Source organism: Leptolyngbya sp. PL-A3 (assembly GCF_039962325.1).
Taxonomy (GTDB): Bacteria; Cyanobacteriota; Cyanobacteriia; order Elainellales; family Elainellaceae; genus Vacuolonema.
The window spans coordinates 1-42,959 of sequence record NZ_JAMPLB010000057.1; the positions used below are offsets into that span (position 1 = coordinate 1).

Consider the following 42,959-nt stretch of genomic DNA (forward strand, 5'->3'; position numbering starts at 1 on the left):
CTCTAACTGCTCCAGGCTCTCCGTCACCGTGACTTGAAAAGGACGTCCTGTCATCGCCCATCACCTCAAAGAGGACTCTTCTAGTTTGGCGCAGCTTCATATTTGTTTGGTATTAGAAGCGTTCCGTGATGCACTTGCACGTGAAACTCCTTCGCACAGCGACAGATTTCAGAGGATAATAGCCCTGTTGAGATGGTAGAACCCGCATGGCTCTTCAGGTTTACGGTATTCCAAATTGCGGTACCTGCAAAAAAGCGTTTCAGTGGCTAGCCACGAATGGTATCGAGTACGAATTTATTAACACCAAGGAGCAGCCTCCCGAAAAATCCCAAATTGAGGGCTGGGTAAAGGAGTTGGGCGCAAAGCCTATGCGGAATACTTCCGGGCAATCTTACCGGGCTTTGGGCCCAGAGCGAGATAGCTGGAGCGATGAGGAATGGGTCAAGGCCTTCACCCATGACGCCATGTTGTTGAAGCGTCCGTTGTTTGTGAAAGATGGCACAGCCGTACTGGTGGGATTTAAGGATAAGGATGATGTGCTCCGTCAGAGCCTCAGGTTGTCCTGAGTAAAGCCCGACCATCGTTTCAACCAAGCTCTATGAAATTCAGCGAACTGATTCCTTCTTTTAACCCGGTTAAAACCAGCAGCCTGGACACTTATCCTGATTTGGATCCAGAAATCAGCGGGGTTTCTCCTATCTCTGCCGTTCAGCCAAACACCATCAGTTACATTGACGGCGGCAGTCGCTCAGCAGAAAAGCTGGCAGGAACGTCAGCGGTTGCCGTGGTGCTACCCCTGAATGTTGAGCTGCAGACGTTAGCGAACGAGAAAGGTCTGGCCTGGGTCGCCAGCCCCCAACCCCGCTTACTGTTTGCCCAGGCGATCGCCCGCTTCTACCAACCCTTCCGCCCAACTCCTGGCATTCATCCCAGCGCCATCATTGACCCATCGGCCCAATTGGGTACAAATGTGTCCATTGGTGCCCATGTGGTCATTCAAGCCGGGGTGACCATTGGTAACGAGGTCTGCATTCATCCCAATGTGGTGATTTATCCGGGGGTGACTGTGGACGATCGCACCACGCTCCATGCCAACTGTGTGATTCACGAGCGCAGCCAGATTGGGGCGGATTGTGTAATTCACAGTGGCGCGGCGATCGGCTCTGAGGGGTTTGGCTTTGTGCCTACAGCTGACGGCTTCTTTAAGATGCAGCAGTCCGGCTTTGTGGTGCTGGAGGATGGAGTCGAGGTAGGTTGCAATTCCGCGATCGATCGCCCAGCCCTTGGTAGCACCCACATTGGACGCAACACCAAAATCGACAATTTGGTGCAAATTGCTCATGGCTGTGACATTGGTGATGGTTGTGCCCTGGCAGCTCAGGTAGGGCTTGCCGGAGCCGTGAAGGTAGGTCGTCGGGTCATTCTGGGTGGTCAGGTCGGAGTGGCCGATCATCTCACTATTGGCGATGGGGTACAGGCGGGGGCACAAAGCGGTATTACTGCTGATTTGGAACCGGGAGCGGTGGTATTTGGCACACCTGCAATGCCCTTGAAGCAGTTTTTCAAGATAGCTGCCCTTTGGAAGCAGCTTCCGGATATGCGGCAAACCTTGCGCCGCCTTCAACGTCAACAATAACAAATCAGAACTTCTGCATAACTGTTGGGTAGGTGTGCATCATAAGCCCGACCTAACAATTATGCAGAAGTCCTGTTTCTTATCGTGTGGATTGGCAGCAACAGAATAGGTATTGCGATCGCAATCTACCCAAATTTGCCCCCAATTAATCTTTCAATGAAAGCTCCATTTGAATATTGCAGCGCTTGTACGGTGTAGGTCGTCCTGTCACCTTTCGAAAGCCTAGTTTCTGATAAAGCTTGATAGCGGGTTCCAAAATTGTGCTGCTTTCTAAATAAAGAGTTTTAGCCCCTAGTTCACGAGCTTTAGTAATAGCGGCTTGCCCCAATTGCCAACCAATTCCTTTTCCCTGCGCCTCTTCTGAAACGGCCATTTTTGCGAGTTCAAAAGTATCATCGGTCATCTTGATCAAGGCACAGGTACCTACAATTTCACCGTTGTATTGAGCCAAATAAATATGCCCACCGGGTTGCAGAATCTTCTTGTCTGGATGATCCAGAGATTCATAGTCTGCATCCTCCAGGATGAAGTACTTCTCGATCCACGCACAATTCAACTGTTTAAAATTCTGTTGATAGTCTGGAGTGTAATCAAGAATCTTAATAGCTTCAGATTCACGTATCTTTCGAATTTGTCGAACCCGGTCTAAAAAGCTCTTGTTGTCCAACAAAAATTCAACCTCCTCAATCGCTTTCCACAGATCATTTTGAGCTTCAGATAACAGCTCCTCAACCGCCTGAGTGACATCCTGATACTGCGTCGTAATCTTTGGAATAACTTGCTTTCCTTGCTCCGAAAGCCTGACTACGTTAACCCTTGCATCCCCTGTACTTTTACCCGTCGTCACTAATCCTTTCACCTTCATTTCTTTAACAATTTGGCTCACTGAAGGATGGGAGTGGCCGATCGCCTGAGCAATTTCCGTAATCGAAGCTTCTTGTTCGGAAAGAATATAGAAAACCGGAAACCACTTGGGATCTAGAGGAACGTCATACAAACCATAGATCCGGGTAGCATCTTCTGCCAAACAATCCCCTAAGCGGCGTAGACGGCTACCCAGAGCTAACTTACCGACACGACGATAAAAATCTATACCCATAAAACCAATTACGTAATTAGTTACATAATTAGCTCAATAGGGCTTTGAAGTGTACAAAAGGCACAAAGATGACACAATGATTCACACACCAGAAATCTCGGCATCATGGCTCTGACCCGTCCTCGTTTTCTCAACTTCGCCCAGCGTCCCAGCCTATCGATGAAAATGATGTGGTTGGGGGTTGGCATCACTCTGGTCTTTGTCCTAATCGCCCTATTCACCCCGGTTATGCAGTCCTGGGGGTGGCTACGCAATCCTTTGGAGACGTTGACCAATCCCATCCATGTGCCTCCTTCCAGCCAGTACTGGTTCGGCACCAGTCGCCAAGGCTATGACGTGTTTTCTCGCACCTTGTTTGGGGCCAGAGTTGCCTTACAAGTGGTGGTTCTGGCAACCGCTTTGAGTGTGTTGATCGGGGTGCCCTTGGGGATGGTGAGCGGCTATCTGGGAGGACGATTAGATCGCGTTCTACTCTTCTTCATGGACACCATCTACACTTTGCCGGGTTTGCTGTTGTCGGTGACCCTGGCTTTTGTCGTAGGACGGGGGGTACTGAATGCAGCGATCGCTCTCAGTATTGCCTACGTTCCGCAATACTACCGAGTTGTTCGAAATCACACAGTCAGCGTCAAAACAGAACTCTTTGTAGAAGCGGCTCAGGCCATGGGAGCCTCGCCCTGGCGCGTGATGTCTCGCTACCTTTTCGCCAATGTGATTCAGAGTGTGCCCGTTCTCTTTACCCTTAATGCTGCGGATGCCGCTCTCACATTGGGAGGGTTAGGCTTTTTGGGGTTAGGATTACCGGACCAGACCCCTGAGTGGGGACTGGATTTGCGCCAGGCTTTAGATGCATTACCCACAGGCATCTGGTGGACAGCATTATTTCCCGGTTTGGCCCTGACAACGTTAGTGGTAGGGCTTTCCCTGGTAGGTGAAGGGTTGAACGAACTCATGAATCCGTTGCTACGGCGCGAAAACTGGAAGTGATATTGAGGCAAAGACCTTGGACAAAAACAGCGCAAACCATTCCCCTCAGGTCATTGGCGTCGATTTAGGGGGCACTGCTATCAAGCTAGGACGGTTTGATGCAGCAGGCCGATGTTTACACTCCCTGACGATACCCACTCCTCAACCTGCGGAGCCTCACGCCGTTGTAGAGGCGATCGCCGCCGCCATCCGTACTCTTGATCCCGATGACCAAGCTCTGGCCATTGGCATTGGCACGCCTGGCCCTGTCGATGAGACTGGACGCCTCGCCCTCGTTGCCATCAACCTGGGCTGGAAAGACGTGCCCATCGCCGATTGGCTGGAGGAGCGAACGGGTAAGCCCGTGGTTGCAGCCAACGATGCAAACTGTGCGGGTATTGGAGAGGTCTGGTTGGGAGCCGGGCGACAGTATCGAGATGCCATTCTGCTGACTCTGGGAACCGGGGTCGGCGGGGCCGTCATCCTGAATGGCAAGCTGTTTACAGGACGCCACGGCACCGCAGCAGAATTGGGGTTAATTACCCTCGACCCGTCTGGCGATACCTGCAACAGTGGTAATCATGGCTCCCTGGAACAACTGGTTTCTGTGCAGGCCATTCGTCGTCGCACCGGAATGGAGCCTGCAGAGCTAGGGCAACGAGCGGCAGCAGGAGATGAAACCGCGATCGCCTTCTGGAAAAACTATGGCTGCGACCTGGGAGCCGGAATTTCCAATTTGATCTACATCTTTACCCCAGAAGTCGTGATTCTCGGTGGTGGCGTCAGCGCCAGTGCTCCCTTCTTCATGCCGACACTCTGGGATGAGATCAACCAGCGGGTTCTGGAGACTTCTCGGGAAGGGCTGCAGATTGTGACGGCTGAATTGGGCAACCAGGCCGGCATGGTGGGAGCGGCCAAACTCGCCTGGGAAAAGCTAGAGAGTATCACCCCTAAAAACGCAGATGAGGCCAAAAATCCGCTGCTCTCCGATGCAGACCTGGCCTATCACATGGCTCAGGAGACAGCACGCTTCAACGCCGGGTTCCTGGCCCGAACCGCCCACGAGTTGCGATCGCCCCTCAACGGCATCCTCGGCTTGCACCAACTGATTCTGGGAGATCTGTGCGATAGCCCTGAGGAGGAGCGGGGGTTTGTCAAACAAGCTCACGATTCTGGGATGAAAATGTTGGCGTTGTTGGATGAAGTGATTCGTATCTCTAAGTTCAGCACAGGCAGTCTGCCCCTTCAAATGCAGCCTGTTCAACTCTCGGGGTTGTTGAAAACGGTGCACGAAATCAATGAGCTTCATGCCCGCGATCGCAACGTGCGGCTAGACATTCAGCTCCCCGACCCCCAGGTTTACGTGCAAGCAGATCCCAACTGGCTGCGGCAAGTGCTAGTTCACCGTCTAGAGAGCGCCATTAGTCACATGGATGGTGGTTCTATCAAGCTTGGGGTCACGGTATCGCCCCATCAGCAAGCCCAAATTTGGGTAGAAGATTCGCGTCCGGCTGAAGCCTGGAAAGACTCCCTGGACTGGATGCAGCAGGATCGAATTCCACTAACCGCCCAGCCTAATCGCGATCAACTTCTTCAAGCGCCCTCCAGCCTATCACCCGGTCAATTGCTGCAAATGGACTATCTGGTCTTGCAACGGATGGGTAGTCGTCTAGAGTGGCAGGTCGCCAATACCGAAAGTGGACAGATTCGTCTAACCTTTGGCCTTCCCCTGGCCGTCATCTGATCAGGCACATTGCTATATAGCAACGTGCGAGTGCGTTAAGTACAGCAACGGTGGTGTGGGGCACTTCGTGCCCCACACCACCGTACTTAATCAACCCGCACAGCACTATATGGCAAGGAAAATCAGGACTTACGCATTTGTGTTGTGGGGGGTGTGCGAAGCACACCCCCCACAACACAAATGCGTAAGTCCTGAAAATCTTAAAAATGGTGGCCAATTGGAGTCAGATGGATACTGCTGGGGACACTTCCTTTGCAGAAGATGTATTCATTTGAGAAAACCCATATTACTCTGAGAGTAAGGGAAACAGGCACACCGCGATCGCCCCATGGGATCACTATCCCTCCCCCCAGAGGTGCACCAGTCGGGTCAACTACCTGAATTAGCTCTATTCAATGGCGAAATACGCCCTGTTGATCGGGGTCGGCAGCTACCAAAACACCAATATGTTGGAGCCTTCTCTGACCGCCCGAAATGACGTAGAGGCGGTGAGAGAAGTTTTGCTGCATCCAGAAATGGGTGGGTTTGAGCACGCCATCCCCCTCTTAGACCCCGATCGCCTGACGATGGAAGAGGCGATCGAGGAGTTCTTTCGTAGATTAGGGCGAGAAGATCTCGGCTTGCTGTTGTTTGCTGGGCGAGGGGTGCGCGATCGCCAGGGCAAAGCCTATTTCACGACCCAGTCCACCCGCAAGAATAGTGACGGTGACCTGGTCAAAGCCACCGCAATTCCGGCGCAGGTCGTGCAAGACATTATGGCCACCAGTCCCGCACGGCAGCAGGTAATGATTCTGGACTGCGGTTTTCAGGGGGTTGATCCCATGGAAGTCGCTGTATACAACGGCTCGCTAAACCTACGGGGGCAGTTGGGCGGACAGGGACGTGTCATTTTACTGGGGTCAGAAGCCTCCCATCCCATCTCTCAGTTTGAGAGCCACGAACTATCCCCCTACACCCATCTGCTGGTAGAAGGCATTACGACGGGCAAAGCCGATCGCAACCATGACCAGCTGGTTTCTGTAGACGAGCTCCATGAGTATGTGCTGGAGCAATTACAGCCACTACTAACCGAAGGTTACCCCGAGTTGATCGTCACGCGGGATGAAGATCGCGCCATCAATTTGGCACGCGTACGCCATTTTGACCCTCGCCACGAGTACCGTCAGCATGTGGAAAGCCGGGTCGAGAAAGGGCAGTTTTCTCCAGTAGGACGGGCTATTTTAGACAAACGGCGAGTCAGCCTGGGGCTTTCTGTCGAAGAAGCTCAGGCCATTGAAGATGATGTGTTACGTCCTTTCCGGGAGCATGCCAAGGATTTACAGCGTTATCGCCAGGCTTTGACGGCAGCACTACAGCTAGAATATCCACTTGGCCCCCGACAACAGGCCGAATTGGAAGAGTTTCAGGCCTTGTTGGAACTGTCAGATACGGAAGTGAATGCCATCCAGCAGGCCGTTATGCAGCCTTTTATGGAGCAGGCCGCCCGCCAGCAGCAGCGCCAGAGCAGCTATGAGCAGGCGTTTCGTCAGGCGATCGCCTTTGAGTACCCCCTCCCCACCCCGGAGCGACTCAAGTTGCGTCAGCAACAACGCAGCCTGGAATTGCCTGATGAGGTGGCCCAAGCCATTGAGGCTCAAGTTCTGGCCGCTAACCAGAAGCAACGCCAACGCTATCACCAGAACCTTCAGCAATTGGAGCAAGCCTGGTATCAGGCCTTGAGCGCCGAGGATCCACCCAGCGAAGTGACCATGTTGCGGCTGCAAAAGCTGCAGCGTTCTCTGGAAATTCAGCCAGAGCATGCCGAGGCGATCGCCCAACGCGTTCATCAGCAAGTGCAGCAAGATCTCGCCGAAAAGCAGGCCCGACTATCTCAGTATGAGGCGTTATTCACAACGCTGGTGAGCCAGGAAGCCGTCTTGCGGAAGCCCCAGCGCGATCGCCTGGCTCAAATGCAGCAGGAGCTCCAGCTTTCGGATGCAGATATTGCTACGGTAGAGGAGCAGGCCACTGCAAAAATTCAAGCGCAGCGGCAACAGCATCAAAGAAATCTGGCCTATTATCAGCAGGAATGTGCCCGACTCTTGCAGGAGGAGTACCCCTTGAGTGAAGCCAAGCAGCAAGACCTGAAACGGCTTCAAACAGAATTGCAGCTCTCAGAGGCAGAAGCCGCGAAAATTCTAGAGCATCTGAAGCTACAGGCAGAAGCTCAGCGACACGCCTATGCTCAAAACAAGAGCCGTTATGAGCAGCACTATCGCACAGTCGAGCGTCCTCTTGCTGAGGCGGCTCAAGAGCAGCTCAAGCAGATCTGGCATGAGTTGGGGCTGAAGGAAACGGACGTGTGGCAGATTGAACAACAGGTCGATGCCGAAATTGCGGCCGACCTGGAGCGTCAGGCTGAATCACGCTTGACATACCAGCGGGCTTACAACCATGCCACTCGCCAGCAATTTCCCCTTTCTGATGAGCAGCGCTCCCAACTGCTTGAACTGGGCCAATCCCTCAATCTGACGCAGGAGGAGATGACGCAGATTGAGGATCAGGTGAATGCTACCTATGAGACGATTTCTGATTTCAGTGGTGATTCAGATCTGGACCCAACCCTCCATCCCAATCTTGAGTCAATCATCGATCCGAATCTCAACCCCGTCCCTGACCCAAATCTCGATCCAACCCTTAACACGACCTTTGACCCCGTGCTTGGGGAGGATCTAGATCCCAATCTCGACTCCAGCCCACCACCCCCAACGTCCACTCCAGATTCCGCTGAACTGGATGGAACCCCACCTCCGGCATCCTCGGCTTCCGCCTTCATGGCCGACCCGCTCAGCTCTGAGCGCAACGTAGAATACAGCGTGTTGCAGGAGTTACTGCGGGATAGTCTGTGGCGTGAGGCCGATCGCGAAACCTTCCGCGTCATGTTGCTGGCTACCGATCGCAGTCGAGAAGCCTGGCTCAGTCCGGACTCCCTGCTGCGGATCCCCTGCACCGATCTAGCCACCATCAGCCACTTATGGGACAAGCACAGCAATGGGCACTTCGGATTCATCGCTCAAGAACGGATTTTTCATGGCCTTGTACAGAGCAACCCGAAGCAGGGCGATCGCCAACTTATCATTGACCTAGCCCTAAGGCTCAAGTGGATGTGGAAGGCCGGTAACTTTTATCCCCTATTCCGCAATTACGATGACCTCACCTTTTCCTCAGATGCGGTGATGGGTCATTTGCCCGCCCGCTGGTACTGGCAACTTTCGCCCGTGGCTGCGCTGAAAGTGGGAACGGTGGGAAGCGATCGCAGCTTCGGTGGGGCTGATATCCACATGTTCGCCAACCTTATGAAGCGCCTGCGAGAATGCAATATTAGCTAAGGTTGCTGTCAAATAAAATTCCGGTTGGTGTGCGCTTCGCGTACACCAAAATAGTTTGCTGGATGTGATGTGATACACCACATCCAGCAAATGACACCCGTCCTAAAGAGGAGGGGGCACCCCGTTAAGCGAGGTGCCCCCTCCTGGAGGAGCTATAGAACAATTAGGCTGGTCTAATTAAGCGAATCCGCCCAGTTACCGCAGTAGCACCAAATCCTTGAGGATACAGCTCTGCAACATAAAGGTTGCCATTGCTGGTGTTCTCAATGATGTCCACCGGGTTAGCCATGCCCCAATCCGGATTGACGGAACCACCGCCCAGGATACTAGAGCCTGTGATATTGCCTGTTGCTGGATCAATCTCCAACACAACAATGTCATCCCCAGAGCTGTACTCCGTTACAATCAGCCGGTTCCTGAGCCGTCCATTAAAGGTGTTGGACTGATACTCAAGTACACCTGTAGGCGCACGGCTTGTACCAAAGGTAAACAAGGCCGTTTGATAATCTGGATCAGGCAGAGTACCAACCGCATATCCACTCACACCAGCAGTCCCCGCCACTTCCTCTGGATCAAGACCCACTGTTGGGTTTCCGCCCGCCATGATGTACTCACCACGGCTGGGGTTCGGATGACCATAGTACTCCCCTTCGAGAATACGGTAGACGTAGTCGGGACGGCTGCTAACGTTCGTCAACCCTTCATTTGCAGCGGTGTTGGGATCATCTGGAGTGATTCCGCCACCACCAGAACCGTTGACCGGAGCATAGAGTGTGCCATTGCTATGGAACACAAAGTCATAGGAGTTCCGCAGACCCGATGCATAGATCTTGAGAACAGCATTAGTAGCATAGGGATCATAATTGTTCGCCCCTAACCCTTCCGTTTGGACATTGAATCCACCAGTGGGAGGGGTGCGGGTGGGATCAATCTGCAACATGGCAGCTGTTAGCAGACGTTCAGGACGCATTCCCCAGGCACTATCAGCCACCCCAGCCGAGGTATTGCTACCTTGAGTTAGGTAAAGCTTTCCATCTGGGCCAAAGCGCAAGCTATTACCGAAGTGATCGCGTCCCGAGCGGGGCAAACCGACAATGTAATCTTGAGCCGTCGCCGTAAACGCTGCATCGCCTCCCGTTAGAGTCAGTCTGACAATCTTACCGGAGAAATCTACGGCATCTGGGGTACTCGTAGCGGTATTTTGCACGACCCAGAGCACATTGGAGTTGTTGGGGTCAAAAGCAATCCCGATCAGTTCCGGTGCATTAGCAAGAGAACCGCGTGGCATTGTAAAGGTTTGCTGCCCTGTCAACGTGCCATCTGCCTGTACCGTCCAGCGATAGATACTGCCATCCAGAGCAGATCCATACAGGAACCGATTGTCTGGGCTCATGAGCAGCGTCGAAATCGGCGCATCGTTACTGGTATTTTGACCAAAGACGATCGATTGGGTGAAGTTAACACCATCCGTCGGAGCTGTCGCCTCATTTCCGGTCGTGAAGGTCAGGCTGTAAGGGAGGAACGTACGGCCTCCCAAATCCTTAACGCCATCCGAAATCCGAACGGTGTATTGAGTGTTGGGATCGAGAATGCTCTGGGGCTGGATGATAATGGTATCGTTGCCACCACTGGTGTTGAAGTTGCTGGCCACAACCGCACCATCCCGTGTGCGATAAATCTGGATGGTCGCAGAGGTCAGGGTTGTTCCATCAACGCCTTCTCCAACTCCAAACAGGCTCAGGTCACTGATGTTGATGGCAGCCCGACGGTTCACGTTGGTGGCATTAGCCAGAGGCGACGACAGAACGCTGGGATGATCACCGGGATTGATGGGAACAATTTCCACAAAGTTGATCCGCGTGTCAGTTCCACCGATCGCATCCAAGGTTAGACGACCATCAACGACATCAACCGTTGCTGTGGCAAGTTTGAAGTAGCTCGGAATTCCGCCAGTGGTCGTGGTATTAAATGAGGGCACCACAGTAGTACCTTCTGCACGGACGATCTGGTTGCTGCCTCCTGCAAAATCACCCACACTGACGGTGACACTATAGCGTCCATTCGGAAGTGTATATTCCCACGCAGCTGCGGTCGCGGCTGCGGTGCCATTGCTTTGCATCAGAGCCACTGTATCCAGCCGTGCCTCGATGTTAGCCTGGGCACGATCAAACACCCGAGCTGAAATATCCAGCGCATTGCTGGTACCCTGAGTCACCCAACCATAGCCACGGGTTGCATCAAAGCCCAGACCTGAATCAACCGCATAGCCCGCAGGTGCGGCGGAAGCTACCGGCTGGAAGTTGATGCGGGAGGGAACCAGGACGCTGAAGTAGCCAGCGGTGCTGGCGGCGATCGCATTCCCCGCCGTATCTCGTACCTGGTTTACCGCTATGGAAAGGGTATAAAGACCATTCTCCGCAAGGTCCCAACTTCCCCCTGGCACTGTAATTCGATAAGTTGCGATGCGTGCGCCGTTAAGCCCACTGACGGAACTCACAAAGCTGGCTACCTGGCTAAACCCATTCGGCCCCGTGACCTGCACATCTCCATTATCCAGGGTTGCGACATCAACAGCCTGGGTATCGTTAAAGGTGATGGTAAAGGTATAGTTTGCACCTCCCGCTGCTAGTGCGTTGGCCGCATTAACGGATTGCACTCGAGGAAGCTGGGTATCAAACGTAAAGTTTAGGGTGCTATCAGTGGAACCCTGGCCATTCGTTGCCCGAATGGTCAGAGTATGGGCTCCGTTTGCCAGCGTGCCACTTGCAGCTGCAATAACCTGTGCAGATGTCAGGGTAAAGGCGCCGGTGTTTACGTTCAGCGCACTGGTTACATCAACAAAGTTGCCGTTATCTAGCCGTACCTGGAGCTGACTTATCCCCGAACCGGTAACTTGCCCGGTAACCCCAACAGAGTTCGTCAAGCCATCCGTGTTAGAAACGCCCGTATCGTTCGTTAACCCAACGGTCACGGTGGGAGCAGACGGAAGATTGACCGTGAAGTTCCCCAGGGTAGCCGCAGCGTTCTGATTACCCGCTACATCCGAGACGCCACTCGCCACCAGGGCCACCGTGTAGGTTCCGTTATCAGCCAAATTCCAATCGCCTCCAGGCGGAGTAATTTGGAACGTTGCTGTACGGGGTGTGCCATCACTGTTAAGGTCTACATCAACCAGGTTGGCCAACTGGTTAAAGCCGCCTGGTCCCGTGACACGCACATCTCCGTTGCTGAGAGTGCTGACATCTATGGCATTGTCATCCGCAAAGTTGACCGTAAAGGAGTAGGTATTGCTGGCCGCAGTAACATTAGCAGCCGTGACTGCAGCCGTGGGCGCACTCGTATCCAGAACAAAGTTTAAGGTCTGCTCGGTAACCGTACTTTGCGTCGTGGTTGCTCGCAACACAATAGTATTGGCACCACTCGTTAAGGGACCGCCATTAAAGGTTGCCAGCTGAGCTGCTGTAAAAGCAAAGTTACCGTTAGTGACGGAATTGGTAACAGGCTGAAAACTACCACCATTAACGCTGATCTCCAGGGCGCTGAAACCACTACCCTGAATACTTCCAGTAATCCCTGCAGTGGTCGTGACCTTATCTGTATTAGACGCCCCTGTGTCACTGGTTAATCCCACATTCAAGTTCAGGGGAATGTTGACATTGAAGGTACCTAGCGTACTAGCAGTCAGGCTGTTACCTGCAACGTCACTGACCTGATTCCCCAGGACCTCAACGGTGTAGGAACCATTCTCAGCCAGATCCCAGCCATTGCCAGGGGGAATAATCTGGTACGTGGCTGTGCGAGTGGCACCATCACTATTGGTATCGACACTTACAAGAGTTGCCGATTGGCTGAAGCTCCCAGGCCCCGTTACGCGCACATCACCATCGCCCAAACTCCCAACCTGAATGGCCTGGTTATCGGTATAGGTCACTGTAAAGGTGTAAGGCTCAGTTGTGCTGGCAGTTACACCAGGAGCATTCAGCGTAGGGTTGCTGGGAGCAACGGTATCCAGCGTAAAGGTAAAGTTTCGCACCGTTGCAGTATTCTGGTCGTTGGTTGCCCGGAACTGAAGGGTATGCGGCCCGTTGTTCAGGGTGCCACCACTGAGGGTATCCAATACGGCTGGGGTCAGGGTGAACTGACCATTATTTAACTGATTCGTAAAGTCAACAAAACTGCCGTTGTCAGCTTTGATCTCGAAGCGAGAGAGGCGCTGGCCACCAACCTGACCTGTAATGGTAGCAGTTTGGGTAATGAAATCGCTGGCAGACGCGCCGGTATCAGACACCAAACCCGCTGTGATTGTTGGGGCGGGAACTAAGGGGTCGTTGGTGGAGATGCGGAAGTTGGCGGCACGTAATCGGCTGGGTAGAACGTTATTGAGGACGGCGATCGCCCGCCCCGCTGCCAGAATGCGAGTCCCCGTTCCCTGCTGGACCAACGAAATATCGGCAAAGGAGCGAACCCCCGGCAGGTTCCGAATCATCAGCAGATCGGCAGCCGGGTTAAAGTCCAGAATGGTATTCACCGCCGAGGGAAAGCTGCCATTTCCAAGCCAAAAGCGATCGGCACCAGTTCCACCCGTCAGGCGGTTGCGGCCAGAGCCAGCCCATAAGGTATCGTTGCCATCGCCTCCAAACAGAAAATCATTCGTACGAGCGTAGAGCGTATCGGCTCCAGCATTGCCATATAGGTAGTTGCTTCCTCGCCCCAATCTGGCATCTAACACATCATTACCAGCTTCGCCATAAGCTGAAGTCCGGATGCCAACTTTGACGGTATCAGCGGCCCCTCTGGCTAAGATTTGCAGTCTATCTCCAACCGCCACAGCTCGATTGACGGTATTAATCGTGTCACGACCAGCCGTACCTAGAATTGTGCGTACGGCCTTCGTTTGATTCGTGGATTTGCCATACAGAGCATAGTTTCCTGCTCCCAAGAGATAGTCAGGGCCACGGAAGGGCAACATCCTTTCTCGAAGTGACGATGCTTGCCGTTCAATGGGCGTTAAATTTTGATAAGCAGCCCCGCTGGCAAGGCTAAGAGTTGCAGAGAGATTAAGTGGCTTCCCAAGGTCGGGATACGTATCAAGAGGCGAACTTGGAAGGGCAACACCAGGCGACGGGTCATTCGAAAACGAGCCGAAATTAGCACTCTGCATGAGGACTCCACGAGCAAAATTGAGGATAAATCATGAGGAGGTGAAGTTCCTTTTTCTGATGGCTAAATCGGCAAATCTAGATGATCAATCCATCTAAATTTGAGATGACTAGCCCATCAGTAAACTTACACACTTTGCCAAGAGTACCCCGCAGATTCTCCGAGAAAACATGGATTGAGAAATTCTTTGACGTAATTCACTGCTTTATTAAGTAGTGATGAAAATATTACGGAGTCTCTACCGATTCCCAGATTAAACTCCTATAACTTCTGGCTTCCTGATAGTTTCTTGCCACTCCTTTCAGATTTGGATTAAACCCCAAACTCGAATACAGGATCTTCCACTCCAGTACATTACAGGAGAGAAGTACAGGATTTCGTTCACATCCCTCTCTCGTACCTCATTGCACTGGAGAAGGATATAGAAGAGGCTCTACGAGCTTTTACCTACAATTCATTAAAAAACAAACTAAATTTTAGAAATGGCTATCTTCAGCAATTGAAAAAACCGCAAAATTACGGAGTCAAAGAATACAAACTCTTTATATTGATAAATAAATTCAAAACTATTTTATGGATTCAATCTATTTTGGCTCCAGGATGCATAGGTAGCCGCCTATGTCCTTTTCGGGTTCTTTAGCGATCGCACCTATAACCCTTTTCAATTCGAGTGAAGTACGACTCAAGTTTCTTCTCGAAAGAGCTGTAAATTCTCCGGACAGTCTTCTTAGGCACTAGAAGTATGGAGTGGTAGATGCACCCTGATTAAACCCCTGGCTCTCGGGCCGGGGCGTTTTCTTTTTTTAGAAGACTGATAAATCCTCTAGCGCCTTAGATTTGTGTACGGGTTATGCACACAAATCTAGGGGGTTAGAGGATTAGAAAGTGGGAATACTTGGATTTAAGGAGCCGGATGACACATTGGATAGGTCAGAGCTATGACCTTCTCTGTGCAGATTAAATGAGTTAATTTCACAAAACTTCATTCTGTATCCGACTTCCTTTATACTACGCAAGGAATACGCAAAAAGGAGTATGGATACGATGTCGGAGGCCACGAAGCCCCTGACAGTGCCAAAGGAGTTGGTGGGTCCGCCTGGAGACTTAAATCCTACGCTTCTCATGTTTGTGGGTGCGGTGGCGCTGGCTATTCTTTCAACGTTGGGATACTGGCGCTGGCACTGGGTGGACTGGTGCTGCTTTGGGCTGAATGTTGTGGCCTTACATATGGTTGGCACCGTAATTCACGATGCCTCTCATAATGTGGCCCATCGCAATCGCATCATCAACGCCGTCCTTGGTCACGGTAGCGCCCTGATGCTCGGCTTTTCCTTTCCGGTTTTTACCCGAGTTCACATGCAGCATCACGCCAATGTGAACGACCCTGACAATGATCCCGATCATTTTGTTTCGACGGGTGGGCCTCTCTGGCTCATTGCCGCCCGGTTCTTCTATCACGAAATTTTCTTCTTCAAGCGGCGTTTATGGCGCAAATATGAGTTGCTGGAGTGGTTTCTGGCACGATTGGCCGTGGCGACTGTGATTTACCTGGGAGTGCACTACGGCTTTATCGGGTACATCATGAACTTCTGGTTCTCCCCGGCTCTGGTCGTTGGGTTAGCGCTGGGGTTGTTCTTCGACTACCTGCCCCATCGTCCTTTTCAGGAGCGCGATCGCTGGAAGAATGCTCGGGTTTATCCCAGTCCCATCCTCAACCTGCTGATCATGGGTCAGAACTACCATTTGATTCATCATCTGTGGCCCGCAATTCCCTGGTATAACTATCAGGCCGCCTACTACGCTACCCAACCGTTGTTAGACCAGAAGGGCTGTCATCAGACTCTGGGGATCTTCAAAGGAAAAGATTTTCTGGGCTTCGTCTATGACCTGATTTTGGGTATCCGCTTCCACCATGGGGAAGCGAAAACCAAGGCAGCTGGTGGAGAGGAAACCGCCAACTCAGAGGTTAAAGAACCCGCACTAACAGGTACAAAGTCTTAATAGATCTTGGAAACGTTGCTTCTTCGTGTGGTGCACACGAAGAAGCAACGTTTTTTCAGTGCTTCATGGCAGATGGGTAAGACTCAACAAAATCTATTCACGGGTCGCGCCTGCCACTAGACCCGTCTTGTATGTTTTTGATACAGCCATCTCATAGCAAACAGGTGTATTATTGGGGGGCTGAATTGGGAGTTCTCTGGAACGTTCAGCCTTCAGCAAAAGCCTGGGTAGGCCCCCTAGACCTAACCCAAAACGATAGAATCATTAAAATCTGTTGCTGTTCGGTGGTTCATCCCCGCAGTGGTTCATCTCTACAATAAAATTCCCCCCGAAATGGCCATGGCCCAGTCTGCAAAGTCTGCAAAGTCTCGGAAATCTACTGCCACCAATGGTCATCATGCGGCAGCTCTAGATAAGACCCTGGCGGAGTCGGGCCGCTTAGAGTCCATTGCTCAGAACACAATTCATATCCGGGGTGCACGGCAACACAACCTGAAGAATATTGACCTGGAGATTCCACGCGATCGCCTCATCGTGTTTACGGGAGTTTCCGGCTCAGGAAAATCCTCTCTGGCCTTTGACACCATCTTCGCGGAGGGACAACGTCGCTATGTAGAATCCCTCAGTGCCTACGCCCGCCAGTTTTTAGGACAGGTCGATAAGCCCGATGTGGATGCGATTGAAGGGCTCAGCCCGGCTATTTCTATTGATCAGAAATCAACGTCCCATAACCCTCGCTCTACCGTGGGCACGGTGACAGAGATCTATGACTATTTGCGACTCATGTTTGGTCGGGCTGGACAACCCCATTGCCCCCTTTGCGATCGCTCCATCGTTCCCCAAACCATTGATGAGATGGTGGACAAAATCATGACCCTGCCGGATCGCACTAAATTTCAGATCCTTGCACCGGTGGTACGAGGGAAAAAGGGCACCCATAAGAAACTGCTCTCCAGCCTGGCCGCAGAAGGCTTTGTGCGAGTACGGGTGGATGGAGATGTTCGGGAGCTGAGCGACAACATTGAGCTGGAGAAAAATCACAGCCACCACATTCAGATTGTGATTGACCGTCTGGTTAAAAAAGAGGGAATTCAGGAACGACTGGTGGACTCTCTTTCAACCTGTTTGAAGCGCTCTGAGGGCATTGCGTTAATTGATGCAACGCTACCAGAAGTCGATAATGTGGTGCAATTTCCCCAAAATCCTGACCTGCAGTTGGCGGTACTACCAGGAGTAGCGGCTGAACCAGCCGGGAAGTATGGTCGCAAGGACGAGGAAGGCAAGACAAATACTCTAGAATTGGTCTTTTCCGAAAACTTTGCTTGCCCTGAGCATGGGGCCGTGATGGAAGAACTGTCACCCCGCTTGTTCTCCTTCAACTCACCCTATGGAGCCTGCCCCGAGTGCCACGGGCTCGGAAGCCTCCGGACCTTCTCAGCAGAATTGGTGATTCCCGACCCCAACTTGCCCGTCTATGCGGCGATCGCCCCCTGGTCTGAGAAGGACAATACCTACTACTTCTCCCTGCTCTATAGCGTTGGGAAAGCTTTTGGGTTTGAGATTCAAGCCCCATGGAATGAGCTGACCCCCGACCAGCGCCATGTGCTGCTGCACGGTTCTGAGGAAAAAATTTACATCGAGACGGATTCCCGCTACCGCGAAGCTAAGGGCTACAACCGCAAGTACGAAGGGGTACTTCCCATGCTGGAGCGGCAGTACCGGGAAAGTAGCTCCGAAATGTTCAAGCAAAAGCTGGAGCAGTATCTGGTGGATCAGCCCTGTGAGGCTTGTGAGGGCGATCGCCTCAAGCCTGAAGCTCTGGCGGTACGGCTGGGTCAGTACCGTATCAAAGACCTCACCAGTGTCTCTATTCGAGAAAGCCTGGAACGGGTTAATGGAATGCAACTAACGCCCCGCCAGGCCCAGATTGGCGACCTGGCTCTAAAGGAAGTGCGGGCGCGGCTGCAATTTCTGCTGGATGTCGGGTTAGATTATTTGACGCTGGATCGAACAGCGATGACCCTGTCCGGTGGAGAAGCCCAACGAATTCGTCTGGCCACCCAGATTGGGGCAGGTCTGACCGGGGTGCTCTACGTATTGGACGAACCGAGCATTGGCTTGCACCAACGCGATAACGATCGCCTGCTTGCCACCCTCACACGTCTCCGCGATCTGGGCAACACCCTCATTGTGGTGGAACACGACGAAGACACTATTCGGGCCGCCGATTATTTGGTGGATATTGGCCCCGGGGCAGGAGTACATGGCGGCAACATCGTCTCTCAGGGGACTCTGGGAGACTTGCTAGAGGCCGAGGATTCGCTGACGGGAGCCTATTTATCGGGTCGTCGCGTCATCCAAACTCCAGCCCAGCGTCGCCCCGGGAACGGCTCTGTTATCACGCTCACGGATGCCTACCGTAACAACCTGAAGCACATCGACCTGGAAATTCCGCTAGGCAAGTTTGTCTGTATTACCGGGGTTTCTGGTTCAGGCAAATCGACGCTGATCAATGAGCTGTTGTATCCGGCACTGCAACACCATTTTGGTCACAAGGTGCCAATGCCGAAGGAATTAAAGCAATTGAAGGGGCTAAATGCCCTGGATAAGGCCATTGTGATTGACCAATCACCCATTGGTCGCACTCCCCGTTCCAACCCAGCCACTTACACGGGTGTATTTGATGTCATCCGTGACTTGTTCTCAGAAACCATTGAAGCGAAAGCTCGGGGGTACAAAGCCGGACAGTTCTCCTTCAATGTCAAGGGTGGACGTTGCGAAGCGTGTGGCGGTCAGGGGGTGAACGTCATTGAGATGAACTTCCTGCCGGATGTATACGTGCAATGTGAAGTGTGTAAAGGAGCCCGCTACAACCGCGAAACTTTACAAGTGAAATACAAGGGCAAATCCATCTCCGATGTATTGAATATGACGGCAGAGGAAGCCCTGGAGTTTTTCACCAACATCCCCAAGGCGGCAACAAAGCTGCAAACGATGGTAGATGTGGGATTGGGCTATATTCGCTTAGGACAAACGGCACCCACCCTTTCGGGTGGTGAGGCTCAGCGTTTGAAGTTGGCGACAGAACTTTCCCGTCGAGCAACGGGTAAAACACTCTATCTTATCGACGAACCCACAACTGGGCTTTCCTTCTACGACGTTCATAAGCTGTTGGATGTGTTGCAACGGCTAACCGACATGGGCAACACTGTTCTGGTTATTGAGCACAACCTGGATGTGATTCGCTGTGCTGACTGGCTTGTGGACCTGGGGCCAGAGGGAGGCGATCGCGGCGGCGAGATTATTGCCCAGGGAACTCCAGAAACGGTTGCTAAGGTTAAGGAGTCTTTTACCGGACAATATCTCAAGAAAGTTCTGACTCAACATCCTCCTGCCAAGGTGAAAGCGGCCAGTCCTGCATAGGAAATCATGCAGCCTTTCTACCCCAAGAATGGGGTGGGCAATTTACGTCCTTGTACTCACACCAAATCAATAGGAAGCTGCGTCAAATGGGAGGCGCAGCTTAAAAAACGGTATATAGCGCTGTGCACGTTGATTAGGTGGTGTGGGGCACTTCGTACCCTACACCACCGCTAACTGTACTCAGCAATTCTCATTTTGAAATCCAGCCCGAAAATAGCCCGCCTTCGACGGGCTATTTTCGGGCTTCAAAGCTGAGAGTTCGTGCCCTTCGGGCACGAACTCTCAGCTTTGAAGCCCATACTGAGAATTGCTGAACTGTACTTAACGCACTTGCATATTGCGATAACAACATATACTCATCAGGACTTACGTATGCTTGTTGTGTGATGTGCTTTCCATACCACACACAACAAGCATACGTAAGTCTTATTCATATTGCCCATTCGAGTTAAGGGGGAGGGATTGAGTGTACAAAGTGCATGCAAAAATCAATAGAAAACACAATTCAAAGTCTTTTTACTATCACTTTCAAAAGGAAAAAGAGAGCTCCCAATTGCCCGTAAGAAGCAGGTAGGCATAATTTTGAAACCTGCAGATAGGTTTAGAAGAAAAGGCATTGTATACCCTACCTTCATACCTCATCATAGATTCAGGACAATGCCTGCTTAAGCTATCCATGGTAGGTAAATCCTGTATCAGGACATGCAGTTATATACTTTCAACGGTGTATATCTTAAGGTTCTTTTTAGACTGAGAGCTGTATTAAATCTAGAGTTAAATACAGTAGTTTCTATTATCCTTCCGGGGATGGATGCTCTATGAAAACAGTGCAACTAAATTGAAATTACATAAGTTAGTTGTTGCAATTCACCGTTAAAGGTTCTTTGCTAAGATGATGCGCTGTTAACTAGAACAGCATTCTCCATCTTAATCATTGTTAGTCCCTTGTCTATCTATTAATTGTAGAAACCTACATAAATGAACGATAAAAAATATCCTACCGTTGGTGAACTTCAACGTTCATTGTCTCAAAGTATTCAAGCCCTCTACCGGACTCACCTTGAGCATCAACCAGCCCGTGTTACCTGCCAATTAATGGATACGACATTGGTGCTTGTTCTAGAAAACGCGTTAACTCAAACAGAAACGCTTCTACAAGACAACGGCCATACTGAATTAGTAGAAACCGTTCGTGATCATTTGGACACCTCTTTAAAGCCAATTGTTCGACAAGAAATTGAGCGAATTTTAGAGGTCGGGGTTGTTGACATCTTAAGTGACGCAACGTTAGAAACAGGGCGATCGGCTATTGTTGTTATTTTGGATCGCTCACCCCAAGTTAGAACCCAAAGAGACGTAACAACATCCAAACGGACTCCCATTTCCCAGGGGTAATAGACAGTTGTTCTCAATGTTTGGGAAGCTTTCAGAGAACGACTTTTGTAATTGAATTGGCGACTCTCTTCTAAATTCGAACGTTGGGTGCGATCGCCAAGCAATTTTCCCTGGATAAAAACGTGAGAAAACGCCTCCTAAAACCCACGAATACTGCCGACAACCGACGAGAGTATGTTTAGAGTGAGCTTTTACAGGAGCAGTACTTGAGGAGTAATGTCTCCATAGCTTCCAACGTGTAGGGTTTACACAGGTAGCCATCGAAACCGGCCTCTATAATATGTTGCTGCTGCCAATGGTAGGCCATAGCAGTAACTGCGATAATCGGCATTTTTGTGGTTGGGTAGCGCTGGCGAACTTCTTGCAGAATACCGAACCCATCAATATCGGGTAGAACAATATCGAGAAGCATCAGGTCATACTGATGCCGATCCAGCAGCCCAAGAGCCTCATTACCGGAAGAAGCAGCATGAGAAATATACCCGGCAGTTTCGCTGATATAGCGGGCTAAAAAGGCATTATCTGGATCATCTTCCACAATCAGAATTGTGGGCTTACCGGACGAGTTCTCTAATCTATCTGGAGAGTTTGCTTCGGATGAGTTTAGAGGAGAATTCCAGGGGTTAATGTATGGCGTCATGCGCTCGTCGCAATAAGATATACAGCGAACAAGGCAGCCTGGGAGGGGCCAAAGGCACTCACCAGATTGGCTCTATGAACTTTCAGCCTTAGATAAGTGGAGAGAGGAATACACCTGAAAGAACTCTTGTCAAATAAGCCAGCCTATTAAAAAGAATAAAGCCTTTGAAAAAATTTAACCTGTCAGTCCTATTACCTAAGCTTTTTCATATTAAAGCACTCATGGGAAATTCTGGTGTGTTCTAGCTAAACAAATAGATTATTTGTAGCTTATAAACACCTCATCTTTTCTTTCCCTTCTTCAGTACAAATAGGATAGTTTTGCGCATATTTTCTATGCGCAAAACTATCCTATTTTCCCTATTTATAGATGAGCTCGCTGATAAATAGCAGACATAGGAGCAGACGCTGGCATCTCCTCAACGGGTACAACGTAAACTTTACCCCCTCGCAGAAATGTTTGTGTTGCCGCTAAATCTAACAAATCTACCAGTGCCCCACCGTCTTGAGGATGGGTATCGTTAACTTGCTCTAAAGCCCCAAAATTTAGATCAATTTGCCCCCAGTACTGGCGCTCTGCCATAACAAATAAGGTTTCTACCCGACCTTGACAGGCGGCGGGGACAATTTGTTCCAGATAAGAGTTTGCTTGACCCAAGGCTTGAAGTGCATTGAAGCGCTGTATATCACTCTCGCGCGATCGCCTCAACCAGGGCTCAACATTCTCCCAGGCCATTCGATGCAGGATCTCTAACGGCAGGTCGTCTGGATTATGCTCCAAGCCTACATTCAGCAAGTTAGGCAGGGTATTGGTATAGCGGTAGATAGCCTGTATGTCCCGCTCTGCAACTAATAAGAGGGGTACAGGCTCCGAAGATAAATAGGTTTGCAGGGCTACATCAATTCGTGAGCAAATTTGATGCAGGGCATCCCGCTTTTCAACGGTCAGGAGCGTAGAACGCTCTCGCACCCTTGGTAACGTGCGTACCCCTGGGGAAGCACAAACGTTAGCCTGATTTAAAACTTGCAGTCCATAGAATAATGGAACTTTGCTAATCGTTGTGGCAGTCGCCTGATAAAGCTGAGTCCGCTTCTCACTAAGGGCCAAGATATAGGCATAGCTGGGCGATGCTATACACGGAAAAAGCGGCTTGAGATAGAAGCGATCGCTTACCCATACCAAGGGTTCCACCTGCAGAGGAAGCTGAAAGGAAAACATACCATCGGGGGTCAAGTAGATGGCAAGCCCTTCTCTAACCATCTGCCAAAAATGGTCATTTTCTAAAAATGTTTCCGCTGGTCTCAGAAGATGCCAAATCAAAATCTGGGAGAAATCTTGCTTTTGAAGCTGTAAGTGCGCATCTTCCAACAATTGCCTGAGCTGGTTCTTACGCGCTTGGGGAGGAAGATCAAGGGAAGCCTCCGGAAGATAAAGCGACACACAAGGATTCGCTGTAATTTCCGCCAACTTTCGAAGCCCTGATTGAGATAAAAGCTGCATACTGATTATGAATCTGTGGAAGCGGGTCTAAAAATGAAATGGAGCGGAATGAATCGCTATTTGCTCTTAGGAATCAAGTTCCTTAGAGGGCGAAAACAATTTACCCTCAGGCATTAGCCATGAAGAGGGCGAATAGCAATTCGTCCCTATGAAGCTCTGCAATGAAGTGCAATGAACGGATATCAATCTGCAAGGAAATTACAGAGCTCGCTGCAGGGGCTATTGGCAAATTTGGCGCTATATGAGATTAGTATATCGATGGGAATAGACACGTCTACCTTTCGGTAGGTTTTCATTTTCATTAAATGTATCGAGTTTATCTCATTGGTTAATTGCCAACATTGAACACTACTGAAATTCGAAATATAGCCGTGTCTTATAGCGTGTCATTACAAACTTCAATAGAGCGTCATTCCATCCTTATCGCTAGTACTCAGTATCGCCAGTACTTAGTGGCGGAAAGCCACTCCAGATATAGGCAAACTTAGGTATTCAGTACTTGCTACTTGATTAAACAGAAAACTCGAAATGCTGTGTCTTCTGCTTTATGAGCAGTACAGTGTTTTAAGTGTTGTGTTTAGCTGAGCTGAACTACTTATCCATCTTTGGCTTCTTCAAGCAGTGCCGATATTATCTCTTTTGCTAGAAGTATCAAGAATTAAATCAAGTTACTCTTGAGAATGCTTGCAGGAAGCAAGCGGTCAGAGGTCTAATCCCCTTCTACATCAGAGTCTAACTCTGTTGGGGTTAAACCACGGCCTGAAGGTGTTTGAAGAATTTATTTTCATGCATGTAACGCACGAAAAATAGGTCCTTTTGGGGCTTTTCAAACACCCTCTCAAGCAGATGAAGCAAAAACTCACGGAGCTTTATTATGTTGAGCTTGATTTCCAAACTTATTACTCCTATCTATTCGCTCCTTCAAGTGTTTCAAGTAAAACGCTTTTTATCTCTTTGTTTGGTAGCCGTTATCTTTCTAACTACGGGTGTTGGAGCTGAACAACGGACTAAGGCGCTTACCAATCGGGTAGACGACCTTATTCACCAGGATGACTCCGCTCGTCCTAAAACGACGGGCGAATGGCAGCAGGAAGCTCGTGAAGTGGAAGGGAAGCCTGGAAAGCGAGCAGAGCGGATTGCGAAGGAATCTGCAGATGCCGTTGAAGATTTTGGCGAACTGTATCCTAATGTCGTAGAACGGAGTGTTCCTCCCCTCCGGGATAACGCATCTAACGGGCGCTAGGCTCCACTCAAAACGAAAAGTTGTACTCTTGAGCGCATGGCACTTTGTGCCATGCGCTTTGGCTAGGGCAAGATGCATTTGAAATATGGCTAAGTTTGCGATACCTGATGCAGTCTTGTTGAATGTGAGATGTTCTACATCCAACAAGACCACATAATTCCTAATATATTTAGATGAACTTTGGATGGTCTTCTCAAAGACCTATCGATGGGTACATCCCACTTTTGCAGATTGAAATCCCAGTTTTGTTAATGTGGCGGGCGAAGCCCGCCACATTAACAAAACTGGGATGCACCCCTTATCGATATCGTTCCGCTTCCTCCAAGATAGCCATGGGATCATAATAGGTAGCTTGCTGAATATAATTCAGTTTAATCTCCTCTAGCCAATCGGATATCAAGACCTTGATATCCTCCGAGTTCAGCTCTTTTTGGAGATGCTCGCTTAATGTTTCTCGAAATGATTGGCTCAGCTGATCCAGTAAAACTCGACCTTCGGTGTCGTTGTAGGATTCAATCAGCAGATCGCAAGCTGCTTGAGCTAATTGATTTGAAAGATTACTGAACAATGTGGCCGGAAGAATACTAAATCCGGGAATTTGTTGAAGATGCTCATACAGGTTGGATTGCATCACCACACTGTTGAGGTTGCGTTGTAGTACCTTCTTCAAATCGGGTTTAATGTGAGGAATTACGCTATAGACAATGAGCTCGAGGAGGCGATCGCCCACCTGTTCCAGTTTCCCTGGTCGGCCAATTTCGGTGTAGTCTTCGGTTGGGGATAATTGCTTAAACAGAGTACCCGCCTCCACCGAAGCCCGAGCTTGATTCACTACTTGCACCAGGGCAAACCGCATGACGCGATCAGATAGATATGCGGCAGGCTCATGGGTCGCCTGACCAATCAGCCGTTCCACATTCACCAAATTGGTGCGATGCAATCGCACGGCAGCGGGCAACAGACGCATCCAACGCCAGAATGGGAAGAAGAGGGGAAACTCATACCAGCGACGGGCGATCGCATCCCCCCAGGTGATGTGCTTACGTTCGCGACTAATCAGCCAGGTACGAATCAGAAAATCGACGCCAAATAAAAGCATAAAAGCCAGATCGATTTTCCAGAAGTTATCGACAGGCTGCCCCATCTCCCGAGTGCGATGGTAGTAGGTTTGAGATAGAAGAGGAGTAATCTCGCTCGTAAGGAAATTTCTGGCTTCAGGCCAACCTGTTTGCTGCAAATAGTCGGTTTGCCAAAATTGAATCCATGCATCCGTCGCAGAAGCCGTCTGCATGCGCACTTGTATGCGTCGCTGAAGTTCTGCGAATAGCCGCTCCTGCTGAGAAGAGGCAAAGAGTGTTTCCGTCGTAAGAATCTGGCTCTGTTGCCGTAAATTTGCTAACAATTCAGCAGTTTGGGTGGCCTCTAACCCCTGGGTGCCAATCCTCTGGTTCAGCTGATCTACTGTTTCCAAGTAACGCTCAGCGGTAGGGCTCGGTTCAATACCCTTGATGGGGTCGTAGATTTCAACAAGCCGTGGCATTTGGTCTAAGTACCACCAGCGTAGAGAGATGTAGCTCAGGTTGAAAAATACCAACGACAGATTCACAAGAATCATGAGGATGACACCCCGATTCCAATAATTCGCCCAACGTTGCCACATGTGAATCTTCCTGGCGTCTCTCTGCGGGTAATGTACAGGTTCTTTGAAAATCCTTAGGCTGCTATAGGTAATACTGTTCGGGACGAATGATGCCTAATACTTATCCCTTGTCGTTTTTGGAGCTTGCGGGACGGTTACTGCTGGCCATGTTACTGGGTGCCATGATCGGGTGGGAACGAGAACGGGCTTCTAAACCGGCCGGGCTGCGAACGAACATTTTGGTAAGTTTAGGTTCTGCGACCTTTGCTCTGAGCCTGCTTCAGAGCCAGACAGGCCAGGAATCGGTCGATAGCCTTTCCCGCGTTGTTCAGGGGATTAGCACAGGTGTTGGTTTTGTGGGAGCGGGGTCGATTTTGAAGGGCGATCGCACCCACGGTCTCACCTCTGCAGCAACAGTTTGGATCTCGGCAGCCATCGGCTTAGGCGTCAGCGTTGGCCAGTGGCAAATGGGAATTTTGGTGACAGTGCTAACGTTGTTTACATTACACGTGCTCAAGCATGTCGAGCGCACTCGCGATAACTAAATCCCTTATAAAGCGAGAAATCCAGATACTTCAGGCTTTAACGATGTATTCCCTTCTACTAAATGGGGGGAGTTAGCCAGTAACCGCTTGTAAAATTGCTGACCTTGCTGGGTTAGGGCTACCTGGCTGAGAGGAAGCGAGTTCGCTGAATCAGGCTTAGCTGCCAGGTCAGATAGAGCCTCAATATAGCCCCATTGGGCCAGATAGTGCAGGTGCAGCAGAATTTCATGGGGGTTAATCTGGCGATCGCCCATCTCCTGATCAAACTGCCGATGGGCGTCCGCTGTTGGACAAAACAGCTTTTCGAGAAGAAGATAGGTAACATCTTCGCGGAGAATGATGCTCATCAGTGGTTTTCTATCAGGTTTAAAGAAATAAACGATAGGGGAACTGGTCTTTTGAGGGCGAAAACCAAAGTAGCCTTATTCTCTAGGGTGTAGTTTAAAGCTAGTTGAAAGGGCCATTTTTTTGTGCGTGAAGCGCACGAAAAAATGACGTTTGAAGCGGACCCTAGAATTCATCCATCGGGTTGAAGGGACGGCTTCTACCCGAAGAATAATGAGTTGCCCGGTACAGGTTATCTAAAAGGCCTGAAACTTCAGCAATATCGGCTTCTGTTTCATTAACGAGCGACCCTTCAGCAGCAACTAAAAAACCATCGCGAGTTGCAAGCATGCTATGGGAAACCTTACCAACAACTCGTCTTTTTTTCTCTTCGGGGGACATATGCTAGACTCTCTTGATTTTTCTAAAACACCTTCACCAAACCTGAAAAATTCTTAGATTGCTCCAGGTTCACACCTGAAAGAATCATTGCTCATCTATAGCTTCCATCTAACCCAATTTAAGAAGAAGGAATGCTCCATCTAAAGGCAGAATTTCTAAGATCAGAAGTTATCTCTTAAAAGAATTAGACAAGGAGCTCAACTTGTATGCGCATTCGACATAAATCCAAAACGATGTACTGTCGTGATGAACAACACATCATCTTGAGTTTATGTTGAGTTATGCTTAGTGACTTGCTCACAGAAAAAGTGACTCAAGCATCTAAAACAGGACCCGTTAACTCAGCTTTTGATTTTACGCATCGAAACAATCTTTAAGGCATTTCCTTTACAATTCCGTTGAAGAATCGGGTGCAACTTCAACACCACCTTTCCGAATTAAGTTTTCCTGATCCGTAACTAGATCATTAATGGAACTAATATTAATACCTAGAGCATTACAGGCTTGCTCCAACTCGTTAAAAAAGGCTTGCGTATCCTGACTGTAGCCACATTGCCGCGTCGCTTCTTGCAACCCTCGGGAAGCAACAGACTTAGCACAACTAATGAGCTCTATGCCCTTTAAACGATCCGTCGGCGGGTTATTCATTGGTTGTGATCCGGTAGAGAAAAGCAAATTTAACAAAAAGGATTTATTTAATGGAATAGCTTAAAAAGGTTAAAGCGAATTTATGACATTTTTTTGATTAGAGCAGTCCTCCAATTTTCAACCATCCGCCCCTAGCCAGAGTTCTAGAAGGAGGAGATGATGTTCAGTCATTAGACATAGGGGCGATCGCCTAATTACACCGTTTGAATAGCCTTAAAACTATCTTTTTACCCTTGAGTTTGCTCCATAAGCCTACACCTTATCATCCATTTGTATAAGTCTGTACAAGTCGTTACCCGTAACACTATTCAAAATTACTTTAGCTGTGTTTATTTCATTGGATGGATACTAAAAATTTGCGTTTTTGTTCAACTGGAAGGGTAGGCCCGTAAAGGTGGACAAATCTGTATGCGACCACTCGACATTGGTTTGACTGAAGAACAACGGCGCGGAGTCGTTAATCTTTTGAACCAGAATTTGGCAAATGCCTATCTGCTTCTGATTAAGACCAAGAAGTACCACTGGGATGTGGTTGGTCCTCAGTTCCGCAGCCTGCACGAGCTGTGGGAAGAGCACTATCAAGCTCTGACCGAGAGTATTGACTCCATTGCCGAGCGCGTTCGGATGCTGGGTGGTTACCCTCTGGGAACCGCTCAAGGTTTTCTGAGTGCGGCTTCCATTCAAGAACATGAAGGCGAAGTGCCCAGCGCCAGCGGCATGGTGCAGAACCTGGTAGAGGATCATGAACTGATCATCCGTACTATGCGGGAAAACATCGACCAGTGCTCGGATGAATTCCACGACGAAGGTACGGCGGACTTCTTGACAGGTTTGATGGAACAGCACGAAGAGATGGCTTGGATGCTGCGCTCCTTCATTGAAGGGAATGCACTTCAGCCCAGTGGTGACATCCAGTCTGTAAACAAGCAAACCCCTGTAGAAGTATAGGGTCGTTTGCAAGGGCGATTTTTCCTGCGTGATACGTATGGGGAAAACCCCGTCTAAAGCGTTGTAACTATCTGTTTAGTTGGGCTTTAGAACCGTGATAGGACGTATTTTCCGCGTGCTGAGCACGCGGAAAATTGTTCTCACGCTGATTCCTGTAATCCCAGGAGCAGCTATTTCGTTTTTTGGAGGAGCGATCGCCCTCCTGTTGTCGGTTTTAGGTGAAGTACATGGCAAAGAACTACTTGGTCTCTGTTCTCTCTGATAAAGAGAAAGCAGAGGAAGCATATAATGCATTGCAATCTGCTAATTTGCCTGCTGAGCAAATCGCTCTTCTTGGCAACGGTCACATGAGCGCAGATGAATTTGGTCTCATTGAGCCCAATCACGCGGCTAAGGCCAATATTACACGACTGTTATTTTTGCTGGTTCCCTTTGGATTTGCAGCAGGTTATTTCTTTAACTGGCTGACCAATATCCAAATCGGACCGACCTCCCTGGCAATCAGCCACATTATTGGTGGTCTTTTGGGTGCGGGTGCAGGTATTACGGGTGCCATGATTGTTGGAACTCTGGTAGGTTGGACGGCTGGCAGTGGTGATGCACTTTCCTACCGCAATAGCCTCAATGCTGGGAAGTACTTAATTGTGGTAAAAGGCCCTGAGCAATCAGTGGATCAAACAGCTAAAATTTTGCACTCATTTGATCCTGAAAATATCCAGGGTTACTCGTTGGCTGGCTAGTGAGGCGATCGCCACCGGTGCTTAAAATCCCTAATAAAGACAAGGCACGGTACAAAGTACCGTGCCTTGTCTTTATTAACCTCAGTTCGGGTTAAGGACGTTTTCGAGTGCCGCGCGTTGCGCGGCACTCGAAAACGCTCATTTTGGCGTGCGCAAAGCGCACGCCAAAATGAGCACTTCAGCTTATCCCGAACTGAGGTTTATTAGAGTAGGACTTCTTAAATCAGTCGCTTCAGAGCTTTAACGTGAATAGCTCGGCTGGCAATGGTTGCATTTTTCCCCTCCTGGTGAACAAAAACTTTGCCGGAGAGAAGTTTACTCGGCCCACTACGCTCATAAAGGGCAATTCCGTCTGCATCCGACTTCTTCTCATAACCCATCGCTTTGAGGGCTTGCATGAGTTTTTTGGAGGCGGCATCCTTACCGTTGGTCTCGACGGTAAAGGTGATCGTGCGGTTGAAGTAGGCTCCGACCAAACCTCCCAAAAGACCTCCCAGCAACCCCACTTGCTGAGGAACCCCATCAATACCTGCGCCCAGAGCTTTGGCGGCAATCAGGGTAAAAACTACCGCTGTACTGGTGAAGTAGTAGAGAAACGTGGCCGCTGTGCCGGGGCCGTATTGCATAACATTTGAACCTGTTCAATCAGAGGATTGGCAATAGTGTATCGGGCAACGTTACTCCTGAGGCCAGGATTTCATTTCTTTTGCACGCACCTCCCCAGTCAACACAAAATTCTTGATTCGTTCATCAGAAAATAGCGTACAATGACACGAAAAATTGCCGTAAGGCTCAATATATAGACATCAAAGAGGCGTCACAGCGACGATTATGATGCGTTGTCATTTCTTCCGTAGAAACGGAATCGGGTTGGTTGGGACGTTCAGCATTGCCCTTCTACAGGGGGCCGCCCTCGTTACAGTATTGGGTGGGTTTCAGAGAAGTGCGATCGCCAATCCTATAGCATCCTCAGAGTTTCGAATCAGCCAGGCCATAGAAACGGCACAAACAGGTTCCCTATCTCTAGAAGATAGCGGCGATGCTGTCACCGAACTACAAACCCGACTGGCTGATCTAGGGTTCTTTCAAGAAGAAATTACAGGTTACTTTGGCACCGCTACCCAGGATGCGGTGATCGCCTTTCAGCAAAGTCTTGGATTGACAGCCGACGGGGTAGTTGGCCCCAGTACGTGGGCTGCTCTGCAACCAGCCAGCAGTGACACAGCAAATGACAATCTATTGCAAGTGGGAGACTCTGGCATAGCCATTTCCGACTTACAAAGTCGCTTGTCGTCCCTGGGATATTACCAGGGTGCTATCGATGGCGTATTTGGTTCGCTCACAGAAGCGGCCGTGATCGCCTTTCAGCAAGCTCAGGGGTTAAACCCCGATGGCGTGGTAGGAGCATCGACACAAGATGCCCTCAGCCAAACCGCTGTAGCCGCTCAACCGCCTATCAGTACCGCCCCAGATCCCATTCAGCCTCTCCCATCACAACCAGCCCTGGCTCCCAGCCTACCCACCGCGGCCCCAGTCCCGGCTCCGGCTCTAGCCCCTATTGCACAGTTACCTCCAGCAGATACCGAAGGCCCTTATAGCGTTCTCGATTTGCAGTGGAAGCTGCGCAATCAAGGATTTTACTACGGCCCTCTGGATGGGGTGATGGGGACAGAAACCCAACGGGCTATCAGTGAGGCACAGGCCGAATACGGTCTGAGAGACAGTGATTTACAAGACAATTAGTGGAGATTGCGATCGCCCCAAGTACGTCTTCAGACTTTATGGCGATCGCCAATTCCACACCCTTAAAGGGATGGCATGAGGGTGCATCCCACTTTTGCAAATTTGGAAACCCACTTTTGTAAGTGAAGCGGGCTTCGCCCGCTTCACTTACAAAAGTGGGATGCACCCTGGCATGATGCCAGGGTTGCGTCGTCCCTTAGGGCGGTTATTTAAGCGGATTTGATATTGAACCTTCAAATGCTTTGAGGGATTAGGGGTGTGGCGCTCACGCTCTTCCTTTATGGATCAATTTTAATTCGTGGCTCTTGATCGTCTGCTTTTTTAATTTGCGGTTGTGTTCCAGCAATTTTACCGCTCCAGTACAGATAGGCCAGATAAATACTGGCACCTACCTGCACGGGCAGAAGAACCACTAAACTCTTCCACAGGAAGTTTGCATCCAGTGTGTGATACGAGTAGGTGTAGACAGCACTTCCAGCAATCAGGGCCAATAAAAGTGCAAGTTGCTTAGGTTTTGGCAAAAACACAGGACCACAACAAGAAACAAATACATTGTCTATTGTACGGGTGCCATTTCCTAAAGGGCATCAATACAGCTTGCGCAAAGGACGCAAAACCCCGGTGTTTTTGAAAACACCGGGGTTTTAAGGCGTGTTTTAAAGCTGGCTAAAAGGCTCTTTTTTTCGTGCGCTTTGCACGAGAAAAGAAGCCTTTAAAATAAAGCCTGGCAATTAATTGAAATTTGATTGCTGCATCATGACTAATGCCGCAATCGGACAGGTGACAAGCGATAGAGATGTTGGTCAAGCGTGAAAGAGATTGTCAGTCTCGACCACATATTATTTGAAAAGTTGCTTTTTTGCGAGGAAAATCAAACTTCTCCAGGCTTTTCAGCCATTCTCTCAGGCAATTGAGCTATCTGAGATCGGCAAGCCAACGATGTCCTCAAAGGCTACGGCGATCGCACAATAAGACAACGGAATTGTGAAGAGCAAACCAACGCCTAACAGTAATGCTCCAACAACGTTGAGCACAACGATAGCAAGCAAAAACAAAAACATTGGGAACCAATTTTTGGTGACCACCTTACGGCTGGCTTCCATAGCTTCCCAAAAATCAAACTTACGCCCTACAACAAAGGGAATCGAGAAGGCATAAGCCACAGCTAGAAAGACGCCTGGCAGGATCAGTACCAAAAAGCCTAGAAACGTGAAAATACTAACCAGCAAGCTGGTCAGGAAAATTGGCAGGAAGTTGCTAAACCCCTGGAAGAAATCATTAAACGTTGTGGATTGTCGCTTTAGAATTTTGAACGCCACAATCAGATAGCCGGCCAAAAGGATGGGGCTAATAACGTTAACGGCCAAGCTTGCCAATGGGCCTAAGCGTTGACCTAATGCTGCTGGAATGAGGGAAATCAATACGATGACAACAGTAAACCCAATGAAGCCACCCAGGTTTTGTTGCATAACGCCCCAACCCCGCTGGATGTAGTCTCCAATCTTTACGGTATAACCCTGTTGCACAATACTGTCTACATTTCTTTCGCTTGAATACATAAAATCAGCTCCGAAAAATCGCCAGAGAGGAGGAAGGTTGTGAATAGCCAAATCCTACTCGACTCCGCTTAAAAATCAGCAAATGGTAACAATCTCTCAAGAAATTTCATGCCCTGTGATACTTGCGCTCGAAAGATTAAGCTGATACGAGGATTGCTAAACCCGATTCAAGGAGGATTATGCTTTATGCCAAAGGCCATCCAGCATCACCCCCTCTTGTCACCACCTCTCAGAATTCAGGGTGCCCTTTTTGCGAATGCTTCACACTGGCAAAGAGTGTACTTTGATTTTTTCTCTTGAAAGTATCTCAAGTGGATTCAGCGATCGCCCCATCCGCTCATCCATAAAAAATAAGACTGATGCAATACCAATTTGGGTTAGTAGGATTTTCGAGAGCAAGGCAATATGCCACTCCTGAAAACGCCTAGTACGCTGAGGTGGCAATCCATTACCTATGTTTTTGTGTGGGGTGCTTCCCACCCCACACAAGTGAACTTAGGCCTCAGCCTACTAGTACGCTGAGGCGGAAATCCATCACCTATGTTTTGTGTGGGGTGCTTCCCACCCCACACAAAACATAGGTTGTACACTTCTGCCCCAGCCTACTAGTTTGCGAATCTCTACGTACGCAGAACTGGGGTTTCCTTAGATGGAAGAACAGCACAGCTTCACCCGGAGAGAACAAGAACTGTTGCTCAATGGAGCAATGAAATGGGATGTGGGTTGCGGTTCTACATCCCATTTCATCGTTCCATTTGGTACCGGGGAGGCCCAGTCACCTGTTGAATTGGGATGAAAAGTAGGGGGATCAACGGAAGTCATTATGGCTGAGAGCCCTGGTTTTCCGTGAATTTACCTTGATATCTCAGGCAGAAACCGTGAAGGCTTAATGAAAGTCATTTGCAAATACGACGCCTGTATCGTATCGTAGATCTCGAAGGGCTTATTGACTAGTTTTCTCAACTAAGTCTGAGGTCTTTCGGGTAGTCAGGCTCTTATAAGAGGTACCTCACTTATCTGAAAGCCTTGCTTGCTGTAAGTTTCGGCTTCTGCGACTGCTAAGTTGTGGGTCTGGTCCTCGAATAGTGCCCTCTTTGCCTCCTTTGCAGTTTTTGCGATAACTGTCTCCGTTACTTCCATGAACAGAACCCCCACCCCCTCCTTAGAAACGCTACAAAACTTGCTAATTACCGTACCTCTGGGCGATCGCTGGCTCGTACGCGATCGCTTACAAGAGCTCGATATTCCTTGCCAATGTGAGAGCGACGGTAGCCTGCGGGTCGACATTACTTCCCCATGGGCTGCGATTCAGGTGTGGAGTGTGCTGTTTCGCTGGAAGGGTTCTCGCCAAGAACACGTGAATTGGTTAATGCGTTCCTGGTTGGGTCACTAGTCTGGCCCATTCTTTTTACGGTTTTGGCCTTATTGGGCAGCTAGTTAGTACTAATTTGCAAGTAGGAATAGGCATCATGGGCAAGCACAAGCACTCTCTTCGTTTTGAACTAGATGGTCAATTTCTAGGGTTTCTAGTTAAAGATGGCTATAAAGTCAAAGGGGTTCGGCTGGCGATCGCGGGGAGTGAGCTTTCCATCAAGCTCAGCAAGGAAGCTCGGGCCGCTTGTTTTCCGTTGCCTCAACTGGGTGTGGGCATGCGAGTCGTAGGCGAACAAACCATTGATGAAAGAGATGGCTCGGTCAAGTACAAGGCCCGGCACGTTAGCATCGTTTCCCTCGACTCTCTCAAACCTCTTCCAGCATTTCAGCCTGAGGTCACTCCGGCGATCGCCTCCTTTCCCAATCGCAGCATGCGCGAAGCCGTTCCGCAGGAGAATCAGCCTAAAAACTCCTCTAAGGCCTGCATCCTGGTCTGCCAGAAATCTGACTGCTGCAAAAAAGGCGGCCGAGAGGTGATGGCAGCCATTCAACAGGAACTGGAAGATCGCCACTTGACCGACCATGTCACCGTACGGGGCACGGGCTGTATGAAACAATGCAAAGCAGGCCCTGCCCTGGTCATGCCCGACAAATCTCGCCACACCCGCGTCCGTCCTGGGGAAGTACCAAAGCTGGTAGAGCGCCATGCAGAGGTTGTAGTACCAGCGTTCGCCCGATAAATTCAGAACTTACACATTTGTGTTGTGAGTGGGGTGCTAAGCACCCCACTCACAACACAAATACACTACGAATGGCAAACTGGCGTAAGTCCTGAAATGCTTAACCTCATAACAAGATGCATTAAATATAGTGGACTTGTGTAAGTCCTATCTATGATGAAGGGTGAAACTTCCCCTCAGGAATAGGAACGCCGCGATGGAAAGCAAGAATGTGCTTGGCCAATCCCTTCAGGTTTGTTGCACCTCACCCATGACTGGCTTCTATCGAAATGGAAGCTGTGAAACGGGGCCAACCGATTTGGGCACCCACGTCATCTGTGCAGAGGTCACGGAAGAGTTTTTGTCATTCACGAAACAGCAGGGCAACGATCTGAGTACTCCGCGACCGGCCTATGATTTTCCTGGACTGAAACCGGGCGATCGCTGGTGTCTCTGTGCCTCGCGTTGGAAGGAAGCCTATGCTGCCGGGTTCGCTCCCCCAGTCGTGTTGGCGTCTACCCATGAGGCGGCTCTGCGCATCGTTGCTCGGGAAGTTTTAGAAGAATTCGCAGTCGATGACAAGTCCTAGGGCACGCTTTAAAGCTCGTTGGAAGGTGAGTTTTTCGTGCGCTTCACGCACGAAAAACCAACGTTTAATCATCACCCACTTGAATATCGACATCCAAATGCTGTAACTGGTCCACTAACCACCGTTCTAGCAGTTCATTTTGCAAGCCTTGGCGAATGTTGGGATCATCCAGATTGGCAGGTAGGACGTGTTCCAGACGGAAAATATACCAGTTATCTTCCACAGGGATAGGCGTTAACACCGTCCCTGGCATGGCTGTATCAATAGCGGCCCGCAGATCGTCGGGCAGGTTTCCCCGGCTCAGGGTGCCAAACATTCCATTAAATAATCGGTCTTCCGTAATCGAGTATTCCCGTGCCAGATTCTCAAAGCTGGCTCCATCCTTCAGTTGCAGATATAACTCGTCGGCCAACTCCTGCTCGGTTACGACAATGCGCGAGAGAACAACCTGATCAAGAAACAGCTTCCGCTCAATGAAATACTCTTGCAGTTGCGTGCTGGCTAGCCACTCCCGAAATTTATAGAGCCGCAGTTCCATGGCAATCTGCTCATGCAATTGCTCCTCATTAAGCCCCTGGCTCTGTAGCCACTCACGGTACTGAAAACTATCGGTCAACTGGTTTTGCTGCCGAAAGTTTAGAACCTGTTGTTCTATCTCTGTTGGGGCGATCGCCAGATCTGTCCGCTGCCGAAACTCACGTTCTAGCAGATACTGCTTCATGATGCTGCTGATCACGGAGTCCAACTCGCCCGTCCGTTGTAGGTAGCGAAACGCCTGAGCTAGCGAGATGGTGTCTTGTCCGTCAACTGTTATAAAAGGGGCCATAAAGACGCAATGTGAAGGGGTGCCAGTAACAGTTATAGCGTTATAGCGTTACGCGCTTAGAAGCAGACCGTGATTTTTGACAAGCTACGTTCGGGTTAAGGGCGTTTTCGAGTGCCGCGCGTTGCGCAGCACCAAAAACGCCCTTAACCCGAACTGAGGTTAACCCGATTATGTAGGACTATCGACGTGAAAGAAGGTGTATGACGCGATCGCATCCCACACCTCCATAGTTACCAAGCCATTATTCAACAGCTTCGAGAAGGCGCGATCGGGTAATAAACCGCTCTCCATTCGGTCCCGCCAGGGAGAAGTCACTACCCCCCGGTCCCGGAGCCACATCAATAATCAGTTGCGTATGCTTCCAGTACTCGTACTGCGACGCGCTGATGTAGAAGGAACAGCCACCAATTTCTCCTAACAGGACATCGCGATCGCCCAGCCAAAATTCCCCATCGGGATAGCACATCGGGGCACTCCCATCACAGCACCCTCCTGATTGGTAAAACATCAGCGGGCCGTTCTGAGCTTTGAGGTAGGAAATGAGTAACAGGGCTTCATCGGTGGCGATGACCAGAGGTGGGGTATGAACGGGGGAAGACATAGTGAGGGTGGATAACGTGTTTTGGAAGTTGATGCTGCGTGTGCACACGCAGCATCAACGTTTCACCTTAGAAGAACCCAAGTGGCTTCTGGCTATAGCTCACTAACATGTTCTTCGTCTGCTGATAGTGATCCAGCATCATCCTGTGAGTTTCACGGCCAATACCGGACTGTTTGTAGCCTCCGAATGCGGCGTGGGCCGGGTAGAGGTGGTAGCAGTTAACCCAGACACGGCCTGCCTGAATCTTACGACCCATCCGATAAGCGCGGCCCGTGTCACGGGTCCATACCCCAGCGCCGAGGCCGTAAAGGGTGTCATTGGCGATCGCCAAAGCGTCCGCTTCATCCTTAAAGGTGGTTACCGACAACACCGGACCGAAGATTTCTTCCTGGAAGATGCGCATCTTATTGTGGCCCCGGAAGACGGTGGGCTGATAGTAGTAGCCATCGGCATAGTCGCCGGAGAGATGCGCGCGATCGCCCCCAATCAGCAACTCAGCCCCTTCCTGCCGTCCCAAATCCACATAAGACTGGATTTTCTCCATCTGGTTCTGGGAAACTTGGGCTCCCATCATCGTGTTGGGATCCAGGGGGTTATCCTGGCGGATCTTGCGAATCCGATCCAGGCAGCGCTCCATGAAGCGATCGTAAATCGATTCCTGAATCAATGCTCGTGATGGGCAGGTGCAAACCTCACCCTGGTTAAAGGCAAACAGCACCAGACCTTCGATCGCCTTATCCAGGTAATCATCATCTTCGGCGCACACATCCTCAAAGAAGACGTTGGGAGACTTGCCGCCCAATTCCAGGGTCACCGGGATGATGTTCTGGGAAGCGTACTGCATAATGAGGCGGCCTGTGGTGGTTTCCCCGGTGAAAGCCACTTTGGCAATGCGAGGATTGGTTGCTAACGCCTTACCAATCACAGCACCCTTGCCGTTAATCACGTTCAGCACGCCAGGAGGCAGCAGGTCACCAACCAATTCCATCAACACCAGAATAGAAGCCGGAGTGGGGCTAGCGGGCTTCAGCACAACGCAGTTGCCAGCGGCCAGTGCAGGAGCGAGCTTCCAGGCTGCCATCAGGAGCGGGAAGTTCCAGGGAATAATTTGCCCAACGACGCCAAGGGGTTCATGGAAGTGGTAGGCAACTGTTTCGCTGTCTAATTCACCGAGGGTGCCTTCCTGAGCGCGAATGCAACTGGCGAAATACCGGAAATGGTCGATCGCCAGGGGCACGTCTGCGTTTGTGGTTTCCCGGATAGGTTTGCCGTTGTCCCAGGTTTCCGCTGCGGCCAGCTTCGCCAGGTTCTCTTCCATCACATCGGCAATTTTCATCAGGATGCGAGCCCGATCGGCTACCGAGGTATCGGCCCACTTATCTTTTGCAGCATGGGCCGCATCCAAAGCTGCTTCCAAATCTTCTACATCGGAGTCTGCTACCTGACAGAGAGGCCGTCCCGTAACTGGAGTTAGATTCTCGGTATACCGCCGATTAACGGGAGGTACCCATTGACCATTAATAAAGTTGTCGTAACGGGCATGAAAAACATTGCCACTACCCAAAGTAAGGGGTGCGGAAACGACCATATTGTTTTTCTCCTAAAAGATGCAAAAACCGCAGAAAGTAGCGTTTGCTGCAGTTTGTTTGGCGTAATTCCTACGCTACCACCCCAATTTGAAATGGCTGAGTTTAGAGCAATGGTTCGCAATGAAAACTCATGGAGGTTTACAGAACAGCCAACGGCTCATTCAAAGAGTGAACCTTTTTTAATAGGATGAATTTTGGCCCATCTAAAGTTTATGAGCCTTGATGAATAAATCTAAACTTTGAAGGATTCAGTTAATAGGATGAGAAGCGAACAGAGGAGGGGAAAAGACTTATGAGGGATGGATACAGAGGGCAAAAGATACGAGAAGGAATTAAGTTTTTCTTAAGTTAATGCAATAGTAGCTAAAGCAGTGACCTTAATACAAGAAGCCATCATCCCTATGCTGACAACAAATCAACACACTGAATGTAACAGGAAATTCTAACAGAACGCATAGCTTCTTAACATATACTTCTTACGAATATAATTCAATAAGGATATTTATATACAGCGTTTTTCAAGCGCTTAAAACCTGGTTGTTTTTGTGAGAGCCGCGCTCCGCGCGGCTCTCACAAAAACAACCGTGTCTGACTCAAGCGCAAGGCGCTGTATGCTAAGAAACTATTGTTTATTCTCTCTAAATATGTGACTATTTACACAAACTTCATTATCCCAGATAAGTTTCCTGCTGTTGAACCAGATGTAATATTCCACGCTCTCTTCAGGGGAGCTATTGCATCTTTCTCAATCTAAAGGCTACTTCTTTTCATCCCTTTATTTAGGATAGCAAGGGGTGTATTCACGATGAGTTATGGTTTTGTTGAAGGTTGCACAATTGGCTTCATGTATGCGGCTCCCATTGGCCCTGTTGCTATCTTATGCTTGCGTCGAACGCTTGCAGAGAATTGGCTCTCGGGCGTCGTTTCGGGAATGGGGAGCGCAACAGCGATCGCCCTCTACAGCATCCTAATTGTATTAAGTGTTAATTCAGTCGCAGATGTATTGAAGGATTATCATTTCTGGCTCCATATGCTAGGTGGTATGTTCCTTTGCTATGTAGGAGTTAGAATCCTACTGGCTCGACCCTCTCACATAACTAACACCATTACAAAGAAGAGTTATAGCCGCTGTTTTATGACAACCTTTGTACTGGCCTTCGTTATGGCGTTACCAGATCTGACCTTTCCAATTTTTGTGTTGAATTGGATGGCAGGAATTAGTTCGACAAACACCTATAACCCAATGAATTTCAGTCTAGGAGTACTCATCAGTGAAGTTCTATGGTGGCTAACGTTTTGTAGTCTTTGCTGGGCACTCAGGCTTCATTTCAAACCCAAGTTACTGCGATGGATTAATTACGTTTCTGGCGGGGCGATCGCATCATTTGGCATTACCACAGTGCTCACACCGCTACTGCCTTAAGAATAGATGTAAAGGAGAGGGTAGCTGCGGCGCAGTCACCCTCTCCTTTACATCATTCAGCTATGCTTACCACTCATTATTCCCCTGTTAAACCTTACGACGTTTTTGATCCAATTGGTTGTGTCGTGTCAGCAATTCTCAGCTTTGAATCCCAAAAATAGCCCGCCTTCAGCGGGCTATTTTTGGGTTAGATTCCAAAATAAGAATTGCTGGTGTCGTGTGCTTCGTACCCCAGACTATCAAACCTCAATTAATTCCCGCCTTGCAGGACTAGCCAAAGTTCGGGTCACGAACCACTAAGCTGATTCGGGTTCGTCTTCTGGTTCTTCGACAGGCTCCGTAGCATCAGCTTCAACAACTTGGGCTTTGATGGAAATTTTCGGTAGTTTTTCAACCTGAAAATACTGATGAAACTTGTCAGTTACATGGAGGGAAGCTGAGCGCGAATCAGACTTGCGGCGTTTCTTGACAAATCCTTGCTCCACTAATTCCTGTACATGTTGATAAGCCCCTGAACCCCGCAGGTCTACCAGTTCCGTTAGAGTTAGGGGGGTTTTGAGAGCGATCGCTGCCAATGTCCGCAACGCTCCTAGCCCCAAATCTACGGGAATGAGGGAATGCACCAGATCCTGATACTCTCGTCGCAGTTGCAGACAGTAGCCCTCTGAAGTTTCCACCACCTCCAGAGCAGAGTCTCGATGGCCATAGTCATTCATTAGTTCGATCAGCCCTTGTTCCGTGGTCTGGCGATCGCACCCAGCATACTCCGCTAACCGCGCTAAAGGCAGCGGTTGGCCCTTGAGATACAGGATGGCTTCGAGTTTACTGGAAAGGGCAGACATAACAAATCAAATACTTATTGATAGTACTTCACTCATATCTTGCATCAAAACCTAGTAGGCTGCGGCCTAAGTTCGCAACCTATGTTTTTGTGTAGGGTGCTTCGCACCCTACACAAAAACATAGGTGATGGATTTCCGCCTCAGCGTACTAGTAGTCCACTCGGCAACCAGGCAAAGTTCACTTGACGAACGACTAGAGCCCCATGCAGGATTCTCAACTCATCACAACATGTGCTGAAATGGCATGAGGTGATCTTTTCAGCACACGTCGCAATGGGACAGAACCCTGATTTTGGTACAGCAAAAACCTGGTTAAGAGCTCTCGTCATCCTGGGGCGAAAGACTGGCAAAAATTTGATGCACAATTTCGTGGGTCTTTGCATCCAGACGTTGCCAATCTACATCGCCTGTTTCATCGAGCAATGAGGTATCGACATCCACCGTCACTTCTTCATCCTGGTGCAGCAAAGGATGGTAGTTCGAAAAACAGATTTGATAACAGAGTTGCCACAGGTCTAAGGTGACTGTTCTGCCATTACGTTCAAGACAAAGGGTGTAGCTGGGCTGGGGTTTGGGTAAACGGGCTAAGGCTTCCTCCAGAGTCAGGGCTTGCTCAGGAGCGGCTTTCGCTAACTGTTGCTGCAATTCCATCACATAGCTGCGAGTTTCTAAGGGAACACTATCGGGCCAGATAGCCTCCTCCTGATAGCGACCATGCCACTGAGATTGATCCAACTCCTTCCGAAGGTTATCGACTAAGCGAATAAAAACTGGCTGCATTAATATTTCAGCCTGCTGCCATGTAGCAGTATTAGAAAACCGGGGGCGAGTCATCCAGATATCCCTGAAATGCGTCAAAAAAAAGCATCACACATTTTGATGAGCGTGTGATGCCTTTAGTTCAGAGGTTTGATTGAGAATTAGCTAATGAGATGCACCGAGGGGGTAACTGTCTCAATCGTGCAGCGACCCATTTCTTTAATTCACGTTAGAATCTATCGAAAAAAGATTCTCGAAAGATTAAGTTTCACCTTTGAATAGTACAAAACTTAACGTTTTAGCTATTCCTAAGAGATATTTGAAAAGTCCTGGTAGAGGTTGCTTCCTCCTGTTCTGCACCGATAAAAAGCCATACTTCAAATGCCTTTTCAGGAACAGAAGGTTAGATGGCGAGAGACTGCCTTGACGAATCATTAACTTCTCAAACTTTCTCTTAAGGGCAGGTTGTTCCTTGAATGGCAGGAGGGATGCTGGAGGTTCCCTCACATAAAACGGAAGAGGTTGTACCCGCTGTTGACACAAGCCAAACACGGCCACTATAGGCAACAGTCGAATTGAAGTTAGGAATGGCTGTGGTGTTAGCACTCAAGTCATCCGGGGCCGGAGCAGAGGCATAGCGATACAACTGCGTCGAGCTTGAGATGTTCAATGCTAAATCTTGCAAATTCGCGAATGTGCTGTACTCCATGTGGTAGGCCTGTTGGGCACGATTAATGGCCCCTACATAGGTTTTGGCCTCGGTTTGGCGAGCTTTATTGGCTTGGCTTAAATAGCTAGGTAGTGCGATAGCTCCCAAGATGCCCACGATCACGATCACAACCAGCAGTTCTATCAGGGTGAATCCCGACTGTAGATGCAAACGGTTTTGACGGCGGCTTAACAGGTACAGGAGGATTTGGGGTGACATGAGAGGAAGGGAACAAAATTTGGTTCGCTGCTTCCGTCTACTGATTCCTCCAGAGAAAACAGGATGGTGGTGGGCGGCAACTCCGTAGCTCTACCGAATCTTTATTGATGAAGCTGGCTGTGTGAAGGAGCAGTAAAGTGGGCATCCCAGACTCCTCATTTGTAGAAAAAAGCCTCATCGGTGTATTGGGTCATGTTTCAAATGTGGAGCGGGTGAAGTGGAAGGGCCACGGGTGCATCCCACTTTTGTAAGTGAAGCGGGCGAAACCCGCTTCACTTACAAAAGTGGGTTTTCAAATTTGCAAAAGTGGGATGCATCCAAAGGGCACTACATGCCTCTTCCATTTCACCTATGTCGAAAATACTATTCTGGGCAGGGATAGTCTCACCGCTCTATCATGTACGACACACAAATCATCAACTTTTCGAACACCCTCTAGTACTCCGTCAAGGAATCTTTTAGGGGCCTATAACCAGCCCTCTAAAGGTCATTTGAGAGCTTCTTAATATTTTCTATCATCCCTGTTATCACTGGCTTTCAGGCTTCTATTCTAAAAGCTGAACGTTTAACACCCACGTTTGAGCCA

At 49.6% G+C, this 42,959-nt stretch carries 34 protein-coding genes and 1 pseudogene; 18 read left to right on the forward strand and 17 right to left on the reverse strand.

Features of this window, described 5'->3' with window-relative positions; translation table 11 throughout:
• The first annotated feature begins 206 nt into the window (after nucleotides 1-206).
• Both NDI52_RS27040 and lpxD read left to right on the forward strand, forming a co-directional pair.
• Nucleotides 207-566, forward strand: coding sequence for a Spx/MgsR family RNA polymerase-binding regulatory protein (locus NDI52_RS27040; protein ID WP_190773752.1), 360 nt, complete (start codon nucleotides 207-209; stop codon nucleotides 564-566).
• Nucleotides 567-598: 32 nt separating this feature from the next.
• Nucleotides 599-1,636 (forward strand): UDP-3-O-(3-hydroxymyristoyl)glucosamine N-acyltransferase, encoded by a 1,038-nt coding sequence (gene lpxD / locus NDI52_RS27045; RefSeq protein ID WP_190773751.1) that lies wholly within the window; start codon nucleotides 599-601, stop codon nucleotides 1,634-1,636.
• Between the two features lie 145 nt (nucleotides 1,637-1,781).
• Here lpxD and NDI52_RS27050 read toward each other — a convergent pair whose 3' ends face one another.
• A complete protein-coding gene (locus NDI52_RS27050) occupies nucleotides 1,782-2,735 on the reverse strand; it encodes a bifunctional helix-turn-helix transcriptional regulator/GNAT family N-acetyltransferase (RefSeq protein WP_199307660.1) in 954 nt (317 codons plus the stop codon).
• Between the two features lie 105 nt (nucleotides 2,736-2,840).
• Here NDI52_RS27050 and NDI52_RS27055 point away from each other — a divergent pair, with 105 nt between their 5' ends.
• The 4 genes and pseudogenes from NDI52_RS27055 (at nucleotide 2,841) to NDI52_RS27070 (ending at nucleotide 8,813) form a co-directional block, all read left to right on the forward strand.
• Nucleotides 2,841-3,722, forward strand: a complete 882-nt coding sequence (locus NDI52_RS27055; protein ID WP_190773750.1) for an ABC transporter permease — start codon at nucleotides 2,841-2,843, stop codon at nucleotides 3,720-3,722.
• Nucleotides 3,723-3,738: 16 nt separating this feature from the next.
• Nucleotides 3,739-4,638: pseudogene (locus NDI52_RS27060) on the forward strand (ROK family protein); the annotation flags it as partial.
• Between the two features lie 72 nt (nucleotides 4,639-4,710).
• Nucleotides 4,711-5,445, forward strand: coding sequence for a HAMP domain-containing sensor histidine kinase (locus NDI52_RS27065; protein ID WP_242035655.1), 735 nt, complete (start codon nucleotides 4,711-4,713; stop codon nucleotides 5,443-5,445).
• A gap of 395 nt (nucleotides 5,446-5,840) precedes the next feature.
• Nucleotides 5,841-8,813 (forward strand): GUN4 domain-containing protein, encoded by a 2,973-nt coding sequence (locus tag NDI52_RS27070; protein WP_190773748.1) that lies wholly within the window; start codon nucleotides 5,841-5,843, stop codon nucleotides 8,811-8,813.
• A 163-nt stretch (nucleotides 8,814-8,976) separates the two neighbouring features.
• Here the strand turns inward: NDI52_RS27070 and NDI52_RS27075 are convergent, their stop codons facing one another.
• Entirely contained in the window at nucleotides 8,977-13,974 is a 4,998-nt protein-coding gene (locus NDI52_RS27075; RefSeq protein ID WP_190773747.1) for an Ig-like domain-containing protein, read from the reverse strand.
• A gap of 1,043 nt (nucleotides 13,975-15,017) precedes the next feature.
• Between NDI52_RS27075 and crtR the strand changes: the two genes are divergently transcribed.
• The 3 genes from crtR to NDI52_RS27090 all read left to right on the forward strand — a co-directional run bounded on the left by crtR (nucleotide 15,018) and on the right by NDI52_RS27090 (nucleotide 20,792).
• Nucleotides 15,018-15,974: a beta-carotene hydroxylase gene (gene crtR, locus NDI52_RS27080; protein WP_190773746.1), complete on the forward strand. Its 957-nt coding sequence runs from the start codon at nucleotides 15,018-15,020 to the stop codon at nucleotides 15,972-15,974.
• Nucleotides 15,975-16,313: 339 nt separating this feature from the next.
• Nucleotides 16,314-19,397 (forward strand): excinuclease ABC subunit UvrA, encoded by a 3,084-nt coding sequence (gene uvrA, locus NDI52_RS27085; protein WP_190773745.1) that lies wholly within the window; start codon nucleotides 16,314-16,316, stop codon nucleotides 19,395-19,397.
• 978 nt (nucleotides 19,398-20,375) lie between these two features.
• The gene (locus tag NDI52_RS27090; protein WP_190773744.1) at nucleotides 20,376-20,792 is read left to right on the forward strand and encodes a DUF2294 domain-containing protein; all 417 of its coding nucleotides are present in this window, start codon (nucleotides 20,376-20,378) and stop codon (nucleotides 20,790-20,792) included.
• A 178-nt stretch (nucleotides 20,793-20,970) separates the two neighbouring features.
• Here the strand turns inward: NDI52_RS27090 and NDI52_RS27095 are convergent, their stop codons facing one another.
• Both NDI52_RS27095 and NDI52_RS27100 read right to left on the reverse strand, forming a co-directional pair.
• Nucleotides 20,971-21,432, reverse strand: a complete 462-nt coding sequence (locus NDI52_RS27095; protein WP_190773743.1) for a response regulator — start codon at nucleotides 21,430-21,432, stop codon at nucleotides 20,971-20,973.
• A gap of 363 nt (nucleotides 21,433-21,795) precedes the next feature.
• The gene (locus tag NDI52_RS27100; RefSeq protein WP_190773742.1) at nucleotides 21,796-22,932 is read right to left on the reverse strand and encodes a hypothetical protein; all 1,137 of its coding nucleotides are present in this window, start codon (nucleotides 22,930-22,932) and stop codon (nucleotides 21,796-21,798) included.
• Between the two features lie 874 nt (nucleotides 22,933-23,806).
• Here NDI52_RS27100 and NDI52_RS27105 point away from each other — a divergent pair.
• Nucleotides 23,807-24,175: a hypothetical protein gene (locus tag NDI52_RS27105; protein ID WP_190773741.1), complete on the forward strand. Its 369-nt coding sequence runs from the start codon at nucleotides 23,807-23,809 to the stop codon at nucleotides 24,173-24,175.
• Nucleotides 24,176-24,473: 298 nt separating this feature from the next.
• Here the strand turns inward: NDI52_RS27105 and NDI52_RS27110 are convergent, their stop codons facing one another.
• On the reverse strand, nucleotides 24,474-25,835 hold the full coding sequence (locus NDI52_RS27110; RefSeq protein WP_190773740.1) for a hypothetical protein: 1,362 nt from the start codon (nucleotides 25,833-25,835) through the stop codon (nucleotides 24,474-24,476).
• 86 nt (nucleotides 25,836-25,921) lie between these two features.
• Here NDI52_RS27110 and NDI52_RS27115 point away from each other — a divergent pair, with 86 nt between their 5' ends.
• The gene (locus tag NDI52_RS27115) at nucleotides 25,922-26,359 is read left to right on the forward strand and encodes an MgtC/SapB family protein (RefSeq protein ID WP_242035652.1); all 438 of its coding nucleotides are present in this window, start codon (nucleotides 25,922-25,924) and stop codon (nucleotides 26,357-26,359) included.
• 5 nt (nucleotides 26,360-26,364) lie between these two features.
• Here the strand turns inward: NDI52_RS27115 and NDI52_RS27120 are convergent, their stop codons facing one another.
• From NDI52_RS27120 to NDI52_RS27130, 3 genes are all read right to left on the reverse strand, one after another.
• Entirely contained in the window at nucleotides 26,365-26,706 is a 342-nt protein-coding gene (locus NDI52_RS27120; RefSeq protein WP_190773739.1) for a hypothetical protein, read from the reverse strand.
• Between the two features lie 163 nt (nucleotides 26,707-26,869).
• Nucleotides 26,870-27,085: a hypothetical protein gene (locus NDI52_RS27125; protein WP_190773738.1), complete on the reverse strand. Its 216-nt coding sequence runs from the start codon at nucleotides 27,083-27,085 to the stop codon at nucleotides 26,870-26,872.
• 387 nt (nucleotides 27,086-27,472) lie between these two features.
• Complete coding sequence (locus tag NDI52_RS27130; protein WP_190773737.1) at nucleotides 27,473-27,733, reverse strand: hypothetical protein; 261 nt, start codon at nucleotides 27,731-27,733, stop codon at nucleotides 27,473-27,475.
• Between the two features lie 408 nt (nucleotides 27,734-28,141).
• Between NDI52_RS27130 and NDI52_RS27135 the strand changes: the two genes are divergently transcribed.
• Nucleotides 28,142-28,681 (forward strand): Dps family protein, encoded by a 540-nt coding sequence (locus NDI52_RS27135; protein ID WP_190773736.1) that lies wholly within the window; start codon nucleotides 28,142-28,144, stop codon nucleotides 28,679-28,681.
• A 227-nt stretch (nucleotides 28,682-28,908) separates the two neighbouring features.
• Nucleotides 28,909-29,421 (forward strand): hypothetical protein, encoded by a 513-nt coding sequence (locus NDI52_RS27140; RefSeq protein WP_190773735.1) that lies wholly within the window; start codon nucleotides 28,909-28,911, stop codon nucleotides 29,419-29,421.
• 218 nt (nucleotides 29,422-29,639) lie between these two features.
• Here NDI52_RS27140 and NDI52_RS27145 read toward each other — a convergent pair whose 3' ends face one another.
• Nucleotides 29,640-30,047, reverse strand: coding sequence for a hypothetical protein (locus tag NDI52_RS27145; protein ID WP_190773734.1), 408 nt, complete (start codon nucleotides 30,045-30,047; stop codon nucleotides 29,640-29,642).
• A 205-nt stretch (nucleotides 30,048-30,252) separates the two neighbouring features.
• On the opposite strand from NDI52_RS27145, the gene NDI52_RS27150 reads away from it, so the two are divergent.
• Nucleotides 30,253-31,164, forward strand: a complete 912-nt coding sequence (locus tag NDI52_RS27150; protein ID WP_190773733.1) for a peptidoglycan-binding protein — start codon at nucleotides 30,253-30,255, stop codon at nucleotides 31,162-31,164.
• A gap of 278 nt (nucleotides 31,165-31,442) precedes the next feature.
• Here the strand turns inward: NDI52_RS27150 and NDI52_RS27155 are convergent, their stop codons facing one another.
• A complete protein-coding gene (locus NDI52_RS27155; protein ID WP_190773732.1) occupies nucleotides 31,443-31,685 on the reverse strand; it encodes a hypothetical protein in 243 nt (80 codons plus the stop codon).
• A 381-nt stretch (nucleotides 31,686-32,066) separates the two neighbouring features.
• Nucleotides 32,067-32,723, reverse strand: coding sequence for a hypothetical protein (locus NDI52_RS27160; RefSeq protein WP_190773731.1), 657 nt, complete (start codon nucleotides 32,721-32,723; stop codon nucleotides 32,067-32,069).
• A 1,138-nt stretch (nucleotides 32,724-33,861) separates the two neighbouring features.
• On the opposite strand from NDI52_RS27160, the gene NDI52_RS27165 reads away from it, so the two are divergent.
• The 3 genes from NDI52_RS27165 (at nucleotide 33,862) to NDI52_RS27175 (ending at nucleotide 35,405) form a co-directional block, all read left to right on the forward strand.
• Nucleotides 33,862-34,116: an Asr1405/Asl0597 family protein gene (locus NDI52_RS27165; protein ID WP_190773730.1), complete on the forward strand. Its 255-nt coding sequence runs from the start codon at nucleotides 33,862-33,864 to the stop codon at nucleotides 34,114-34,116.
• A 76-nt stretch (nucleotides 34,117-34,192) separates the two neighbouring features.
• Entirely contained in the window at nucleotides 34,193-34,837 is a 645-nt protein-coding gene (locus NDI52_RS27170; RefSeq protein WP_190773729.1) for a (2Fe-2S) ferredoxin domain-containing protein, read from the forward strand.
• Nucleotides 34,838-35,033: 196 nt separating this feature from the next.
• Entirely contained in the window at nucleotides 35,034-35,405 is a 372-nt protein-coding gene (locus NDI52_RS27175; RefSeq protein ID WP_190773728.1) for a DUF2237 domain-containing protein, read from the forward strand.
• Between the two features lie 64 nt (nucleotides 35,406-35,469).
• On the opposite strand, the gene NDI52_RS27180 is transcribed toward NDI52_RS27175, so the two are convergent.
• From NDI52_RS27180 to NDI52_RS27190, 3 genes are all read right to left on the reverse strand, one after another.
• Nucleotides 35,470-36,231 carry a peptidylprolyl isomerase gene (locus tag NDI52_RS27180; protein ID WP_190773727.1) on the reverse strand — a complete coding sequence of 254 codons (762 nt, stop codon included), beginning with the start codon at nucleotides 36,229-36,231 and terminating at the stop codon, nucleotides 35,470-35,472.
• A 241-nt stretch (nucleotides 36,232-36,472) separates the two neighbouring features.
• On the reverse strand, nucleotides 36,473-36,832 hold the full coding sequence (locus NDI52_RS27185) for a DUF779 domain-containing protein (RefSeq protein WP_190773726.1): 360 nt from the start codon (nucleotides 36,830-36,832) through the stop codon (nucleotides 36,473-36,475).
• Between the two features lie 67 nt (nucleotides 36,833-36,899).
• Entirely contained in the window at nucleotides 36,900-38,420 is a 1,521-nt protein-coding gene (locus tag NDI52_RS27190) for an aldehyde dehydrogenase family protein (protein ID WP_190773725.1), read from the reverse strand.
• 806 nt (nucleotides 38,421-39,226) lie between these two features.
• Here NDI52_RS27190 and NDI52_RS27195 point away from each other — a divergent pair.
• On the forward strand, nucleotides 39,227-39,844 hold the full coding sequence (locus NDI52_RS27195) for a LysE family transporter (RefSeq protein WP_190773724.1): 618 nt from the start codon (nucleotides 39,227-39,229) through the stop codon (nucleotides 39,842-39,844).
• A 296-nt stretch (nucleotides 39,845-40,140) separates the two neighbouring features.
• On the opposite strand, the gene scpB is transcribed toward NDI52_RS27195, so the two are convergent.
• From scpB to NDI52_RS27210, 3 genes are all read right to left on the reverse strand, one after another.
• Nucleotides 40,141-40,686, reverse strand: a complete 546-nt coding sequence (gene scpB / locus NDI52_RS27200; protein WP_190773723.1) for an SMC-Scp complex subunit ScpB — start codon at nucleotides 40,684-40,686, stop codon at nucleotides 40,141-40,143.
• A gap of 312 nt (nucleotides 40,687-40,998) precedes the next feature.
• The gene (locus NDI52_RS27205) at nucleotides 40,999-41,520 is read right to left on the reverse strand and encodes a hypothetical protein (protein WP_190773722.1); all 522 of its coding nucleotides are present in this window, start codon (nucleotides 41,518-41,520) and stop codon (nucleotides 40,999-41,001) included.
• Nucleotides 41,521-41,899: 379 nt separating this feature from the next.
• On the reverse strand, nucleotides 41,900-42,373 hold the full coding sequence (locus NDI52_RS27210) for a type IV pilin-like G/H family protein (protein WP_190773721.1): 474 nt from the start codon (nucleotides 42,371-42,373) through the stop codon (nucleotides 41,900-41,902).
• Nucleotides 42,374-42,959 lie beyond the last annotated feature (586 nt).

Excerpts from the sequence above, each read along its gene's own strand:
- NDI52_RS27040 (WP_190773752.1), top strand. The coding sequence starts at position 207 with ATGGCTCTTCAGGTTTACGGTATTCCAAATTGCGGTACCTGCAAAAAA.
- lpxD (WP_190773751.1), top strand. The coding sequence starts at position 599 with ATGAAATTCAGCGAACTGATTCCTTCTTTTAACCCGGTTAAAACCAGC.
- NDI52_RS27050 (WP_199307660.1), bottom strand. The coding sequence starts at position 2,735 with ATGGGTATAGATTTTTATCGTCGTGTCGGTAAGTTAGCTCTGGGTAGC.
- NDI52_RS27055 (WP_190773750.1), top strand. The coding sequence starts at position 2,841 with ATGGCTCTGACCCGTCCTCGTTTTCTCAACTTCGCCCAGCGTCCCAGC.
- NDI52_RS27065 (WP_242035655.1), top strand. The coding sequence starts at position 4,711 with ATGGCTCAGGAGACAGCACGCTTCAACGCCGGGTTCCTGGCCCGAACC.
- NDI52_RS27070 (WP_190773748.1), top strand. The coding sequence starts at position 5,841 with ATGGCGAAATACGCCCTGTTGATCGGGGTCGGCAGCTACCAAAACACC.
- NDI52_RS27075 (WP_190773747.1), bottom strand. The coding sequence starts at position 13,974 with ATGCAGAGTGCTAATTTCGGCTCGTTTTCGAATGACCCGTCGCCTGGT.
- crtR (WP_190773746.1), top strand. The coding sequence starts at position 15,018 with ATGTCGGAGGCCACGAAGCCCCTGACAGTGCCAAAGGAGTTGGTGGGT.
- uvrA (WP_190773745.1), top strand. The coding sequence starts at position 16,314 with ATGGCCCAGTCTGCAAAGTCTGCAAAGTCTCGGAAATCTACTGCCACC.
- NDI52_RS27090 (WP_190773744.1), top strand. The coding sequence starts at position 20,376 with ATGAACGATAAAAAATATCCTACCGTTGGTGAACTTCAACGTTCATTG.
- NDI52_RS27095 (WP_190773743.1), bottom strand. The coding sequence starts at position 21,432 with ATGACGCCATACATTAACCCCTGGAATTCTCCTCTAAACTCATCCGAA.
- NDI52_RS27100 (WP_190773742.1), bottom strand. The coding sequence starts at position 22,932 with ATGCAGCTTTTATCTCAATCAGGGCTTCGAAAGTTGGCGGAAATTACA.
- NDI52_RS27105 (WP_190773741.1), top strand. The coding sequence starts at position 23,807 with ATGTTGAGCTTGATTTCCAAACTTATTACTCCTATCTATTCGCTCCTT.
- NDI52_RS27110 (WP_190773740.1), bottom strand. The coding sequence starts at position 25,835 with ATGTGGCAACGTTGGGCGAATTATTGGAATCGGGGTGTCATCCTCATG.
- NDI52_RS27115 (WP_242035652.1), top strand. The coding sequence starts at position 25,922 with ATGATGCCTAATACTTATCCCTTGTCGTTTTTGGAGCTTGCGGGACGG.
- NDI52_RS27120 (WP_190773739.1), bottom strand. The coding sequence starts at position 26,706 with ATGAGCATCATTCTCCGCGAAGATGTTACCTATCTTCTTCTCGAAAAG.
- NDI52_RS27125 (WP_190773738.1), bottom strand. The coding sequence starts at position 27,085 with ATGTCCCCCGAAGAGAAAAAAAGACGAGTTGTTGGTAAGGTTTCCCAT.
- NDI52_RS27130 (WP_190773737.1), bottom strand. The coding sequence starts at position 27,733 with ATGAATAACCCGCCGACGGATCGTTTAAAGGGCATAGAGCTCATTAGT.
- NDI52_RS27135 (WP_190773736.1), top strand. The coding sequence starts at position 28,142 with ATGCGACCACTCGACATTGGTTTGACTGAAGAACAACGGCGCGGAGTC.
- NDI52_RS27140 (WP_190773735.1), top strand. The coding sequence starts at position 28,909 with ATGGCAAAGAACTACTTGGTCTCTGTTCTCTCTGATAAAGAGAAAGCA.
- NDI52_RS27145 (WP_190773734.1), bottom strand. The coding sequence starts at position 30,047 with ATGCAATACGGCCCCGGCACAGCGGCCACGTTTCTCTACTACTTCACC.
- NDI52_RS27150 (WP_190773733.1), top strand. The coding sequence starts at position 30,253 with ATGATGCGTTGTCATTTCTTCCGTAGAAACGGAATCGGGTTGGTTGGG.
- NDI52_RS27160 (WP_190773731.1), bottom strand. The coding sequence starts at position 32,723 with ATGTATTCAAGCGAAAGAAATGTAGACAGTATTGTGCAACAGGGTTAT.
- NDI52_RS27165 (WP_190773730.1), top strand. The coding sequence starts at position 33,862 with ATGAACAGAACCCCCACCCCCTCCTTAGAAACGCTACAAAACTTGCTA.
- NDI52_RS27170 (WP_190773729.1), top strand. The coding sequence starts at position 34,193 with ATGGGCAAGCACAAGCACTCTCTTCGTTTTGAACTAGATGGTCAATTT.
- NDI52_RS27175 (WP_190773728.1), top strand. The coding sequence starts at position 35,034 with ATGGAAAGCAAGAATGTGCTTGGCCAATCCCTTCAGGTTTGTTGCACC.
- NDI52_RS27180 (WP_190773727.1), bottom strand. The coding sequence starts at position 36,231 with ATGGCCCCTTTTATAACAGTTGACGGACAAGACACCATCTCGCTAGCT.
- NDI52_RS27185 (WP_190773726.1), bottom strand. The coding sequence starts at position 36,832 with ATGTCTTCCCCCGTTCATACCCCACCTCTGGTCATCGCCACCGATGAA.
- NDI52_RS27190 (WP_190773725.1), bottom strand. The coding sequence starts at position 38,420 with ATGGTCGTTTCCGCACCCCTTACTTTGGGTAGTGGCAATGTTTTTCAT.
- NDI52_RS27195 (WP_190773724.1), top strand. The coding sequence starts at position 39,227 with ATGAGTTATGGTTTTGTTGAAGGTTGCACAATTGGCTTCATGTATGCG.
- scpB (WP_190773723.1), bottom strand. The coding sequence starts at position 40,686 with ATGTCTGCCCTTTCCAGTAAACTCGAAGCCATCCTGTATCTCAAGGGC.
- NDI52_RS27205 (WP_190773722.1), bottom strand. The coding sequence starts at position 41,520 with ATGACTCGCCCCCGGTTTTCTAATACTGCTACATGGCAGCAGGCTGAA.
- NDI52_RS27210 (WP_190773721.1), bottom strand. The coding sequence starts at position 42,373 with ATGTCACCCCAAATCCTCCTGTACCTGTTAAGCCGCCGTCAAAACCGT.